The organism is Nocardiopsis eucommiae (genome assembly GCF_965344335.1).
GTDB classification, from domain to species: Bacteria; Actinomycetota; Actinomycetes; order Streptosporangiales; family Streptosporangiaceae; genus Nocardiopsis; species Nocardiopsis eucommiae.
On the sequence record NZ_CBDRIY010000030.1, the window covers coordinates 1 to 56,416 of the forward strand.

48 protein-coding genes and 1 tRNA gene (1 of these 49 cut by a window edge) are annotated in these 56,416 nt (G+C 71.3%); 30 read left to right on the forward strand and 19 right to left on the reverse strand.

Translation table 11 applies throughout. From position 1 onward, the window contains the following. Window positions 1–321: 321 nt before the first annotated feature. The 5 genes from ACRWK8_RS18750 to ACRWK8_RS18770 all read right to left on the reverse strand — a co-directional run bounded on the left by ACRWK8_RS18750 (window position 322) and on the right by ACRWK8_RS18770 (window position 4,770). Window positions 322–1,107: a S1 family peptidase gene (locus tag ACRWK8_RS18750; protein ID WP_378745177.1), complete on the reverse strand. Its 786-nt coding sequence runs from the start codon at window positions 1,105–1,107 to the stop codon at window positions 322–324. Window positions 1,108–1,275: 168 nt separating this feature from the next. After that, on the reverse strand, window positions 1,276–2,286 hold the full coding sequence (locus tag ACRWK8_RS18755) for a M23 family metallopeptidase (RefSeq protein ID WP_431871872.1): 1,011 nt from the start codon (window positions 2,284–2,286) through the stop codon (window positions 1,276–1,278). Between the two features lie 144 nt (window positions 2,287–2,430). Next, window positions 2,431–2,967, reverse strand: a complete 537-nt coding sequence (locus tag ACRWK8_RS18760) for a methylated-DNA--[protein]-cysteine S-methyltransferase (protein WP_431871874.1) — start codon at window positions 2,965–2,967, stop codon at window positions 2,431–2,433. Window positions 2,968–2,987: 20 nt separating this feature from the next. Continuing rightward, window positions 2,988–4,436 carry an AlkA N-terminal domain-containing protein gene (locus tag ACRWK8_RS18765; RefSeq protein WP_431871876.1) on the reverse strand — a complete coding sequence of 483 codons (1,449 nt, stop codon included), beginning with the start codon at window positions 4,434–4,436 and terminating at the stop codon, window positions 2,988–2,990. 64 nt (window positions 4,437–4,500) lie between these two features. Continuing rightward, entirely contained in the window at window positions 4,501–4,770 is a 270-nt protein-coding gene (locus tag ACRWK8_RS18770) for a hypothetical protein (protein WP_378745207.1), read from the reverse strand. Window positions 4,771–4,903: 133 nt separating this feature from the next. On the opposite strand from ACRWK8_RS18770, the gene ACRWK8_RS18775 reads away from it, so the two are divergent. The 3 genes from ACRWK8_RS18775 (at window position 4,904) to sucD (ending at window position 7,755) form a co-directional block, all read left to right on the forward strand. Then, complete coding sequence (locus tag ACRWK8_RS18775) at window positions 4,904–5,314, forward strand: cobalamin B12-binding domain-containing protein (protein WP_378745213.1); 411 nt, start codon at window positions 4,904–4,906, stop codon at window positions 5,312–5,314. Window positions 5,315–5,681: 367 nt separating this feature from the next. Then, complete coding sequence (gene sucC, locus ACRWK8_RS18780; protein WP_378745220.1) at window positions 5,682–6,863, forward strand: ADP-forming succinate--CoA ligase subunit beta; 1,182 nt, start codon at window positions 5,682–5,684, stop codon at window positions 6,861–6,863. Window positions 6,864–6,876: 13 nt separating this feature from the next. Next, window positions 6,877–7,755 (forward strand): succinate--CoA ligase subunit alpha, encoded by an 879-nt coding sequence (gene sucD, locus ACRWK8_RS18785; RefSeq protein WP_017545891.1) that lies wholly within the window; start codon window positions 6,877–6,879, stop codon window positions 7,753–7,755. 94 nt (window positions 7,756–7,849) lie between these two features. On the opposite strand, the gene ACRWK8_RS18790 is transcribed toward sucD, so the two are convergent. Next, complete coding sequence (locus ACRWK8_RS18790; RefSeq protein WP_378745229.1) at window positions 7,850–8,323, reverse strand: DUF1707 SHOCT-like domain-containing protein; 474 nt, start codon at window positions 8,321–8,323, stop codon at window positions 7,850–7,852. A gap of 220 nt (window positions 8,324–8,543) precedes the next feature. On the opposite strand from ACRWK8_RS18790, the gene ACRWK8_RS18795 reads away from it, so the two are divergent. Next, a complete protein-coding gene (locus tag ACRWK8_RS18795; RefSeq protein WP_431871938.1) occupies window positions 8,544–10,130 on the forward strand; it encodes a cell division protein PerM in 1,587 nt (528 codons plus the stop codon). A gap of 70 nt (window positions 10,131–10,200) precedes the next feature. Here ACRWK8_RS18795 and mfd read toward each other — a convergent pair whose 3' ends face one another. Beyond that, the gene (gene mfd / locus ACRWK8_RS18800; protein ID WP_431871880.1) at window positions 10,201–13,800 is read right to left on the reverse strand and encodes a transcription-repair coupling factor; all 3,600 of its coding nucleotides are present in this window, start codon (window positions 13,798–13,800) and stop codon (window positions 10,201–10,203) included. A 405-nt stretch (window positions 13,801–14,205) separates the two neighbouring features. On the opposite strand from mfd, the gene cysC reads away from it, so the two are divergent. From cysC to ACRWK8_RS18815, 3 genes are all read left to right on the forward strand, one after another. Then, a complete protein-coding gene (gene cysC / locus ACRWK8_RS18805) occupies window positions 14,206–15,783 on the forward strand; it encodes an adenylyl-sulfate kinase (RefSeq protein ID WP_378745248.1) in 1,578 nt (525 codons plus the stop codon). Then, window positions 15,783–16,538, forward strand: coding sequence for a nucleoside triphosphate pyrophosphohydrolase (locus tag ACRWK8_RS18810; protein ID WP_378745253.1), 756 nt, complete (start codon window positions 15,783–15,785; stop codon window positions 16,536–16,538). The genes cysC and ACRWK8_RS18810 overlap by 1 nt, the downstream gene beginning before the upstream one ends. Before the next feature lie 279 nt (window positions 16,539–16,817). Next, on the forward strand, window positions 16,818–18,161 hold the full coding sequence (locus tag ACRWK8_RS18815; protein WP_378745257.1) for a short-chain fatty acid transporter: 1,344 nt from the start codon (window positions 16,818–16,820) through the stop codon (window positions 18,159–18,161). 18 nt (window positions 18,162–18,179) lie between these two features. Here ACRWK8_RS18815 and ACRWK8_RS18820 read toward each other — a convergent pair whose 3' ends face one another. Continuing rightward, window positions 18,180–19,619: an FtsW/RodA/SpoVE family cell cycle protein gene (locus ACRWK8_RS18820; protein WP_378745263.1), complete on the reverse strand. Its 1,440-nt coding sequence runs from the start codon at window positions 19,617–19,619 to the stop codon at window positions 18,180–18,182. 131 nt (window positions 19,620–19,750) lie between these two features. Further along, complete coding sequence (locus ACRWK8_RS18825; RefSeq protein ID WP_378745271.1) at window positions 19,751–20,950, reverse strand: FAD-dependent monooxygenase; 1,200 nt, start codon at window positions 20,948–20,950, stop codon at window positions 19,751–19,753. 133 nt (window positions 20,951–21,083) lie between these two features. Between ACRWK8_RS18825 and ACRWK8_RS18830 the strand changes: the two genes are divergently transcribed. The 7 genes from ACRWK8_RS18830 (at window position 21,084) to ACRWK8_RS18860 (ending at window position 27,122) form a co-directional block, all read left to right on the forward strand. Beyond that, window positions 21,084–21,635 (forward strand): TetR/AcrR family transcriptional regulator, encoded by a 552-nt coding sequence (locus ACRWK8_RS18830; RefSeq protein WP_431871884.1) that lies wholly within the window; start codon window positions 21,084–21,086, stop codon window positions 21,633–21,635. Window positions 21,636–21,736: 101 nt separating this feature from the next. Continuing rightward, complete coding sequence (gene eno / locus ACRWK8_RS18835; protein ID WP_378745283.1) at window positions 21,737–23,020, forward strand: phosphopyruvate hydratase; 1,284 nt, start codon at window positions 21,737–21,739, stop codon at window positions 23,018–23,020. A gap of 162 nt (window positions 23,021–23,182) precedes the next feature. Next, window positions 23,183–23,557, forward strand: a complete 375-nt coding sequence (locus tag ACRWK8_RS18840; protein WP_378745531.1) for an FtsB family cell division protein — start codon at window positions 23,183–23,185, stop codon at window positions 23,555–23,557. 52 nt (window positions 23,558–23,609) lie between these two features. Then, window positions 23,610–24,194, forward strand: coding sequence for a DUF501 domain-containing protein (locus ACRWK8_RS18845; RefSeq protein WP_431871886.1), 585 nt, complete (start codon window positions 23,610–23,612; stop codon window positions 24,192–24,194). After that, complete coding sequence (locus tag ACRWK8_RS18850) at window positions 24,191–25,183, forward strand: Ppx/GppA phosphatase family protein (protein ID WP_431871888.1); 993 nt, start codon at window positions 24,191–24,193, stop codon at window positions 25,181–25,183. The genes ACRWK8_RS18845 and ACRWK8_RS18850 overlap by 4 nt, the downstream gene beginning before the upstream one ends. Before the next feature lie 358 nt (window positions 25,184–25,541). Beyond that, entirely contained in the window at window positions 25,542–26,918 is a 1,377-nt protein-coding gene (locus tag ACRWK8_RS18855) for an NAD(P)/FAD-dependent oxidoreductase (RefSeq protein ID WP_378745300.1), read from the forward strand. A gap of 130 nt (window positions 26,919–27,048) precedes the next feature. After that, a tRNA-Leu gene (locus ACRWK8_RS18860) sits at window positions 27,049–27,122 on the forward strand. A 300-nt stretch (window positions 27,123–27,422) separates the two neighbouring features. Here the strand turns inward: ACRWK8_RS18860 and ACRWK8_RS18865 are convergent. Then, window positions 27,423–29,174, reverse strand: coding sequence for a helix-turn-helix domain-containing protein (locus ACRWK8_RS18865; protein ID WP_378745536.1), 1,752 nt, complete (start codon window positions 29,172–29,174; stop codon window positions 27,423–27,425). A gap of 210 nt (window positions 29,175–29,384) precedes the next feature. Here ACRWK8_RS18865 and pruA point away from each other — a divergent pair, with 210 nt between their 5' ends. From pruA to ACRWK8_RS18880, 3 genes are all read left to right on the forward strand, one after another. Next, entirely contained in the window at window positions 29,385–31,010 is a 1,626-nt protein-coding gene (gene pruA, locus ACRWK8_RS18870) for an L-glutamate gamma-semialdehyde dehydrogenase (RefSeq protein WP_378745305.1), read from the forward strand. A 175-nt stretch (window positions 31,011–31,185) separates the two neighbouring features. Beyond that, window positions 31,186–32,112 (forward strand): proline dehydrogenase family protein, encoded by a 927-nt coding sequence (locus ACRWK8_RS18875; protein WP_378745312.1) that lies wholly within the window; start codon window positions 31,186–31,188, stop codon window positions 32,110–32,112. 157 nt (window positions 32,113–32,269) lie between these two features. Continuing rightward, entirely contained in the window at window positions 32,270–33,187 is a 918-nt protein-coding gene (locus ACRWK8_RS18880; RefSeq protein ID WP_378745321.1) for a Bax inhibitor-1/YccA family protein, read from the forward strand. 75 nt (window positions 33,188–33,262) lie between these two features. On the opposite strand, the gene ACRWK8_RS18885 is transcribed toward ACRWK8_RS18880, so the two are convergent. From ACRWK8_RS18885 to ACRWK8_RS18895, 3 genes are all read right to left on the reverse strand, one after another. Then, the gene (locus ACRWK8_RS18885; RefSeq protein ID WP_378745326.1) at window positions 33,263–33,514 is read right to left on the reverse strand and encodes a DUF4287 domain-containing protein; all 252 of its coding nucleotides are present in this window, start codon (window positions 33,512–33,514) and stop codon (window positions 33,263–33,265) included. 216 nt (window positions 33,515–33,730) lie between these two features. Next, window positions 33,731–34,951: an acetyl-CoA C-acetyltransferase gene (locus ACRWK8_RS18890; RefSeq protein WP_378745333.1), complete on the reverse strand. Its 1,221-nt coding sequence runs from the start codon at window positions 34,949–34,951 to the stop codon at window positions 33,731–33,733. Between the two features lie 46 nt (window positions 34,952–34,997). Next, window positions 34,998–36,056 carry an SGNH/GDSL hydrolase family protein gene (locus ACRWK8_RS18895; protein WP_378745338.1) on the reverse strand — a complete coding sequence of 353 codons (1,059 nt, stop codon included), beginning with the start codon at window positions 36,054–36,056 and terminating at the stop codon, window positions 34,998–35,000. A 323-nt stretch (window positions 36,057–36,379) separates the two neighbouring features. Between ACRWK8_RS18895 and ACRWK8_RS18900 the strand changes: the two genes are divergently transcribed. From ACRWK8_RS18900 to ACRWK8_RS18910, 3 genes are all read left to right on the forward strand, one after another. Further along, the gene (locus tag ACRWK8_RS18900) at window positions 36,380–37,747 is read left to right on the forward strand and encodes a cystathionine beta-synthase (RefSeq protein WP_378745343.1); all 1,368 of its coding nucleotides are present in this window, start codon (window positions 36,380–36,382) and stop codon (window positions 37,745–37,747) included. Between the two features lie 131 nt (window positions 37,748–37,878). Further along, complete coding sequence (locus ACRWK8_RS18905) at window positions 37,879–38,607, forward strand: acyltransferase (protein ID WP_378745350.1); 729 nt, start codon at window positions 37,879–37,881, stop codon at window positions 38,605–38,607. Between the two features lie 293 nt (window positions 38,608–38,900). Next, window positions 38,901–40,046: a cystathionine gamma-synthase gene (locus tag ACRWK8_RS18910; RefSeq protein ID WP_378745357.1), complete on the forward strand. Its 1,146-nt coding sequence runs from the start codon at window positions 38,901–38,903 to the stop codon at window positions 40,044–40,046. Between the two features lie 105 nt (window positions 40,047–40,151). Here ACRWK8_RS18910 and ACRWK8_RS18915 read toward each other — a convergent pair whose 3' ends face one another. Continuing rightward, window positions 40,152–40,394, reverse strand: a complete 243-nt coding sequence (locus ACRWK8_RS18915) for a hypothetical protein (protein ID WP_378745363.1) — start codon at window positions 40,392–40,394, stop codon at window positions 40,152–40,154. A 285-nt stretch (window positions 40,395–40,679) separates the two neighbouring features. Here ACRWK8_RS18915 and ACRWK8_RS18920 point away from each other — a divergent pair, with 285 nt between their 5' ends. Both ACRWK8_RS18920 and ACRWK8_RS18925 read left to right on the forward strand, forming a co-directional pair. Next, a complete protein-coding gene (locus ACRWK8_RS18920) occupies window positions 40,680–41,411 on the forward strand; it encodes a GntR family transcriptional regulator (RefSeq protein WP_378745371.1) in 732 nt (243 codons plus the stop codon). A gap of 8 nt (window positions 41,412–41,419) precedes the next feature. Beyond that, window positions 41,420–42,229, forward strand: coding sequence for a GntR family transcriptional regulator (locus ACRWK8_RS18925; protein WP_431871894.1), 810 nt, complete (start codon window positions 41,420–41,422; stop codon window positions 42,227–42,229). 11 nt (window positions 42,230–42,240) lie between these two features. Here the strand turns inward: ACRWK8_RS18925 and ACRWK8_RS18930 are convergent, their stop codons facing one another. Next, a complete protein-coding gene (locus tag ACRWK8_RS18930) occupies window positions 42,241–43,362 on the reverse strand; it encodes a VWA domain-containing protein (RefSeq protein ID WP_431871896.1) in 1,122 nt (373 codons plus the stop codon). After that, on the reverse strand, window positions 43,362–44,783 hold the full coding sequence (locus ACRWK8_RS18935; protein ID WP_431871898.1) for a sigma 54-interacting transcriptional regulator: 1,422 nt from the start codon (window positions 44,781–44,783) through the stop codon (window positions 43,362–43,364). Before ACRWK8_RS18935 ends, ACRWK8_RS18930 begins: the two co-directional genes overlap by 1 nt. 194 nt (window positions 44,784–44,977) lie before the next feature. Between ACRWK8_RS18935 and ACRWK8_RS18940 the strand changes: the two genes are divergently transcribed. After that, complete coding sequence (locus ACRWK8_RS18940) at window positions 44,978–46,132, forward strand: FIST signal transduction protein (RefSeq protein WP_378745405.1); 1,155 nt, start codon at window positions 44,978–44,980, stop codon at window positions 46,130–46,132. A gap of 132 nt (window positions 46,133–46,264) precedes the next feature. After that, window positions 46,265–47,635 carry a DUF8814 domain-containing protein gene (locus ACRWK8_RS18945; protein ID WP_431871900.1) on the forward strand — a complete coding sequence of 457 codons (1,371 nt, stop codon included), beginning with the start codon at window positions 46,265–46,267 and terminating at the stop codon, window positions 47,633–47,635. A gap of 102 nt (window positions 47,636–47,737) precedes the next feature. Here ACRWK8_RS18945 and greA read toward each other — a convergent pair whose 3' ends face one another. Then, the gene (greA, locus tag ACRWK8_RS18950; protein ID WP_378745420.1) at window positions 47,738–48,238 is read right to left on the reverse strand and encodes a transcription elongation factor GreA; all 501 of its coding nucleotides are present in this window, start codon (window positions 48,236–48,238) and stop codon (window positions 47,738–47,740) included. A 150-nt stretch (window positions 48,239–48,388) separates the two neighbouring features. Then, the gene (locus ACRWK8_RS18955; RefSeq protein WP_378745424.1) at window positions 48,389–48,805 is read right to left on the reverse strand and encodes a DUF4307 domain-containing protein; all 417 of its coding nucleotides are present in this window, start codon (window positions 48,803–48,805) and stop codon (window positions 48,389–48,391) included. Window positions 48,806–48,961: 156 nt separating this feature from the next. Here ACRWK8_RS18955 and mca point away from each other — a divergent pair, with 156 nt between their 5' ends. The 5 genes from mca (at window position 48,962) to ACRWK8_RS18980 (ending at window position 54,100) form a co-directional block, all read left to right on the forward strand. Next, the gene (gene mca / locus ACRWK8_RS18960) at window positions 48,962–49,840 is read left to right on the forward strand and encodes a mycothiol conjugate amidase Mca (protein WP_378745431.1); all 879 of its coding nucleotides are present in this window, start codon (window positions 48,962–48,964) and stop codon (window positions 49,838–49,840) included. 5 nt (window positions 49,841–49,845) lie between these two features. Further along, window positions 49,846–50,127, forward strand: a complete 282-nt coding sequence (locus tag ACRWK8_RS18965) for a hypothetical protein (protein ID WP_378745437.1) — start codon at window positions 49,846–49,848, stop codon at window positions 50,125–50,127. Window positions 50,128–50,210: 83 nt separating this feature from the next. Next, entirely contained in the window at window positions 50,211–50,909 is a 699-nt protein-coding gene (locus ACRWK8_RS18970; RefSeq protein WP_378745443.1) for a GntR family transcriptional regulator, read from the forward strand. A gap of 104 nt (window positions 50,910–51,013) precedes the next feature. After that, window positions 51,014–52,015 carry an ornithine cyclodeaminase family protein gene (locus tag ACRWK8_RS18975; protein WP_431871904.1) on the forward strand — a complete coding sequence of 334 codons (1,002 nt, stop codon included), beginning with the start codon at window positions 51,014–51,016 and terminating at the stop codon, window positions 52,013–52,015. 51 nt (window positions 52,016–52,066) lie between these two features. Further along, window positions 52,067–54,100, forward strand: a complete 2,034-nt coding sequence (locus tag ACRWK8_RS18980; RefSeq protein WP_431871906.1) for a thioredoxin domain-containing protein — start codon at window positions 52,067–52,069, stop codon at window positions 54,098–54,100. Between the two features lie 172 nt (window positions 54,101–54,272). Here the strand turns inward: ACRWK8_RS18980 and ACRWK8_RS18985 are convergent, their stop codons facing one another. Continuing rightward, on the reverse strand, window positions 54,273–55,640 hold the full coding sequence (locus ACRWK8_RS18985) for a serine/threonine-protein kinase (protein WP_378745470.1): 1,368 nt from the start codon (window positions 55,638–55,640) through the stop codon (window positions 54,273–54,275). Window positions 55,641–55,952: 312 nt separating this feature from the next. Here ACRWK8_RS18985 and ACRWK8_RS18990 point away from each other — a divergent pair, with 312 nt between their 5' ends. Then, window positions 55,953–56,416, forward strand: partial view of an RNA polymerase sigma factor gene (locus ACRWK8_RS18990; RefSeq protein ID WP_378745480.1) — the 5' portion only. It continues 148 nt past the right edge of the window; only the first 464 of its 612 coding nucleotides appear in the window; its start codon is at window positions 55,953–55,955; its stop codon lies off the right edge, out of view.

A 56,416-nucleotide genomic window follows, 5' to 3' on the forward strand; every position in this document is an offset into this window, starting at 1 on the left:
CCTGGGTTTGTGCGTTTGGGAATGTTGGTGTGGGCAGCCGTCTGTGGGCGCAGGCGTGGGTTCCCCCGGTATTGACGTTAGGTGCTTGGGGTGGGGGCTGTCAGGGGCGGCCAGTGGGGCTGTGGACAACTCGGCACTGGGGGGTTGAAGCGGATGACACAGCTGGGGGTGTTCGACCACCGGGAGGCGGGGCTCCAAGCACCCCCGCGGGGTTGAGGGAGCTGCACGACCGCGCGTCCACCCCCCCGCGATGAGGGGGTGAACGCGCGGGCCACGGCGATGGTGGGGGGAGTGTGAGCCGCTCGCGCGGTTCTGCTCGGGTCACCGTCCGATCGTGTCGGTGGCCCAGTCGATGTGCTTCGCTGTTTCGGTGAAGACCCACGGGCCCACGCAGGCGACGTTCTCGTCGTAGTCACCGTCCCGGCTGACCAGGCCGACCAGCTCCCAGCCGTCCTCGGTGCCACGGATCATGGGGCTGCCCGAGTCGGTTGAGCAGACCTGCGCCTCCCCGGTGGGGTGCTCGGAGCACAGGTCGTCGTGGAGCTCCGCGCAGCGTTCGTCCGCGACGATCTCGGTGTCGAGCTCCTGGAGGATCTCCGGCTTGGGCTCCTGGCCGAGCTCGTCGACCACGCCCCAGCCGAGGGCGCGTACCTCGGTGCCCGGCTCCGGACGGTCCTGTGCGACGGGTACGGGGGTCTGCTCGACCGGGGAGTCCAGCTTCAGGAGCGAGATGTCGTCGCGCACCAGAAGGAAGGAGTGGGGGTAGTCGGGGTCGTCGCTGACGTCCTCCGCCTCGTAGTCCGGGTGCTGGACCACGTCGACGACCTGGCGTTCGCTGCCACCCTCGTCACGGTTGTCGCTGCCCACCCGCACCGAGATGCTCTCCGTCGCGAGCAGGTCGAAGTCGGAGCAGTGGGCGGCGGTGAGCACCCACTGTTCGTCGATCAGCGAACCCCCGCAGTAGTGCAGGCCCCGGTCGTCGAACAGGGCCGTCACGAACGGGTAGTCCTCACTGGCGTCGACCCCGCCGATGATGGCGGAGGCGGGTGCCGCCGAGACGAGGAGTGCCGCGGATCCCACCGCCGCGACCAGTGTCGCTCTGTTCATGCCTGTCCCTTCGGTTGTGATCTGTTCACGAACCTAGAGGGGCGTCCCCCGTCGGCACATCAACCGCGAGGGCGAACCGGCGACGACGAAAGTCGGGCCCCGACGGGGTTCTGGTGGGCACGAACGGAGGTGAAGCGCCCGGCTGGGGGGCGGCCGGGCGCTTCGGTCCTAGAAGCCGTAGTTGTACATCGAGCCGCCCGGGTAGACGTTGCCCACGCCGTTGCGGTAGGCGTAGCCGCCGTAGTTGGCGCCCTCGACGAAGGTCCAGCCGCCGAGGGTCCGGCCGTTCAGCGCCACGTACCAACCGGCGGCGTTCGGGTCGGTGTAGCCCCGCAGCGCGAAGTGGATGTGGGCGCCGGTGGTCGAGCCGCCCGCGCAGAGGCTGTTGCCCTGGGTGCCCAGGTAGTGGCCGGTGCCGACGTTGTTACCGGGCAGCCACTGGTAGTCCTCCAGGTGGTAGTAGTCCGTGGAGTACCCGTTGTCGTGGATGACCCGGGTCCAGCCGGTGCACAGGGAGTAGGCGTAGCCACCCCTGGCGGCTCGGGCCTGGCCGTTGCCTCCGGCGAAGTCCACGGAGCTGTACGGCGGACCACCGCTGAACCCGTGCGGGCCGCCGGTCATGATCATGGAGGTGCCGATCGAGAACGGCAGGCCCACTCCCGTGTAGGCCATGGGGGAGAGCTGGTCGGGGTCCGTTGAGGCCGCGACGGTCTCGCGCTGTTCCGTGTCCATCAGTTCGGATTCGGCGAGGATCCGGGAGAACTCGTCGGTGCCCTCCAGTCCGATCTCCCAGGTGCCGTCGAGTTCGGCGGCGAACAACCAGGCGTAGGGGTCCTCACCCTCGATCTCGGGGGCGGTCACGATGGCGACGCCGAAGGCGGCCTCGTCGGTGGCCTCCCGGATGTCGACCCGCACGTCGCGGTCCTGGGCGGCGAGGGTGGACAGCTCGGTGGAGCGTTCCGCCAGGACGTCCTCGATGACCGAGTCGGCCAGTGAGGGAGCGGTGGTGGGGAGGTCGTCGGCCACCTCGGATTCGAGGAGGATCTCGACGTTGTCAGCGGTGCTCAGGGGCTCCGTCTGCGCGGACCCCGCTTGTGCGGACGCGGGGGTCATACCCGTGACCACGAGTGCGACGGAGGCGGTCAGTACGAGGGGGAGTCGGGGGGTTGGCAGTGTCAACGCTTCTCCTGGGGGAGTCGTGCGAACGGGGAGTGACACCACAGGCTCTGAACGTGGCTACCGCAGAGTAACCAGGCCCCCAGGAGCGGACAAGGGGTGTAACCGGAAACTTCCTCCGGCGACACCCCCGAATTGGTTGGTTAGTTACCGTTCCAGTGCCAGCAGGAACTCCTTGCGCTCCAGGCCACCCGCGTAGCCGGTCAGGCTTCCGTTGGCACCGATGACCCGGTGGCAGGGGACGATGACACTGATCGGGTTGCGCCCGTTGGCCATGCCCACGGCGCGGGACGCGGTGGGTCGGCCCAGTTCCTGGGCGAGCTGACCGTAGCTGGAGGTCGCTCCGTACGGAATGGTGGTCAGTGCCTGCCACACCTGGAGCTGCCAGGGCGTACCGGCGGGAGCGAGGGGCAGGTCGAACTGCCGCAGCCGCCCGTCGAAGTACGCGGCCAGCTGCTTCCTGACCTCGGTGAACGGGGCCTCGTCCCGGACCCAGTCGGAGGGGACGGCCCGTCGGGTCCCGTCCCTGGGCGGTGTCAACAGCCCGCCCAGGGCCTCGCCGTCGCCGTACAGCGTCAGTTCGCCCAGGGGTGAGTCCATCGTGGTGTGGCGGGTCGGGCCGGGGAGGGGAGCCCGGAACGTCACCGCGGCCTCGCGCGCCGGGGCGACCGGCTCAAGATCCATCGGGAGTGCTTCTTGGGTGTTCATCCTGATCCTTCTTCCTCGGGTAGTCCCAGCGACGCCCACAGGAGGTGGGTCGCGTACGAACGCCACGGGCTCCATGCCTTCGTCGGGGCCGGACCCGTTCGTTCCAGGGCCTGCCGCACCCCGAGGTCCGTCTCCAGGAACACGTCCGGGTCGCCCAGCCCGCGCATCCGCACGTAGCCGGCGGTCCACGGGCCGATCCCGGGCAGCTCCAACAGCCTGTGCTCCGCCTCGTCCCGGTCGCAGCCCGGGCCCAGGTCCACGCGGCCCGAGGCGATCGCCCCCGCCACGTGGGTGAGGGCCCGTCCCCGGGACACGGGGATGGACATCCCCGCCGGGTCGGCGTCGGTGAGGGCCTCCGGGGAGGCGAACGTGTGGGTGAGGCCGGGGAACAGGCCGTCGAGCCCGGTACCCAGCGGCTCCCCGTACCGGGACACCAACCGTCCTGCCAGGGTACGCGCGGCCCTGACCGAGACCTGCTGGCCCAGGACCGCGCGGACCGCCAGTTCCGCGGGGTCCACGTGGCCCGGGGCGCGTACCCCGGGGCGTCGGCGCAGGACCGGGCCGAGCACGGGGTCCGGCCCCAGGACCTCCGCGACCGCGTCGGGGTCCGCGTCCAGGTCCAGGAGGCTTCGGCAGCGGCGCACGGCGCTGGTCAGGTCGCTCGGGTCGGTCAGCCACAGGCGGCACAGGACGTGGTCGGAGCCCGCGGAGAGCGCGACCACTCCGGGGCCGTGGGGCAGGCGGAGTGTGCGCCGGTACGTGTCGTCGGAGTACTCCTCCACACCCGGGACCGCGCGGTCACCGAGGAAGGTGAGCATCCCGGCCAGGTCGATGGCGCCCCGGTAGGGGAGCCGCAGCACGATGCCGCTGGTGGGCGGTGTGGTCGCCCTGCGGCGGGCCGCTCGCATCTCGGAGGGGGAGCGGTCGAAGACCGCCCGCATGGTCTCGTTGAACTGCCGCACGCTCGCGAACCCGGAGGCGAAGGCGACGTCGGCCATCGGCATGTCCGTGGTCTCCACCAGGACGCGCGCCGTGTGGGTGCGCTCGGCTCGGGCGAGGGCCAGGGGCCCCGCGCCGACCTCGGCGCTGAGCAGCCGGTTGAGCTGGCGTTCGCTGTAGCCGAGGTCCTCCGCGAGGGCGCCCACGCCGCCCCGGTCGACGGCACCGTCGTGGATCAGCCGGATCGCCCGTCCCACCACGTCGGCGCGCACGTTCCACTCGGGGGAGCCGGGCACGGTGTCCGGTCGGCACCGTTTGCAGGCGCGGAACCCGGACTCCTGTGCGGCGGCGGCCGTCCGGTAGAAGCGGACGTTCTCCCGGCGCGGGGTCACCGCGGGGCAGCTCGGTCGGCAGTAGATGCCGGTGGTGCGCACGGCGGTGTAGAAGACCCCGTCGAAACGGGAGTCCCTGCTCCGTACCGCCCTGTAGCGCTGTTCGTCGTCCATCACAACCACCATGCTCGCCGAGTCCGGAGACGGATGCTGGCGGTTTTCGGACACCCAGGTGGGGTCAGTCCTCGCCGTTGAGGTAGTCGATGTAGACGGGGCGCAGCGCCTCGTGGACCTTGGGGTCGTGCTCCGCTGAGAACGCCTCGTAGAGGAGCCCCGACACCTGGGCGACGCTGGCCTCGCTGGCGTCCCGGTTGCCCGCGGCGGCCTCGGCGGCGGGGAGCAGCCGCAGCAGACGCCAGAGGAAGGCCACGTCCCAGCGCTTCCGCGCCAGTTCCAGGGCGCGTTCCCGCAGGTCCTCGGTACTGGTCTGTTCGTATCCGTCGTCCATGGTCGGACGATACCCGCCCCCGTGCCCCGCACCCGCGAGTGACCTGGGTTACTCTTCACACGAGTTCATCATCTCCCCCACGGGAGCGCCCTCACGAGGGGCGTCCCGAGGGGAACGTAGTGAGGGGTACGCCATGGCCGAGGCCGCCGCGCGCGTCGTCGTCGCGAAGCCGGGACTGGACGGGCACGACCGGGGGGTCAAGATCGTCGCCCGGGTCCTGCGGGACGCCGGAGTGGAGGTCATCTACACCGGGCTGCGCCAGACCCCGGAGATGATCGTGGCCGCCGCGCTCCAGGAGGACGCGGACGCCATCGGGCTGTCGGTGCTCTCGGGTGCCCACATGACGATGTTCGGCCGGGTGATGGAACTGCTGCGGGAGAACGACGCCACCGACATCCGGGTGTTCGGCGGGGGCATCATCCCCGACTCCGACATCGCTGAGCTGGAGGCGATGGGGGTCGCCCGGATCTTCACACCGGGTGCGCCGACGGCGGAGATCGCGGACTGGGTGCGCGAGAACATCCGGCCCGCGCACGCGGCCTGACGGCCGGTGACCTTCGTCGCACTTCGGTGGAAGTCCGATGCGGGGCGGATCGGCCCGGGATCGGTGTTATCAGCCGTGTCTCTGGTCACATATGTTCCCATGTGGGAGGCCCCGTAGTGCCGCGTGAGCGGCATTTGTGCGTCAGGCCATGGGGTCAACGCGACCCTGGTGTCCGGCGGCCAGACGAGGGGCGACTAAGCTTTGCGCATGTCGCGGGTGGCAACGCCGCGGCGATCTCGATCTCTGTAGGCGGCTCACCCCCAACGAGGGGTTTGCGTCGTGTGACACCCCTTCAGTGCGTCACCGCCGATCCGGACACGCCACCCCGGTACACACTTGAGCCAGCGAGTTACAAGGACGGACCCTCGTGGACCTGTTCGAATACCAGGCGAAGCAACTCTTCGCAGAGTACGGGGTTCCCGTACCCCAGGGGAAGGTGGCGAGCACGGTCGCTGAGGCGCGTGCCATCGCCGATGAGTTCGCCGCCGCGGGCAAGCCCCGCGTCGTCGTGAAGGCCCAGGTCAAGACGGGCGGCCGCGGGAAGGCCGGCGGCGTCAAGGTGGCCGAGGGCCCCGAGGACGCCGAGGCCAAGGCCGAGCAGATCCTCGGCATGGACATCAAGGGCCACACGGTCCACCGTGTCCTGGTCGAGGAGGCGAGTGACATCGCCGAGGAGTACTACTTCTCCTTCCTGCTCGACCGCGCCAACCGCAACTTCCTCTCCATCTGCTCCAAAGAGGGCGGCATGGAAATCGAGGAGGTCGCGGAGACCAACCCGGACGCCGTCGCCAAGATCTCGATCGACGCCCTGAAGGGCGCCCCGGCCGATGTGGCCGCGGAGATCGTCAAGGCCGGAAACCTGCCCGAGGCCGCGGCCGCGGGCGCCACGGAGATCGTCTCCAAGCTGTGGGACGCCTTCGTGGGCAAGGACGCCACCCTCGCGGAGGTGAACCCGCTCATCCTGACCAAGGACGGTCGGGTCGTCGCCCTCGACGGCAAGGTGACCCTGGACGAGAACGCCGAGTTCCGCCAGGACCTGGAGAGCCTGACCTTCGCCGAGGAGGGTGACCCGCTCGAGGTCGCCGCCAAGGCCAAGGGGCTCAACTACGTCAAGCTCGACGGCGAGGTCGGCATCATCGGTAACGGTGCCGGTCTGGTCATGTCGACCCTGGACGTGGTCGCCTACGCCGGTGAGAACCACGGCGGCGTCAAGCCCGCCAACTTCCTCGACATCGGTGGCGGCGCCTCCGCCGAGGTGATGGCGAACGGCCTGGAGATCATCCTGGGCGACCCCGCTGTCAAGAGCGTGTTCGTCAACGTCTTCGGTGGCATCACCGCCTGCGACGCCGTGGCCAACGGCATCGTGCAGGCTCTGGAGCTCCTGGAGCAGCGCGGCGACGACGTCAGCAAGCCGCTGGTCGTCCGCCTGGACGGCAACAACGCCGAACTGGGTCGCCAGATCCTCGACGAGCGCGCCCACCCGGCCGTTCGTCGGGTCGACACGATGGACGGCGCCGCCGCTCAGGCCGCCGAGCTCGCGGCGAAGTAGGGGACAACACACCATGGCTATCTTCCTCAACAAGGACAGCAAGGTGCTCGTCCAGGGCATGACCGGCTCTGAGGGCACCAAGCACACCCGCCGTATGCTCGCGTCCGGCACCAACATCGTTGGTGGCGTGAACCCGCGCAAGGCCGGGCAGAGCGTCGACTTCGACGGCACCGAGGTGCCCGTCTTCGGCTCCGTCGCGGACGGCATGGCCGCCACCGGCGCCGACGTCACCGTGATCTTCGTTCCGCCGAAGTTCTCCAAGGACGCCGTCGTCGAGGCGATCGACGCCGAGATCGGTCTGGCCGTCGTGATCACCGAGGGCATCCCGGTCCACGACACCGCCGCCTTCTGGGCCTACGCCGGTTCCAAGGGCAACAAGACCCGCATCGTCGGCCCGAACTGCCCCGGTCTCATCACCCCGGGCCAGTCCAACGCCGGCATCATCCCGGCCGACATCGCGAAGCCGGGCCGCATCGGCCTGGTCTCGAAGTCGGGCACGCTCACCTACCAGATGATGTACGAGCTGCGCGACATCGGCTTCTCGTCCGCCGTCGGCATCGGTGGCGACCCGATCATCGGCACCACGCACATCGACGCCCTGGCGGCCTTCGAGGCCGACCCGGACACCGACGTGATCGTGATGATCGGTGAGATCGGCGGCGACGCCGAGGAGCGCGCGGCCGACTTCATCAAGGCCAACGTGACCAAGCCGGTCGTCGGCTACGTCGCGGGCTTCACCGCCCCGGAGGGCAAGACCATGGGCCACGCCGGCGCCATCGTCTCCGGCTCCTCCGGTACGGCCGCCGCCAAGAAGGAGGCCCTCGAGGCCGTTGGCGTCAAGGTCGGCAAGACCCCGAGCGAGACCGCTCAGCTGGTGCGCGACCTCTTCTAGGAGGACGCGCCCCGCGGGCGCTCGTTCAGCACGGCTCCGCCCCGCCACCGGTGACCTCCGGTCGGTGGGGCGGAGCCGTGTCGTGTGTGGGGCCTCAGCCGCCGAGCTCGCGTCGTCGGCGCTGGGCGACGAGCTGCCCGACGAGGGGGCCGATCACCATGAGGCAGAAGAACCCGAGGAAGACCGTGATGGCGTAGACGTTGCCGCTGACGAACGAGGGCGTGCCCCACACCAGGAGGAGGAAGCCTCCCCAGCCCAGGAGACCACCGACGTTCACCCCCTTGTCCTTCTCGGAGACCTCGTCCGTGGTCTCGTCGGGGACGGCGGGGGAGGTGGGGGCGGCCGGTTCGGGTACGGCGACGGCGCTGGGGGCCAGCCGGGTCGGCAGGTCGTCGAAGAGCGGGACGAGGTCGGCGCTGTTGACGGCCCGGAGGGCGGCGTCCGAGCGCTGGTCGTGCTCCTCGGTGTCCAGGCGGCCCTCCTCGAACGCCGTGCGCAGCTTCCCGAGGGCCTCGTCGCGTTCGGTGTCGGAGAGCCGGTAGCTGCGGCCGGGTTCGAGCTCTGCCATGGGGGCGTCCTTCGTGCGGGGGGCGGGCTGTCATCTTACGACGTATCGCGTTTGCGGGGCGTTCCGCCGAGGTGACGCGGGCACGACACGCGCCGCCCGGATACCACGGAGCATTCCGGTCCCTGGCAGCATAAGTCGGGTGAGTACGCCAGGATCTCCCCCCGACCGAGGCCGACAGTCGAAGCGGTCCACGAGCACCAGCGACGGGGCCTCCGAGGGTGTGCCCGCGTCACCGCACGAGACGGTGGGTCGACCGATCTACGCGACCGGCGGGATCGCCGCCGCGTCGGCGGCGGGTATCGGCCTGGCCGTGATCGTCACGCTCACCATGGCCGGGTGGGTGGCGGCGCCGCACGACACCTTCGGTGAGGACATCGCGGACCTCCTGCGGGGCGCCGTCCTGTCCTGGTTGGTGGGCCACCACGTCTCCTTCTCCGTCGCGGAGGGGCAGATCAGCCTGTTGCCCATGGGCCTGGTCCTGCTTCCGGGGCTGCTGCTGTACCGGTTCGGCCGCTGGCTGGCGCGCGGCTGCGTGATCGAGCGGCTCCGGCACGTGCACCGGGCCGCGCTGGCCATCGCCGGTCCCTACGCGGCGATCGCGGGCACGCTCGCGCTCCTGGCCCGCACCGACGAGGCGGTGCCGAGCATGCCGCGCGCGCTGCTCATGGGGTTCGTGATCGCCTTCATCGCGGGTGGGCTGGGCGTGCTGCGCCAGCTCATGCGGGACAAGGGAGTGGCCGCGCGGGACCTGCTGGACCTCATGCCCGCACGGTCGCGTTCGCTGCTGGTGGGCATGCTCGCGTCCACGGGGACACTGCTGGTCGGGGGGCTGGTGCTGTTCCTGGTGGCGCTGGGGCTGAACCTGCCGGAGGCGGTCGAGATCACGCGGTCGCTGGCTCCGGGGGTGGTCGGCGGGACGCTCCTGCTGATCGTGCAGCTCGCCTACCTGCCCAACGCGGTGGTGTTCGCGGTCTGTTACGCGCTCGGCCCGGGTTTCGCGATGGGGGTGTCGACGGTGGTCGCGCCGACGGAGGTGTCGGTGGGCGCGCTTCCCGCGCTGCCGATGCTGGCGGCGCTGCCCTCCAACGGCGCCGCCCCGGTGCTGTCCCTCGGCGCCCTGGTGGTGCCGTTCGTGGCGGGGGCGATCGGCGGGGTGCTGACCCAGCGCAGCGCTCCGGACGTGGTCAGCGAGGCGGCGCCCCTGTGGGGGTTCGTGTGCGGTGTGACGACGGGGCTGCTGTTCGCGGCCCTGGCCGGGGTCGCGGGTGGCTCCCTGGGGGCGCAGCGGCTCAGTGAGGTGGGGCCCTCGGCCTGGCAGGTGGGTGTGGTGGCCGCCCTCGAAGTGGGGGTGGCGGCCGCCGTGGCGGCGTGGATCGCCAACTGGTGGTACACGCGCAAGCAGTCCCGGCTGGTCGCCGCCGAGCGGGTGGCCGCCCCGGAGCCGCGCCCCGAACCCGCCGTGCCCGTGGTGGAGCTGCCCGAGGACGTTCCGGTCGGCAAGGGGCTGGCCACCGTCACGGCGCTGCGTCCCCGCGAGGAGGAGAAGGTGGTGGAGGAGGCGCCGGAGCCGACCGTCGCCGAGCGCCGCGCCGCGCTGCGGCGGGTGCGTCAGGCCCGCAGGCGCGACCGCGTCGTGGAGCGTCAGGCGCGCAGGGAGGCCCGCCGGGAGCTGCGGGCGCAGCGCCGGGCGGACCGGCGGGCCGAGGGCGGTTGGTGGCGCCGTGGCCGGGGGGACGAGGAGGCGGAGGAGGAGATGTACGGCATCACCTACGAGGCCGCCCCCGACGAGCCGGAACGTCGCGACTGAGGTCGGGAGACGACGGAGGGCACGGCCACCGGCCGTGCCCTCCGTCGTCGTCAGGAGTCCCGCGGGCGGGTCAGTCGCCCTGGGGGACGACCCTGCGCTTCTCGGGCTCGAAGATGGCGTTGACCAGGTCGGTGCACCACTTGAGGAGTTCGAGGTCGCGCAGCGGCTTGCCGCCGAGCCCGCCCGCCTTGGGGACCGGCACCAGGAGGGTCTTGGTGGACTCCTTCTGGATGGACCTCGGGTACATCCGGCGCAGCCGCAGCTCCTGGGACTCGCGCAGCTCCACCGGGGAGAACCGGATCTGGTTGCCCTGCATGACGACGTCGGCCAGTCCGGCGGACTTGGCCAGCACCCGGAACCGGGCCACCGCCATGAGGTTGTCCACCTGCTGCGGCGGGGTGCCGTAGCGGTCGGTGAGCTCCTCGTAGGCGGCGAGGACGTCCTCCTCGCTGGTGACGCTGGCGATCCGCTTGTACGACTGGAGGCGCAGGCGCTCGCCCGGGACGTAGTCGTGCGGGATGTGCGCGTTGATCGGCAGCTCCACCTTGGTCTCGACCTCGGCCACGGCCTCCGGGTCGCCCTTGAGCTCGGCCACGGCCTCACCGACCATGCGCACGTAGAGGTCGAAGCCCACGCCCGCGATGGTCCCCGACTGCTCGGCGCCCAGGATGTTGCCCGCGCCCCGGATCTCCAGGTCCTTCATGGCCACGTACATGCCCGCCCCGGTCTCGGTGTGCTGGGCGACGGTGGCGAGCCGTTCGTAGGCGGTCTCGGTGAGCGGGCGCTCCGGCGGGTACAGGAAGTACGCGTAGGCGCGCTCGCGGCCACGCCCCACCCGGCCGCGCAGCTGGTGCAGCTGGGACAGGCCGTAGGTGTCGGCGCGGTCGATGATCAGCGTGTTGGCGTTGGGCACGTCCAGGCCGGACTCGACGATGGTCGTGGAGACCAGCACGTCGAAGTTCTTCTCCCAGAAGTCGACCATGACCTTCTCGAGCTGCTGCTCGTTCATCTGGCCGTGCGCGTAGGCGACCCGGGCCTCGGGGACCAGTCGCTTGATGGAGGCCGCCACCTTGTCGATGGAGGCCACCCGGTTGTGCACGAAGAACACCTGTCCCTCGCGCATCAGCTCGCGGCGGATGGCCGCGGTGATCTGCTTGTCCTCGTAGGGCCCCACGAAGGTGAGCACCGGGTGGCGCTCCTCGGGCGGGGTGAGGATCGTGGTCATCTCACGGATGCCGGTCAGACCCATCTCCAGGGTGCGCGGGATGGGCGTGGCCGACATCGCCAGCACGTCCACCTGGGTGCGCAGCCGCTTCAGGGCCTCCTTGTGCTCCACGCCGAAGCGCTGTTCCTCGTCGATGATGACCAGGCCCAGGTCCTTGAACCGGGTCTCCTGCGACAGCAGGCGGTGGGTGCCGATCACCACGTCGACCTCGCCGGAGCGCAGGCCCTCGCGGGTCACCTCGACCTCCCCGTCGGTCTGGAACCGCGACATCGGCCTGACCGTGACGGGGAAGGACGCGTAGCGCTCGGTGAAGGTGGACAGGTGCTGCTGGACCAGCAGGGTGGTGGGCACCAGCAGTGCCACCTGCTTGCCGTCCTGGACCGCCTTGAACGCGGCGCGCACCGCCACCTCGGTCTTGCCGTAACCCACGTCGCCGCAGATCAGACGGTCCATCGGGACCGACTTGGACATGTCCTTCTTGACCTCGTCGATGGCGGCGAGCTGGTCGGGCGTCTCCACGTAGGGGAAGGCGTCCTCCAGTTCGTTCTGCCACGGGGTGTCCGCGCCGAAGGCGTGGCCGGGGGAGGCCTGCCGGGCCGAGTACAGGCGGATGAGGTCGCCGGCGATCTCACGGACCACCTTGCGGGCGCGGCTCTTTGCCTTGCTCCACTCGGCGCCGCCCATCTTGGACAGCGTGGGCGCCTCGCCGCCCACGTACCGGGTGACCTCGCCGAGCTGCTCGGTGGGCACGAACAGGCGGTCGCCGGGCTGGCCGCGCTTGGAGGGCGCGTACTCGATGAGCAGGTACTCGCGGGTGGCGCCCTGGATCTGGCGGCTGACCATCTCCAGGTAGCGGCCCACGCCGTGCTGTTCGTGCACGACGTAGTCGCCGGGCTTGAGCTGGAGGGGGTCGACCGTTCCCTTGCGGCGGCTGGGCATGCGCCGCATGTCGCGGGTGGAGGACTTCTGTCCCACCAGGTCGGTCTCGGTGAGGACCACCGTGTGCACCGACCGCAGCAGGAAGCCGTGGTCGACCAGTCCGGTGGTGACGGTGGCGATCGCCTCCTTGGGCGGCTCGACCAGGTCGGCGGAGAGCGTGGCGCCCAGCCCGGCGTCCCTGAGCATGGCCACCAGGCGTTCGGCGGGCCCGTGCCCCTGGGTGACCAGCACGACGCTCCAGTTGTCGTGCAGCCAGCTCTTGACGTCGGCGAGGGCGCGCTCGGTGTCGCCCCGGTAGGAGTCGGCGGGCACGGCACCCACCACGACCGCGTCGTCCTCCTCGCCCGCGTCCTCACCGGCGCTGAAGGGGGTCAGCCCCCACCAGGGCAGGCCCAGGCCGGTGGCGACCGAGCGCAGCTCGGAGATGGACATGTAGGCGGACTCACCGAGGTCGATGGGGGCCTCGCCGCCTGAGGCGGCGTTGATCCATGAGGCGTCCAGGAACTCGGCGCTGGTGGCCTCCAGCTCCACGGCGCGGGTACGGATGCGCTCGGGGTCGCAGCCCAGCACCATGGCGTTCTTCGGCAGGTACTCCAGGAAGGGTTCCATGCGCTCGGCCAGCACGGGGGCGAACGCCTCCATGCCCTCGACCGAGACGCCGTCGGCGATCTTGGTGAGCACCTCGGCCAGCGAGGGGTGCTCGGCGGCCAGGGCACGGGCGCGCTCGCGCACGGTCTCGGTGAGCAGGAGCTCGCGGCAGGGCGGCGCGAACAGGCCCGAGGCGGCCCGGGAGTCGGCGCCCTCCCCGCTCTCGCCGGGGGTGATGGAGCGCTGGTCGGCCACCTGGAAGTACCGGATGTCCTCGACGGTGTCGCCCCAGAACTCCAGGCGCAGCGGGTGCTCCTCGGTGGGCGGGAAGACGTCCAGGATGCCGCCGCGCACGGCCATGTCGCCGCGCTTCTCCACCAGGTCCACGCGGGCGTAGCCGGTGTTGGTCAGGGAGCTGACCACGTCCTCCAGGGACGCCTCGTCACCGGGCCGGATCCGGACCGGTTCGAGGTCACCGAGCCCGGCCACCAGCGGTTGGAGGACGCTGCGGACGGGGGCCACCACCACGCGCAGCGGGGTGGTGAGCGGGTCGGAGGGGTCGGGGTGCGCCAGACGGCGCAGGACCGCCAGGCGCTGGCCCACGGTGTCCGAGCGCGGGGAGAGCCGCTCGTGCGGCAGGGTCTCCCAGGCGGGGAAGAGCGCGACCGAGTCCGCGGGCAGCAGTGAGCCGAGCGCGTCGGTCAGGTCGGCGGCCTCCCGCTCGGTGGCGGTGACCGCGAGCACCGGCCGGTTCGCGCCCACGGGGGGGTCGGCGGCGAGCGCCCCCACCATGAAGGGGCGCAGCGCCGCCGGGGCGACGAGGTCGAGATGGGGATCGCGGCCGCTTCGGGCGGTCTCGATCGCACTGTGCAGTGCCGGGTCCCTGGAGACGTCGGCGAGAAGTCCAATGAGGCTCATAGCACCAAAAACTGGAAGTGGTCCGGTTCAGGAGTCGGGTCCTGCCCTGACGCCGACACCCGCGTGCGGCGGGCACGGTTGCCGCCGTCCCGCGAGTCGAGTGGGGACGGTCCGGTGACGGTTGTGGGCGGCCGTGTGTGTGGATGGGCGTGGCCACCCGGCTTCCCTCAGCTTATCCAGTACCACCGTCGCGCGCGGGCCCGGTCGGGAGGTCGGCGGTTCGGTCACCGCCCGTTCCCGACCTGCCCCCGCCCATGGCGATCCGGAGAGGTCACTACGGAGTGAACCGGCTCTGAACTGCTGATATTCCGGAGTGACGGGTTCGCCGCCGGGGCAGGGGACCGGCCGGGCATACGCTGGACGCTTGTGGAGGGTTCCGCTGAACGGTCAGAGAAGAGGATGCGCGTGGTGAGTGCCCACAGACACGGGAGCGGACCGGGCGGCGACACCGGCCGACCGGGTGCCCCGGCCTTCGCACCAGGTCCGGACGGCCTCGCCCACTTGGAGCTCATCCTCAGCGGCGCCTACCCGCTGGCCGGGTTCATGACCCGCGACCAGGCGGAGTCGGTGGCGCTCCGGGGACGGCTGCCCGACGGACGCCCCTGGCCGGTTCCGGTCACCCTGGAGGTGCCCGAGGAACTGGCGGGGAGGGAGCGGCTCACCCTCACCGACCTGGAGGGCGCCCCGCTGGCCGAGCTGGTGGTGAGCGAGAGCTGGGAGTCGCTCGGTGAGCCCGGTGTGCACCACGTGGCGGGGGACGTCACCCTGCTGCGGCCGCCCACCTACGGGGTCCTCAGGGAACTGCGGTCCACCCCGGCCGAGGTCCGTGCCCAGAGCGGGCTGGAGCCCGACCGCCCCCTTCTGGCCGTGGTCACCGACCGCCCGCTGCACCACCGGGCCCTGCACCAGATCCGTGCCGAGGCCGAGGCGCTGGGACGCGCCGAGGTCCTGGTCATCGTCGACACCGGCCTGCACGACCCGGGGCTGGCCGACGCCGTGCTGGCCGCCGAACCGCTGCTGCCGCCCCGGTCGTCGTTCGCCGTGGTCACCCTGCCCCGGTCCCGGGCCCGCGCCACTGGTGCGCTCGGGGGCACCTGGACCGAACGGGACGCCGCGCTGGCGGCGCACGTCGCCGCCGCCTACGGTGCCACCCACCTGCTGGTCGAAGCGGGTGGGCGGGCTCCCGAGACCGAGCGGGTGATGGCGCTGCGTCCGCCGCTGACCGTCCTCGACCCCGAACCCTGGCGCTACGACGCGAACGAGGCGCTGTGGAAGCCCCTCACCCACGTGGACCCGCGCACCGTCCTCGCGGAGCCGACCGACGACGAGGTCGCGGCCGAGCTCGCGCACGGCCGCGAGCTGCCCGCCTGGTTCACTCCGGCCCGGGTCGGCGCCGAGCTCGCCCGACTGCGCCCCGCGCGCACCCGACGCGGCCTCACCCTGCTCTTCACCGGCCTGTCCGGCTCGGGCAAGTCCACCATCGCCCGCGGTGTGTGCGACGGCGTCCGCCGCTCCGGCCGCACCGTGAGCCTGCTCGACGGTGACGTGGTGCGGCGGGTGCTCTCCAAGGGGTTGTCCTTCTCCCGGCAGGACCGCGAGCTCAACATCCGGCGCATCGGCTACGTGGCCGCCGAGATCACCCGCCACGGCGGGGTGGCCGTCTGCGCGCCGATCGCGCCGTACGCGTCCGGGCGGGCGGAGGTCCGTGCCATGGTGGAGGAGTTCGGGGACTTCTTCCTGGTCCACGTGGCCACGCCCCTGGAGGAGTGCGAGGCCCGCGACCGCAAGGGCCTGTACGCCCAGGCCCGAGCGGGGAGCATCCCCGAGTTCACGGGGGTCTCCGACCCCTACGAGGAGCCGACCGACGCCGACCTGGTCGTCGACACCGTGGGCGCGGACCCCGCCGAGTCCGTCGCCCAGGTGCTGGACGCCCTGCGCGCGGGCGGCTGGCTCCCCTCCGACCAGCACGTGAGCGAGGACTGATGACGAGCGACACCCCGACCCCGCCGGTGCCCGGGCACCGGATGCTTCGCCTGGTCGAGGTGATGGAGACGCTGCGCCGGGAGTGCCCGTGGGACAGCACCCAGACCCACGAGTCCCTGGCCAAGTACCTGATCCAGGAGTCCTACGAGACCCTGGAGACCATCGAGGACGGTGACTACCCCCAGCTGCGCGAGGAGCTGGGGGACGTGCTGCTCCAGGTGGTCTTCCACTCCGCGATCGGCGCCGAGCGCCCCGAGGGCGACCCGGCCCGGTTCACGGTGGACGACGTGGCCGACGCCATCATCGACAAGATGACCCGCCGCCATCCGCACGTGTTCGGCGGCCAGGACGTGTCCGGCACCGACGAGGTGTGGTCGAACTGGGAGGCCATCAAGGCGGCCGAGCGCTCCGCGAAGGCGAAGGCCAGGGGCGGCACCGGTGAGACCTCGGTGCTCGACGGGGTGCCCTTCGCGCAGCCGGCCGTGCTGTTGGCCTACGAGCTCCAGAAGCGTGCCGTACGCAACGGGTTCCCCGCCGACCTGGTGGGTGACGACGGCTCCGAGGGCGGGGAGCTGTTCGCCGCCGTGGCCGCCGAGCGGGACCAGGGTCGTGACCCGGAGAGCGACCTGCGCCTGGCGGCCCGCCGCTTCGACACCCGTGTGCGCGCGGCCGAGGAGGCCGCCCGCGCCGAGGGCCACGAGCCCCGCGAGCTCACCGACGAGGAGTGGCGCGTGTACTGGTCGAAGACCCGGTAGACGGAGGAGGACGGCCCGGAGCGGTGTCCCGCCCGGGCCGGAACGCCACGGGCGGCACCGGCCCCCGCCGACCGCGTCGCGCGACCGCCTCCCCGCCCCGGCGAGCCAGCGACGACCGCGTTCGGCCGTGGAACCCCGGCCCAGCTCGCAGGAACCTCAAATCGGTCGCCTACATCTTGACGCCTGTGTGACCCGTGCAACACAGTGCTCTCACCTCGGGGTCCGGGGCTTCGGCACCCTCCGCCGCGGCCCGGGCCCCCGTACACGTGGGAGCCCCTCATGCGCCGGTTCGGCAACGCCCTCGCGGCGTTCAGCACCAGATGGGTGCCGGACGCCTTCGTCTTCGCGGTCATCCTGTCCGCCCTCGTCTTCGGGATGGCCCTGTTCCTGACCGACCGGACCCCGATCCAGCTGGTCGGGGACTGGTACGGCGGGTTCTGGGGCCTGCTGGAGTTCGGGATGCAGATGACCCTGGTCCTGGTCACCGGGTACGCCCTGGCGTCCTCGCCCCCGGCGCGGCGGGCGATCCGCCGGGTGGCGGGGCTGGCCCGGGGTCCGCTGACCGCGGTGCTGGTCACGGCGGTGGGATCGGCGCTCCTGGGCATGCTGCACTGGGGGCTGGGACTGATCGCGGGCGCGCTCCTGGCTGTGGAGGTGGCCCGATCCTGCAAGGAGCGCGGGATCAGGGTGCACTTCCCACTGGTCGTCGCGGGCGGCTACACGGGGCTGATGGTCTGGCACAGCGGCCTGTCGGGTTCGGCGCCCCTGCTGGTCAACACCCCGGGGCACTTCCTGGAGGACCAGATCGGTCTGGTCCCGCTCAGCGAGACCATCTTCCAGCCCTTCAACCTGGTCTTCCTCGCGGCCATGCTGATCGGCGCCCCGCTGCTGCTGATGAGCATGACCCCCAAGGCGGGGGAGAGCGAGGAGATCGGCGACACCACCGGCGGCGACCCCGCGCCCGGTCGGCCCGGCCGTGACGAGCTGCGCGCCCTGTCCCCGGCGCAGCGCCTCATGCACAGCCGGGTGCTGGTGTACGCGGTGGTGGCCGTGGGGCTGGTCCACCTGGTGCCCGCCCTCGTGACCAACGGCGTGGTGGGCATGGACATCAACCTGCTCAACTTCGCGTTCCTCATGGCCGGGCTCGGCCTGCACGGGACGTTGGCGGGGTACTCGGCCGCCGCCGCCGAGGGGGCGAGGAACGCCTCGGCGGTGATCATCCAGTTCCCCTTCTACGCCGGGATCATGGGGATCATGGACACCTCGGGACTGCTGGAGGTCATCACCCAGTGGTTCATCTCGTTCTCCACCCCGTTCACGTATCCCTTCTGGGCCCTGATCAGCGCGTGCCTGGTCAACCTCGCGGTGCCCTCGGGCGGCGGCCAGTGGGCGGTGCAGGGGCCGGTGGTCATCGGCGCCACCGAGTCCCTGGGCATCCGGCCCGGAGTGGGCGTGATGGCCGTGGCCATGGGCGACCAGCTCACCAACGGCATCCAGCCGTTCTGGGCACTGCCGTTGCTCGCCCTGACCAAGCTCAGGGCGGGCCGCATCCTCGGCTACTCGGCGGTCGTGATGCTCTTCGGCATCCTGGTCGCCTCGCTGTGCATCACGTTCCTGACCTGAGCCAGCGGACGCCGTCAGTCAGCGGATGCCGTCGGGCAGGTCACGCACGTTGATGACCTCCGTCGCGGGATCACCCGGCGCCAGCCCGGAGCTGAACGACTCCTGCGGACGGCGGGCGGACTCACTGATGGTCAGCAACAGGCCCACGATCAGCCAGTTGGCCATCAGCGCGGATCCGCCCGCCGACATGAACGGTGTGGTCATGCCGGTGAGCGGGATGATCAGCGTGGCGCCGCCGAGGACGATGAACACGTCGAACGCGGTGATGAACCCGTAGCCCAGGGCGGTGAGCTTGAGGAACACGTCCCGGCAGCCCAGGGAGATGCGCAGGGCCCGCTGGGCGAACAACAGCAGCAGGGTCAGCACCGCCATGAGCCCGGTCAGGCCCAGCTTCTCGCCGGTCGACACCAGGATGAGGTCGCTGTCGGCGGCGAACAGGTTCTCCGCGTTGCCGCCGTCGAACCCCGTGCCCAGCAGCCCGCCGTAGGCGAGGGCGATCATGCCCTCCACCACCTGGAAGCTGCCGCCCTCGCTGTGGTACACCTCCGGGTCGAAGGCGTTCAGCCAGATCCGCACCCGGTTCTGCACGTGCCCGAACATCAGGTACGCCACGTACGCCCCGCCGGAGAAGGCGACCAGTCCGATGAGCACCCAGGACTTGCGGGCGGTGGCCGCGTACAGCACCGCCAGGAACGTGCCGAAGAGCAGCAGCGAGGTCCCCAGGTCCTTGGTGCCCACCAGCAGCAGGATCGCCACGCCCCAGCCCACGGCCATCGGGGCCAGGTCCCGGGCGCGGGGCGCGCTGAACACCTTCACCCCGCCGACCCGGAAGGTACGGGTGACCAGGGCCATCACGTCGCGCTGGCGGCCCAGGTACGAGGCCAGGAAGATCACCAGGAGCACCTTCGCGAACTCCGAGGGCTGCATGGTGAAGGGGCCGATCATGATCCACCGCCGGGCGCCGAGCACCTCGTGGCCCAGCGGCGACAGCGGGAGCAGCAGCAGGACCAGCGCGGCCAGGGCGATCAGGTAGGTGTACATCGTGAGGCGGCGCGGCTGCCGGACGAACGCGATGGCGGCGGCGCACAGGACCATGCCGACCAGGGTCCACATCAGCTGCCGGTCGGCCTCGCTGCTGCCGGGCGCGTGGTCCCGGGTCATCTGGAGCGCCCAGATCATCGTGATCCCGATCCCACTGAGGGCGGAGGCGACCGGGAGCAGCACGGGGTCGGCGTAGGGGGCCACGAACCGCATCAGCACGTGCAGGGCGAGCGACCCGGCGCCGAGCACCAGTCCGTAGACCAGGACACGGTCCTCCACGCCGCCGGTGACCGCCAGCGACGCGTAGAGCAGGGCCGCGAAGGTCGCCCCGATCGAGGCGAGCAGCAGCGCCAGCTCGGCGCGTCTCTGTCGTGCGGGGCGCAGCGCCCCGTCCACCTGGTCGTTCGGGTTGGCCATGCTCGTCCTCTGCCGTTCACGCGGGGCCGTGGTTGTTCGGGGCGTGGTTGGGGGGACGGTGGCCCTCAGTGGGAACTATAGACAGGCGCTCGGACCAGGCAAGGGGAACGGCCACTTCCGGGCGGTTCGGTTTAGCCCGGGGGAGGGGGCGCGTCGAGGTCGATTCCTTCGGCGGCCTCGGCCACTCGTGTGTCCAGGCCGGACAGCCGGGTCAGGAGACTGCCGAACCGCAGCAGCGTGTTGCGCGCGGCGAGGCTCGGACGGGTGCGCGGGGCGAGGAACCCCAGCCCGGCGTCGGCGATGTCCTGGTTGGCGCGCACGTAGGGACGCATCCGGGTCTCGTAGGCGTCGAGGGCGGCGGCGGGGGTCGCGTGCCGGGCAAGTTCCTCGGCCAGCACGTACGCGCCGACCAGGGCCAGGGTGGTGCCCTGGCCGGACATGGGGGAGGGGCCGTATCCGGCGTCGCCGAGCAGGACCGTGCGGCCGCGTGCCCACCGTCCCATGCGGATCTGCGTGACCGAGTCGAAGTAGAAGTCGGGGCTCGCGTCGAGTTCGTCCAGCAGCCGGGGGGTCTCCCAGCCCGCTGCGGCGAGACGGCCTCGCAGATACGCCCTCTGTCGTTCCGGCGAGGCCCGGTCGATTCCGCCGTGGTCGGGGTCGCGGACGAGGAAGAGCGCCTTGGCGCCCGCGAACCGGGGGGAGGCGCTGATCCCGACGCCGAGTCCGGGCTCGTTGTACAGGCGCACCTCGCGGTCCAGGCCGAGGTGATTCGGGACCGAGGCGATGCTGATCAGGGCGCCCAGGTACCGCGCGTAGTGCTCCTCGGGGCCAAAGGCCAGCCTACGAGTGGTGGAGTGCAGGCCGTCGGCGCCCACGACGAGGTCGAACTCGCGCGGGGCGGCGTCGTGGAAGGTCGCGAGGACGCCCCCGGGGGTCTCCTCCAGGGCGGTGAGGGTGTCGTCGTACAGGTACTCGGTGTACGCGGTGGTGGAGGCGTGCAGGATGCGGGTGAGGTCACCGCGGACGATCTCCAGGGACCGGCCGTGCCCGGTGTCCATGGTGGTGCCGATGTCCGCGCGGACCCGGCCGTCCGCGCGTACGAACACGGTGCGGGAGGTCTCGGTGACACGGGAGCGGATCTCCTCGAGCAGTCCCATGCGCTCGGCGACGTCGACGGCGGCGCCTCGGACGTCGATGGCGTGGCCTCCGGTGCGGGGGGCGGGCGCCCGTTCCACGACGGTGACGCGGACGCCGTGGCGGTGGAGCCAGTGGGCGAGGGCGGGGCCGGCGATGCTGGCTCCGGAGACCAGGACGGTACGAACGGCGGTCATGGCCGTCAGAGCTCCTTCGGGTCGGGCCCTCACGCTAGGCGCCTACTTACCGTGCGTCAAGTAACTAACCGGTCGGCCGGTTAGCGATACACTCGCCGGACCACGAGGCGGACGAGACGGCGGGAGCGTTCCGGTGCCCAGGGAGCGAAGTGACACGAAGGCCGACATCAGGGCGGTGGCCCTGGAGCTCTTCGGGTTGAAGGGCTACGAGAAGACCAGCCTGCGCGAGATCGCCGAGCGCCTCGACCTCACGAAGGCGGCGCTCTACTACCACTTCCCGTCCAAGGGCGAGCTCCTCCGCTCGCTCGTGGAGCCGCTGCGACTCGACGCCGAGGACCTGGTGCGGCGGTTCGGTGACGGGGTGAACGATCCGGGTGAGGCCCTTGGGGCCTACTTCGACCTCTGTGTGCGCCACGGCTCCCTCATGCGGGCCCTGCTCAACGACCTGGGCTCGCTCAACGAGGTCGGCCTGGTCGACCTGATCATGGACTGGCGGCGCCGGCTGGACGCCGCGCTGGTCGGCGAGGAGCCGACAATCCCCGCACGCATGGGCGCGGTGGTCGCCCTCGGGGGCATCCAGGACGTCGCCGTCATGTTCCCCCGGGAGGAGGCGGCCGCCCACCGCGAGACCGCGGTGGCGATCGCCCTGGCCGCTCTCAGTGCCGGGGCGGCCTCTATGGACTAGACCAATGTGGCAGGGCGGAGGCCACTGACCGGCTGCGGGTCGCTAGTCTCGTGTCCGGGTCCGGAAACTGTCGGCCCAGACACCGAAGATACGGAGAGATCGTGGCGTCCATCGAGTCAGTCCAGGCGCGGGAGATCCTTGACTCCCGGGGCAACCCGACAGTCGAGGTCGAGGTCCTGCTCGACGACGGGACCATCACCCGCGCTGGTGTCCCCAGCGGTGCCTCCACCGGCAGGTTCGAGGCGGTCGAGCTGCGCGACGGCGGCGACAGGTACGGCGGCAAGGGCGTGACCAAGGCCGTCACCGCCGTCAACGACGAGATCGCCGACGAACTGCTCGGCCACACCCCCGACGAGCAGCGCATCATCGACCGCGCGCTCATCGACCTGGACGGCACCCCGGACAAGTCCCGGATCGGCGCCAACGCCATCCTGGGCACCTCCCTCGCCGTGGCCAAGGCCGCCGCGGAGGAGGCCGGTCTGCCGCTGTTCCGCTACATCGGCGGCCCCAACGCGCACGTCCTGCCCGTGCCGATGATGAACATCCTCAACGGCGGCGCGCACGCCGACAGCAACGTCGACATCCAGGAGTTCATGGTCGCGCCCATCGGCGCCCCGACCTTCTCCGAGGCCCTGCGCTGGGGCACCGAGGTCTACCACTCGCTGAAGGCCGTCCTGAAGTCCCACGGTCTGGGCACCGGCGTCGGTGACGAGGGCGGCTTCGCTCCCAACCTGGAGAGCAACCGCGCCGCCCTGGACCTCATCGTCGAGGCGATCGAGAAGGCCGGGTACAAGGTCGGCACCGACATCGCGCTGGCCCTGGACGTGGCCGCCAGCGAGCTGTTCTCCGACGGCGTGTACACCTTCGAGGGCAAGTCCCGCACCGCCGAGGAGATGGCCGCCTACTACGCGGAGCTCGTCGACGCCTACCCGCTGGTCTCCATCGAGGACCCCCTCGACGAGGAGGACTGGGACGGCTGGAAGAAGCTCACCGAGCAGCTCGGCGCCAAGGTCCAGCTGGTCGGGGACGACCTGTTCGTCACCAACCCCGAGCGGCTCCAGCGCGGCATCCTCGCGGACACCGCCAATTCGCTCCTGGTGAAGGTCAACCAGATCGGCACCCTCACCGAGACGCTGGACGCGGTCTCCCTCGCCCAGCGCAGCGGTTACACGGCGATGATCAGCCACCGTTCCGGCGAGACCGAGGACACCACCATCGCCGACATCGCGGTGGCCACCAACGCCGGGCAGATCAAGACCGGTGCCCCGGCGCGCAGCGAGCGGGTCGCCAAGTACAACCAGCTCCTGCGCATCGAGGAGGAACTCGACGACGCCGCCGTCTACGCGGGCGTGTCGGCCTTCCCGAGGTTCGCCAAGCGCGGCTAGTCTGCCCCAGTGTCCCGCGAATCCAAGCAGCCGCCCACAAAGGCCAAGAAGGCGCCCAAAGCCGACAGGCCTGCGAAGGCCGCTGCCCGGAAGGGCGCCCAGCGCGCCGGTGACGCGGGCCCGAAGGACTCAGGCATGGGCCGCACCTCCCGGGTGCGGCCCATGCTCACCAGCCGCGCCGCCATTCTCGCGCTGGTCGTGTGCGTGATCGCGCTGAGCCTCGCGTATCCGCTCCGCGAGTACGTGATGCAGCAGTCGCAGATCGCGCAGCTCAAGGAGGACCGCGCCCGCATGGAGGAGAACGTCGCCCACCTCCAGGAGCGCGAGGAGGCCCTGGGCGACGAGGCGTTCGTGGAGCGCGAGGCCCGTGCCCGGCTCCACTACCAGTACCCCGAGGAGACCGCCTACATCGTCATCCGGCCCGAGTCCGAGGCCGAGGCGGAGGCGGACCCGGCCGAGCCCACCGAACCCTGGTTCACCGAGCTGTGGCGCACGGTGGAGGAGGCCGACAGCCCGGACCCCGACGCCGGCCCGTAGGCCCCGCGGGCCCGGCCCGTCCGGGTGCGGCGGCAACTATGCTGGGCTGGTCATGACTTCCGCAGATCAGCCCGTTTCGGGGCACACCGACGGCGGTCCCGCGTCCGAACGGGACCTCGCCGCGATCGAACTCCAGTTGGGCCGCCAGCCGCGCGGGGTCCGTGCCGTCGCGCACCGATGCCCCTGTGGCCTCCCCGACGTGGTGAAGACAGCTCCCCGCCTGGAAGACGGCACCCCCTTCCCGACGTTGTACTACCTGACATGCCCGCGAGCCGCCTCCGCCATCGGTCGTCTGGAGAACGACGGCCGCATGCGCCGGATGCAGGAGCGCCTGGGGGAGGAGCCCGAACTCCAGGAGGCCTACACCCGAGCTCACGAGTCCTACCTGGAGGAGCGCGCCGAGCAGGCGCGCGCCGACGGGTTGGAGCCGTTGCCCGAGGGCATGCAGAGCACCGGGGGCATGCCGACCCGGGTCAAGTGCCTGCACGCGCTGGTGGGCCACGAGCTGGCGGCGCCGGGCACCAACCCGTTCGGAGCCGAGGCCCTGGCCGAGCTTCCCGAGTGGTGGGCCAAGGGCCCGTGTGTGTGCGTGGACGAGAACGCCCGCGAGGGCGCTGAAGGGACGGACGCTTCATGAGCGGTGTCGCGGCGATCGACTGCGGAACCAACTCCATCAGGCTGCTGATCGCGGACGTGGTGTTCCTGGGCGACGACGAGGTCCAGGTGGTCGACGTCGACCGGCGGATGGAGATCGTCCGGCTGGGCCAGGGCGTCGACGAGACCGGCGCGTTCGCGCCCGAGGCTCTGGAGCGCACCCTGGAGGCGCTGCGCGGCTACGCGGAGACCATCGAGGCGCACGGCATCGAGCTGGGTCCGGACGCGGTGCGGATGGTCGCCACCAGCGCCACCCGGGACGCCAGCAACCGCCAGGAGTTCGTGGACGGCGTCCGCGCGATCCTGGGTGTGGAGCCCGAGGTGGTGACCGGCCTGGACGAGGCCGAGCTCTCGTTCGTGGGTGCGACGGCCGAGCTGGAGGCGCGGGCAGCCGAGGGCGACGCCGACGCTGACCTCGCCCCGCCGTTCCTGGTGGTCGACATCGGCGGGGGCTCCACGGAGTTCGTGCTGGGCGGCCTGGACGACGACGAGGACCTCGTGCGCGCGGCCCTGTCGGTGAACATCGGCTGCGTGCGGATGTCCGAGCGGCACCTGCGCGACGACCCGCCCACCCGGGAGCAGATCGAGGCGGCCACGGCCGACATCGACGCCGCCCTGGACGAGGTGGAGAAGGTCGTCCCGCTGCGGGAGGCCGGTTCGGTGGTGTGTGTGGCGGGGACCGCGACCACGGTCGCCGGGATCGCGCTGGACCTGCCGGAGTACGACTCGGAGCGGATCCACCACACGCGGGTCTCCGCCGAGGACCTGGAGCGGATCACGGGTGAGCTGCTGGCCTCGCGGCACGCGGAGCGCGCGGAGATCGGCGTGATGCACCCGGGCCGCGTGGACGTGATCGCGGCGGGTTCCCTGGTGCTGTCCCGGGTGCTCGCGCGCACCGGCGCGGACCACTTCACCGCGAGTGAGCACGACATCCTCGACGGTGTCGCGTGGAGCCTCATCGCCCCCGAGTAGAATCAGGGCAAACTGGTACACATAAGGACATAGCCTCCTCGAAGGGACCTTCGGCTGATCCGGAGGGGTCCTTCGAGGGGGTCCGGCAGGGCCCTCGGGTGAGACGCGTCACCCGGAAGACCCTTGTGAATGCATTCACAACCCTCCTGACCTGCACAAACGCCATCGCTTCGCACGTGGGGATGGTGGGAAGGTGGTCGGATGTGAACCTTCCTGCGGGGAGGGGCTTGTGAAAGAATGCACAAGCAGGACGAACCACGGCACGACGGGCCCCCGGTGCGGGGAACCAAAGACCGTGACAGCCTTCGCGGCCCTTGAGGCAAGGGCGCCAAAGATTAACCGTTAGGGCGGAAATGCGATGACCGAGAGCAGGAACTACCGGCTGGTGCACGGCGGCGGGGACGAGGCGGAGATCCCGCACATCCTCATCGTCGGCGGCGGTTACCTCGGGATGTACACCGCGAGGCGACTGGAGAAGAAGCTCGGGTCCGGTGAAGCCCGCATCACCGTCATCGACCCGAACTCCTACATGACCTACCAGCCGTTCCTGCCCGAGACGGCCGCTGGCAACATCTCCCCGCGCAACGTCGTGGTCCCGCTGCGGAAGGTCTTCGACCGCGTCCGCGTGCTGGGCGGCCGCGTCGTGCGCATCGACCACGCCGACAACACCGTCCGCTACGAGCCCAACGTCGGTGAGCCCCAGACGCTCGCCTACGACTACCTCGTGATGGCGGCCGGAGCGGTCTCGCGCACCCTGCCCATCCCCGGCCTGGCCGAGTGGGGCATCGGGATCAAGACCGTCGAAGAGGCGGCCTACCTGCGCAACCACGTGCTCAACCAGCTCACCATCGCTGACTCCACCGACGACGAGGCCGTGCGCGCCAAGGCGCTCAACTTCGTGTTCGTCGGCGGCGGGTTCGCCGGTGCCGAGGCCATCGCGGAGCTGGAGGACATGGTCCGCGACGCGGTCCGCCTCCACCCCTCCATCGACCTCTCCGACGTGAACTTCTACCTCATCGAGGCCGCGGACAAGATCCTGCCCGAGGTCGGCCCGGAGGTCGGCGGCAAGGCGCTCAACCAGCTCCGCCGCCGGGGCATCGACGTTCGCCTCAAGACCTTCCTCGAATCCGCCGTCGACCAGCGCATCAAGCTCAGCGACGGCGCCGAGTTCGACGCGGGCACCCTGGTGTGGACCGCGGGCGTCAAGCCCAGCCCGGTCGTCTCCGCCAGCGACCTGCCGCTCGGCCCCAAGGGTCACGTCGACACCAGCGAGTACCTCACCGTCAACGGCACGGACAACGTCTTCGCCGGCGGCGACAACGCCCAGGTCCCGGACGGCAACGGCGGCTACTACCCGCCCAACGCCCAGAACGCGGTCCGCCAGGCCCCGGTGCTCGCCGACAACGTCATCGCGACCCTGCGCAACGGCAAGCTCAAGGCCTACCAGCACAAGAACCTCGGCGCCGTGGCCGGGCTCGGCCTGCACAAGGGCGCCGCCCAGCTGTTCGGGAAGATCAAGCTCAACGGCCGCCTCGCCTGGTACGCGCACCGCTCGTACCACCTGCTCGCCGTGCCCACCTTCAACCGCAAGCTGCGGGTCCTCTCCGACTGGACGCTCGCCTTCTTCCTGCGCCGCGACTTCGCCGCGCTCCCGGAGATGTCCGAGCCGCGCCAGGCCTTCGAAGAGGCCAGCCAGCCCCAGGTGGAGGACGGCCGCCTGCGCCGCGTGAGCTGACCCGCGCGACGCCTCCGGGCTCCAACACGAACGAAACGACCGGTTTCCTCGCGAAGCCGGTCGTTTCGTGTCCCCATCCGGCCAAGCCGAACCAAAGTGGGCAATCGGCCCGGCCGGTATGATGGGCCACGCCCTCGTAGCCCAATGGAAGAGGCAGGCCCCCTAAAAGGGTCACAAGTGTCGGTTCGAGTCCGACCGGGGGTACTTTGTTTGCTTTGGGTCTCCGCTTTGGTGTGGTGTGGGTTCAGGCGTGTTTTCTTTGCACCTCCGCTTCGCTTCGGTGCGTGTTCGGCGCCTTTGCAGAGGGATGTGGGTTCAGGCAACACAGCATCCTCGTCCACGCCTGGCTCGTTCCTCGCTGGCGGCTCGACTCGTCTTGCAGAACCCTCTCCGGCGCTCGAACGGGGCACCCCCTTGTGGCTGAGGTGTACGGACGGGACTCACGGCCCGTGGCTGAGGGGGCGGTCGGCACTGTGGCTCAAGGGCGCTCTCCGCCTGGTCCGCTCAGCCCTGTTCCATGAGGAGCTGGAGCTGGGTGAACAGGCGCTCGCCCGGGTCGGAGAGGTCGATCCCGCTCACCGACGCGGCGCGGCGCACCCGGTACCGGAGCGTGTTCGGGTGGATGTGCAGCCGCTCGGCGGCGGCCCGTGCGTCGCCGAAGGCCTCCAGGTAGGCCAGCAGGGAGTGCACGAGGTCGGCGCCGCCCGCCCGGTCGTACTCGATCAGGCGACTCACCCGGGGATCGCGGAGCGACGGGTCGGCGCGCAGGTGCGCCAGTGTCTCGCTAATGAGCACCCGGGAGCGCACGTCGGAGATCGTGGCGACCTCCCAGTCGGTGTCGCCGTCCAGGTCGCGGCCCATCGCGTCCAGCACCCGGTCGGCCTCCCCGCGGGACTCGGGGACGTCGCGCAGCCGCTCCACCAGCGACCCCACGGCGGCCTGCACGCGCAGGCCCAGGGCGGCGCGGGCGGCGGCCACGGTCTTGCGGGTCAGTGCCAGCACCGACTGCTCCACACCGCGCCAGCCATCGCCGTGGGGGGTCCGTGCCAGGTCGGGGAGCAGCACGTACACGCGGCCGCCGAGCTCGGTCACCAGGGAACTGCGCCGGTAGGCGGCCGTGTGCACGGACACCAGGTCGATCAGCTGGCGGCGGCGCAGCTCGCGTACGGGCCGGTCCGGGCGCTCACCGTCCGCGCCCTCGGGCTCGGCCTCGGGCTGGCTGAGGGAGAAGGCCGCCACCAGGGCGGCCCGTTCGGTGTGCACCTCGACGGTGTCCGCGAGGGCGCTCGCGTCGATCCTCCCTTCGAGCAGGCTGGACAGCAGGTCCTCGCGCAGCCGGAGCCCGGCGCTGGTCTGGGTACGCTGCCGGATCATCTGGAGCGCGGTCGTCCGGGCGGCGCCGAGAAGGGCCTCCTCGGCGTGCTGGGAGAGGGGCTGGGAACCCTCCTGCACCCAGATGGCGCCGAGCGGCTGGCGTCCCGCGTGGATGCCCACCGCCAGGCGACGGCGGATGCCGAGTTCGGGATGCTCCTCGATCCGGACCACCTCCTCGCCCGCGCGGAGCTTGGTGAACACGCCCCACTCCCGCAGGAGCGCGAGGTAGGACTCGGGTCCCTGGCGGCCGAGCACGGACAGGCGACGCAGCTCGTCCACCTCGGCGCCGCTGGAGTAGGCCAGGACCCGGCTGGCGGAGTCCTCGATGCTCACCAGACCGCCGGTGAGCTGGGCGATGGTCTGCGCCATGGAGAACAGGTCGCCGCTGGCCTCGCCCAGGTCCTCGGAGGTGGTGAGCCGGGCGTCGTCCACGATGTTCTGGCAGACGGACTGGAGCTGGTCCCAGCGCACCTCGGGCCGGACCGCGAGGAGGGCCACGCCGCTCTCCTGGGCCTCGGCGCGCAGGGTGCGCAGCTCGTCGGAGCCGGACCTGGACCGGCGGGACTCGGAGCTGGGCGGGATGGTCTCCTCGGCGGGGGCGTACCCGCCCGCCTTGACCGCGACCGCCGTCGCCCCCTGCGCGGCGAGCGCCCGGACCAGGCGCCGGGCGGCTCCGCCGCGCACACCGATCAGGAGGACCAGGTCGCCCTCGCGAGCCTCCACCCGGTCCTCGGGGTCGATGATCACGACGTTGTCCACCTGGACATCAAGCCCGTCCGGTGCGGCGGCGACGTCCAGGATCGGGTCGCCAAGGGCCAGGAGGAGTCTGCGCAGGGGCAGGCCCGCGCCTTCTTCACTCTGTGATCCTGAATGACCAGGCATCATGTGGTTCCTCACCGGTCGGGTCCGGGAACCGACACTACTGGAGGAGTGGGGGAGCGGCGCCGGGGCTCATGTGCCCGAGTTTGTTCTGGTGAACAAATAAGGCTGGCAAAGAGTGGCCCGTCCCACAAGGTCGGCGCGGGGCGGTTCTGCGACTGTTGAATCAGTCAACCCTGCTCATTCAGGGACATTCTTTCCAGGGAGGTGCCCATGGACGCCGTGACCAACGTCCCGCAGCCGGTGAACGAACCCGTTCTCACCTACGCGCCCGGGAGCGCGGAGCGCGCAGAGCTCGTCGCCAAGCTCGAGGAGCTCGGTCGCGAGAGCATCGACCTGCCGATGCGCATCAACGGCGAGAGCCGTATGGGTGGCGGCGAGCCGATCGACGCCGTCCAGCCGCACAACCACGCGTCCGTCCTGGGCACCATGCGCAACGCCACCCACCAGGACGCCCGCGACGCCGTCGCCGCCGCGAAGGCCGCCGCCCCCGCCTGGCGCGCCATGTCCTTCGACGACCGCGCCGCGATCATCCTCCGCGCCGCCGAGCTGCTCGCCGGCCCCTGGCGCGCCACGATCAACGCCGCCACCATGCTCGGCCAGTCGAAGACCGTCCAGCAGGCGGAGATCGACTCGGCCTGTGAGCTCATCGACTTCTGGCGCTTCAACGTCGCCTACGCCCGTCAGCTCATGGAGCAGCAGCCCCTGAGCGTGCGCGGGGTGTGGAACCGCATGGAGCAGCGTCCGCTGGAGGGGTTCGTCTACGCGATCACCCCCTTCAACTTCACCGCCATCGCGGGCAACCTCCCCACGGCCCCCGCCCTCATGGGCAACGTAGTCGTGTGGAAGCCGTCCCCGACCCAGCAGTTCGCCGCCGAGCTCACCATGCGCCTCCTGGAGGAGGCCGGGATGCCCCCCGGCGTCATCAACATGGTCACCGGTGACGGTCTCGCCGTCTCGGACATCGCGCTCAACGACCCCGAGCTGGCCGGTGTGCACTTCACCGGTTCCACCAGGACCTTCCAGCACCTGTGGAAGAGCGTCGGCGAGAACATCTCCAACTACCGCTCCTACCCGCGCATCGTGGGCGAGACCGGTGGCAAGGACTTCATCGTCGCCCACCCGTCGGCCGACCCGGAGATCCTGCGCACCGCCATCGTGCGCGGCGCCTTCGAGTACCAGGGCCAGAAGTGCTCCGCCGCCTCGCGCGCCTTCGTCGCCCGCTCGGTGTGGGAGAAGACGCGCGACGACCTGATCGCGGAGACCGAGGCCCTCACCATGGGCGACGTCACCGACCTGTCGAACTTCGTCGGCGCCGTCATCGACCGCCGCTCCTTCGACAAGCTGGCCAAGGTCCTGGAGGACGCCAAGTCCGACCCGACCCTGACCATCGTCGCGGGCGGCACCGCCGACGACTCGGTGGGCTACTTCGTGCGACCCACCATCATCGAGGGCACCGACCCGACCAACGACGTGTTCCGCACGGAGTACTTCGGCCCGGTCATCGCCGTCCACGTCTACGAGGACGACGCGTTCGAGGACGTCCTCAAGATCGTCGACGAGGGTTCCGCCTACGCCCTGACCGGCGCCATCCTGGCCAACGACCGCGCCGCGGTGGCCAAGGCGACCGAGGCCCTGCGCTTCGCCGCCGGCAACTTCTACATCAACGACCGCCCGACCGGCTCCATCGTCGGTCAGCAGCCCTTCGGCGGCGGTCGCGCCTCCGGCACCAACGACAAGGCCGGTTCCGCCCAGAACCTGTCCCGTTGGGCCAGCCCGCGCGCCATCAAGGAGACGTTCGTCGCGCCGACGGTCTCCTCCTACCCCCACCAGGGGTAGTCACCCGGCGGTCGCCCCCTCCTTCCGTCCGGAGGGGCCGCCGCCACCACGGGACCCGCTTTCCGAGCACCGGGAAGCGGGTCCCGGCCCCCCGAGGAAGCCATTGCGCGGACGCCGTCCGCGCGGATCGCCCGCGCCAGCCCCTTCGGCTCGCGCACGTCTCTTCGAGGTCACCATGCTTCGTAAGCCCCTGCTGCTCGCCGCCAGGTCCGCCACCTGCCGGAAGATCGTCGAGCGCACTCCCATGACCCGGGCCATGGTCACGCGCTTCGTCGCGGGCTCCAGCCAGGAGGAGGCCCTGCCGGCCGTCCACGAGCTGGCCAAGGACCGCTACGTCACGCTGGACTTCCTGGGTGAGGACACCACGGACCTGTCCCAGGCCACCGCCACGGTGACCGCCTACCAGGACCTCCTCGCCGCCCTCGGTGAGGCCGGTCTGGGCGACCGCGCCGAGGTCTCCGTCAAGCTGTCGGCCGTCGGCCAGTTCCTGAACCAGGACGGCGAGAAGATCGCGCTGGAGAACGCGCGTCTGATCGCTGAGGCCGCGCAGGCGATCGGCACCACGGTGACCCTCGACATGGAGGACCACACCACCACCGACTCCACGCTGGGCATCCTGCGCGAGCTGCGCGAGGACTTCCCGTTCGTGGGCGCGGTGCTCCAGGCCTACCTGCACCGCACCGTGGCCGACTGCCGCGACCTCAGCGGCGCGGGCTCCCGGGTGCGCCTGTGCAAGGGCGCCTACGACGAGCCCGAGTCGGTGGCCTTCCGCGACAAGCACGAGGTCGACCGGGCCTACGTGCGGGCGCTGAAGGTCCTCATGGAGGGCGACGGCTACCCGATGGTCGCCTCGCACGACCCCCGCATGGTCGCCATCGCCGGTGAGCTGGCCGCCGCCAACGGCCGCGGCGCGGACGACTACGAGTACCAGATGCTCTACGGCATCCGGGACGGCGAGCAGGTCCGCCTGGCCGCCGAGGGCAAGCGCATGCGCGTCTACGTTCCCTACGGCGACGAGTGGTACGGCTACTACATGCGCCGCCTGGCCGAGCGTCCGGCCAACATGCTCTTCCTCGCGCGGTCCCTGGTGACCCGCAACTAGGAGTGGGCGTCACCACGCGCGACGCCGACGGGGCCCGTGCCGACCTGAGTCGGCGCGGGCCCCGTTTCGCAACGGTGACCTTGGCTCCGGAACCCGTGGTCCGGGCCGTACGTTACTTTGTGGGCAGCAATCCACGCGTGAAAGGCCATTACTAGACATGCGGATGCGGAGTTCCAACCCCGTCCTCAAGCGGGCGCTTCAGCAGCAGTCCGGACCCCAACAGGGTTACGGACAGCCCGGCTACGGTCAGCAGGGCTACGGGCAGCAGGGTTACGGACAGGCGTACCCGCAGCCCTACGGCCAGCAGGGTTACCCCCAGCAGGGCTACCCGCAGCAGGGCTACCCCCAGCAGGCGCAGGCCGAGCAGCCGATGACGATCGACGACGTCGTCGTGCGCACCGGCATGACCCTCGGCGCCGTCGCGATCTTCGGCGTCATCAACTACTTCCTCTTCTTCTCGGGCAACCCGGGCCTGGCCATGGGCCTGATGTTCCTGGGCATGATCGGCGGGCTCATCCTGGGCCTGGTGATCGCGTTCAAGCAGATCACCAACCCGGTCGCCATCCTGGCGTACGCGGCCCTGGAGGGTCTGCTCGTCGGCGGTCTGTCCGCCGTGCTCGGCAACATGCTGTCGATGCAGATGGGCGACCCCTCGGCCGGGACCTCGCTGGTCTCCCAGGCCGTGATCGGCACCGTCGCCGTCTTCGGCGTGATGCTCGCGCTGTACAAGTTCCGCATCATCAAGGTGACCGACGGCTTCGTCAAGGCCGTCTCGTACGCCGTGATCGGCGCCGCCGCGCTGATGCTGGTCAACTTCGTGCTCAGCTTCTTCATCGCGGGCGGCATGGGCCTGCGCGAGCCCACCTGGCTGGGCCTGGGCATCGGCATCGTGTTCGTGGTCCTGGCCGCGCTCACCCTCGCCATCGAGTTCCGTGGCATCGAGGAGGGCGTCAACGCCGGGATCCCGAACAAGTTCGCCTGGCAGTTCGCCTTCGGCCTGACCGTCTCCCTGGTCTGGCTGTACATCGAGATCCTGCGCCTGCTCTGGATCATCAAGACGATGTTCGCGGACTAGCGGGTACCGCTTCTCGCGACGAGGGGCCGTCGCCCGGGTTCTGCCCGGGGGCGGCCCCTCCGCCGTGTCGGTCGGTCAGGCGGACTTCGGGCGGGGCGACGGTATGGAGCGGTTCCGGCGGCGGCGGTCGTACTCGGTGACGATCGCGTGCGCGTAGCCGTGGGTGAGGTCGTACTCGTCGGCGAGCCAGCGCGACCGGTCCGTGGGGCGCAGGAGACCCGGTCCCTGGTCCAGCGAGTCGAACCACTCGTGGAGTCCCCGGCCGGTCACGACCGGGATGCGTTCGATGAGCTTTGCGTGGATCTCCGGCGAGTGGGTCACCGTCATAGGCACCTCCGCAGCGCGTTGAACGTGTGGCACGTACCTGTGACCCTGCATCAGGATTCCGACGGGGACAAGACCCGGCCACCAGCTTTTACCTTGGTGGAGTGGGAACGTTTGCCCCCGGGACATCCGTAGGCGATACGGGGGTCCCACGCGGTCCGCGGACACGGAAAGGGCCCCGGAGCGGCTCCGGGGCCCGCACACGGCGAAGGGCGCGCCCTAGCTGAGGCGCTCGAAGACGGCCGCCATGCCCTGGCCACCGCCCACGCACATGGTCTCCAGCCCGAACGTCCTGTCGTGGAACTGGAGGCCGTTGATCAGCGTGCCGGTGATGCGGGCACCGGTGCTGCCGAACGGGTGGCCCACGGCGATGCCGCCGCCGTTGACGTTGAGCTGGGAGTCGATGTCGATGCCCAGCTGGTCGGCGGAGGGCAGCACCTGGGCGGCGAAGGCCTCGTTGATCTCGGCCAGGTCGATGTCACCGATGGCCATGTTGGCGCGGGCCAGGGCCTGACGGGAGGCCTCGACCGGGCCCAGGCCCATGATCTCGGGGCTGAGACCGGTCACGCCGGTGGAGACGATGCGGGCCAGCGGGGTGATGCCCAGCTGCTTTGCCCTGGTGTCGCTCATGATCACCAGCGCGGAGGCGCCGTCGTTGAGCGGGCAGGCGTTGCCCGCGGTGACGGTGCCGTCGGGGCGGAACACCGGCTTGAGCTGTGAGACCTTCTCGTAGGTGGTGCCGCGTCGGATGCCGTCGTCGGTGCTGACCACCGTGCCGTCGGGCAGGGTCACCGGGGTGATCTCCCGCTCCCAGAAGCCGTTGTCCAGCGACTTCTCGGCGAGGTTCTGCGAGCGGACGGCGAACTCGTCCTGGCGCTGGCGCGAGACGCCGGTGATCTCGGCGACGTTCTCGGCGGTCTGGCCCATCTCGATGTAGGCGTCGGGCAGCAGGCCGTCCTCGCGCGGGTCGGTCCAGGTGCCCTGGCCGCCCTCCTTGCGCTTCTCGGTACGGGCCCTGGCGTCGGAGAAGAGGGGGTTCTCGTTCTGCGGGTTGTCGCTGCTGCCGTTGACGAAGCGGCTGACGGTCTCCACGCCCGCGGAGACGAACACGTCGCCCTCGCCCGCCTTGATGGCGTGGTACGCCATGCGGGTGGTCTGGAGGGAGGAGGAGCAGTACCGGGTGACGGTGGTGCCCGGGACGGTGTCCAGGCCCAGCTGCACGGCGACGATGCGGGCCAGGTTGAAGCCCTGCTCACCGCCGGGGAGACCGCAGCCGAGCATGAGGTCGTCGATGCTCTTCGGGTCGAGCTCGGGGACCTTGGCCAGGGCGGCGCCGACGATCTGGGTGGTGAGGTCGTCCGGACGCAGGTCCTTGAGGGAGCCCTTGAAGGCTCGGCCGATCGGGGAGCGCGCGGTGGCGACGATGACTGCTTCGGGCATGTTCTTCGTCCTTGTTCGGGTCACGGCGAGACTTGTTACTGACCAGTTAACCCGTCCGGTGCTCCCGCGCGCCACCCGGGGTCGGCCTGGGCGCGTCCTCCTCCTCGGGAGGTTCGGGCGGTGTCGGCCGTGCTCCGGAGCCGAGGCGGAAGGGCCCCCGGACCAGTGCCGTCCACCGGCCGTGGACCCCGCTCGGAGGCTGGTCGGAGACGCGCGTGACCTCGGTGCCGGGGGTCTGCGCGGCCACCACGGCGGCGCGGTCCAGGGGCAGGACGCCCTCGGTGCGCTCGGCCTCGTCCAGCTCCGGCAGCAGGCCCAGGGCGGCGCAGGCCGAGGGCAGGACCACGAAGGCCGCCTGCGCGTACCCGCGCGCCGACGGGTGGAACCGGTCCGGTCCGAACATCAGGTGGGGGTCGGAGCGGAAGTCGTCCGCGAGGACGTCGCTCAGGGAGACGGTGCGCCCGCCCGCCTCCGTCACCGCGATGGTCTGGGCCGCCGCCAGCTGCCGTGAGGCGCGGCGGGCCACCGACCTCAGCGGCCAGCCGATGGGGCGCACGGTGCCGAGGTCGGGGCAGGTCGCCACCACCACGGGGGTGCCCAGCCCGACCAGTTCGGCGGTGACCTCGCGCAGCGCGGCCACGGCGTCGTTGGGGCGGATCCGGCGGATGACGTCGTTGGCGCCCACGAAGACCACGGCGACGTCGTAGCGCTTCTCCGGGAGGCGGGCCTCGGACCGCTCCACCTGGGAGTCGAGGTCGGCCGAGGTGGCACCCGGGCTGGCCGTGCAGCGCAGCCGCACCGGGCGGTCGGCGGCGGCGGAGAGGCCCGACGCCAGGAGCGCCCCCGGCGTCTGCCGGGACTCGCTCACCGCGAACCCGGCGGCCGTGGAGTCACCGAGCATCAGCAGGCGCAGCGGCGGCCCCGTGCCCTCTCCGAAGACGCCGTCGGCCCTGGGCCGGTCCCAGGGGGTGTGGCCGATCGCGTTCTTGGCCAGCCGGGCCTGGAGGTAGAGCAGGGCGACGGTGCCACCGCCCACCAGTGTGAGCCCGCCGCCTCCGAACGCGGTGGCGGCGGCGATGCGCCGGGCTCGCGCGGCTCGCAGCATCGGTACCCCCCGGAAGCGTCCGACCAGCCAGTTCTCCCCACCGACGTTACCGGCGGGCCTCCCCGGGGTCACGTACCCGGAGGGCACACAATCGGTGCCCGGGGGCCATCCATGTCGATCGCTCCGGTACGGGGTACCGGTCCACTGGTCCGAACCGGTCCACACCGCGCATCGGGGCCTTGATCCAGGTGAGAGGCGCGAGACCGGTGAAATCGGCTTAGAGTCTGGGAGGGAGCCGGACCGGTCCCCTCAGCCTCGGGCGTCACCGGGGTAACAACACGGGCGTGCCGAAGACCCGGTCGCCACGATGCGAAGGAGCGAAGTTGCGGGTACACGACTCACTGATCGACCTGGTCGGAGACACCCCCCTGGTCCGTCTTCGGAAGGTCACCGAGGGGTTGGCCCCGACCATCCTGGCCAAGGTCGAGTACTTCAACCCGGGCGGTTCGGTCAAGGACCGCATCGCGCTGCGCATGGTGGAGGCGGCCGAGAAGAGCGGCGAGCTCAGGCCGGGTGGCACGATCGTCGAGCCCACCTCGGGCAACACCGGTATCGGCCTGGCCCTCGTGGCGCAGGAGAAGGGCTACCGCTGCGTCTTCGTCTGCCCCGACAAGGTCGGCCCGGACAAGCTGTCGGTCCTGCGCGCCTACGGGGCCGAGGTCGTGGTCTGCCCGACCACGGTCGCGCCCGAGCACCCCGAGTCCTACTACTCGGTCTCCGACCGCCTGGCGGCCGAGATCCCGGGGGCCTGGAAGCCCAACCAGTACGAGAACGAGAACAACCCGGAGTCGCACTACCACTCCACGGGTCCGGAGATCTGGGACCAGACCGAGGGCCGGATCACGCACTTCGTCGCGGGCATCGGCACCGGCGGCACGATCAGCGGCACCGGCCGGTTCCTCAAGGAGGCCTCGAAGGGCTCCGTCCAGGTCGTCGGCGCCGACCCCGAGGGTTCGGTGTACTCGGGGGGCAGCGGCCGTCCCTACCTGGTCGAGGGCGTGGGCGAGGACATCTGGCCCGGCACCTACGACACGGCGATCTGCGACGAGATCGTGCCGGTCAGCGACAAGGACTCCTTCCTCATGACCCGCCGCCTGGCCAAGGAGGAGGGCCTGCTGGTGGGCGGCTCCTGCGGCCTGGCGGTCGAGGCGGCCCTGCGGGTGGCCAGGGACGCCGGTCCCGACGACGTCATCGTGGTGCTCCTGCCCGACGGTGGCCGCGGCTACCTCGGCAAGATCTTCAACGACGAGTGGATGGCCGACTACGGCTTCCTGTCCGCCCAGACCGAGGAGGCCACCGCCGGACAGGTGCTCGCGGACAAGGAGGGCGAGATGCCCGACTTCGTGCACAGTCACCCGGACGAGACGGTCGGCACCGCCGTGGCGATCATGCGCGAGTACGGGGTCTCCCAGCTGCCCGTGATGAAGGAGGAGCCGCCGGTCATGGCCGCCGAGGTGGTCGGCTCCATCGCGGAGCGGGACCTCCTGGACGCCCTGTTCGACGGTCGGGCCGAGCTGGACGACCTGGTCGAGACGCACATGGGCAAGCCGCTGTCCACGGTGGGCACGGGCACACCGGTGAGCGACTGCGTGCGTCTGCTGCGCACCTCGGGCGCGCTGGTGGTGCTCCGTGACGGCAAGCCGGTGGGCATCCTCACCCGGCAGGACCTGCTGGCCCACCTGTCCGGCTGAGGCATCGTTCCCCCCGGGGTTCCGAACGAGGTTCGGGCCCCGGGGTTCACGTACCGGACACGGTGCCGCATACTCGGACACTGCTAATGTTCGCGTCAGTTCGTACTGGCCGGTAATAAGTAGGTGCACCCGTGTCGCGGCTCCTCAACTGGATCATCCGCTCCGCCTGGTCGTACGCGCGGAGCCACGGAGAGATCCGAGCCGACTCCAGGGCGGCCCGGAAGTTCGCGCGCTTCGGCGTCGGTTCCGCGATCGCCTTCCCCACGGCCACGCTCTACGGCGAGCCGTGGATCGAGATCGGCGTGCACACCGTCCTGGGCGGGGACATGACCCTCGCGGCCGGGATGGGTCCGGACTACGACCTCGGTGAGGGCACGGTCGTGCGCATCGGTTCGGGCTGCGCCATCGGCCGGGGGTCGCACATCGTGGCGCACCGCTCGGTGGACATCGGAGACCACGTGTACACGGGGCCCTACGTCTACATCACCGACCAGAACCACGCCTACGCCAACACGGAGATCCCCGTGGGGCTTCAGTGGCCCGTGGACGACCCGGTGAGCATCGGGGACGGGAGCTGGCTCGGTGCCAACAGCGTGATCCTGCCCGGAGTGCACCTGGGACGGAACTCCGTGGTGGCGGCCGGGACCGTCGTGCGGCCGGGCCGGTACCCCGACCACGCGGTGATCGCGGGCATCCCCGGGAAGGTCGTGCGCACCCACGACCAGGAGCTGGGCTGGGACCCGCCCCTGAGGGAGACCGGGACGCCGACCCGCGTCCCGACCCCGGTCTCCGGACTGCCCCCAGAGGTGCCCTCGGAGCCTCCCGAGCCGGGCTCCCCGACCCGCTTCCCCCCGGCCTGACCCGGGGCGAGACCCGCGGCCCGACGGGCGGGTGACCGCGCCTTCGGCGCCTCATCGGTCCCTCCCGTGGACGATTCGCTCGGCCCTTCCAAGGCCGGGCGCGGGCGGGGGAGCCGACGTACCACCGCCGTCCGGTGCGACCGGGATGCCGACGCGGGCCCCGGGCGGGGCGAGGAGCCCTTCCCCGCCGGGACCCGGGGCGGGGGAGAGCCCCACGGCGAGGGGTGACCACATCCTGAGATGTGCCTGTTGACAAAGGGTTCCGGCCCTGTTCTGGGCACTAGGCTGGACCCATGAAGTTCGACGGTTTTGAAACGCTGGCCATCCACGCGGGGCAGGAGCCGGACGCCGGTACCGGCGCCGTGGTTGTGCCGATCTACCAGACGAGTACCTACGCCCAGGACGGCGTCGGCGGGATGCGGCAGGGGTACGAGTACTCCCGCACCAGGAACCCCACGCGCACCGCGCTGGAGGAGTGCCTGGCGGCACTGGAGTCCGGGGCGCGCGGCCTCGCCTTCGCCTCCGGCATGGCGGCCGAGGACACCCTGCTGCGCGCGGTCCTCTCCCCGGGCGACCACGTCATCATTCCCGGTGACGCCTACGGCGGCACCTTCCGGCTCATCTCCAAGGTGGTCGAGCGCTGGGGCGTCAGCTGGGACGCCGTCGACCAGACCGACGTGGACGCGGTCCGTGACGCCATGCGCCCCAACACCAGGGTGGTGTGGACGGAGACGCCCACCAACCCGCTGCTGGGCATCACCGACATCGAGTCGGTCGCGCAGGTCGCCCACGACGGCGGCGCGCTGCACGTCGTGGACAACACCTTCGCCTCCCCCTACCTCCAGCGTCCGCTCACCCTGGGCGCCGACGTGGTCGTGCACTCCACGACCAAGTACATCGGCGGGCACTCCGACGTCGTCGGCGGCGCGCTGGTCGTGGCCGACGCGGAGCTGGGCGAGCGGCTGGCGTTCCACCAGAACACCATGGGCGCCATCCCGGGCCCGTTCGACTCCTGGCTGACGCTGCGCGGGGTCAAGACGCTGGGTGTCCGGATGGACCGCCACAGCGAGAACGCGGAGCGCGTGGTGGCGGCCCTGGAGGGGCACCCGGCGGTGCGCAGGGTCTACTACCCGGGCCTGGACAGCCACCCGGGGCACAAGATCGCCGAGCGGCAGATGCGTTCGTTCGGTGGCATGGTCTCCTTCGCGCTGCGTGACGGGGAGAAGGCCGCCCTGGAGCTGTGCGAGCGGACCAGGGTGTTCACCCTGGGTGAGTCGCTGGGCGGGGTGGAGTCCCTGATCGAGCACCCGGGGCGGATGACGCACGCGTCCACCGCGGGTTCCCCGCTGGAGGTGCCGGCCGACCTGGTCCGGATCTCCGTGGGCATCGAGTCCGGCGACGACCTCGTGGCGGACCTGACGCAGGCCCTCGAAGGCTGAGGTCCCCGGTCCGGGGCGCCCGCGTCGAGCCGCGCGGGTTCCCCGGCCGTGTGCCGGGCCCGTCGCGGCCTGTGCCTCGGTGGTGCTCGTCGGACGTGGGTCCGGTCAGACAGCGGTGGGGGTACGGCCGCTGTCCGGAAGCTCGCGCCGGTCGTCCCGGAAGCGCAGGCCGACGACGGCCCGGCTCGAACGGGAGAGTGCGCTGTGGTTGCCGCCCTGGCGCAGGGAACGGTAGGTGCCGTTGCGGTCCTGGCGCCGGATGCCGATGGAGACGGCGAGAAGGAACCCCGTGGCGAGGCCCAACAGGAGGAGTCCGGCGAGGATGAGGAGGGCGAAGGCGATGTTCATGGGGAGTGTCCTCTGAGTCGGTGGTCGTCAGTTCCTGGTCGGCCCCCTGGTGCACCGGGGGAGAGTAGGGCTGGGGTTCATCGGTCGCGGGTTCCTCTGGCGGTATGGGGCGGGTGGTCCTGGAGGGGTCTGCGCATGCGGGGGATCTCCGATTCGGGGCCTGGGCGCCCTGTACTGAGGGTCACCTTCCTTTAGGATGGGTTCAGGAAAACCAGTGGGACCTGTTCTGCTGGTTGAGCACTTAGCTTGTTGGTACAAGCTGTATACCCCTCCTAGGGCGGACTTATGCGGGCAGAGAGCAGATATCGACAGATCGCCCGTGTCCTGCGGCGGGAGATCCAGGACAGGAGCCTGCCGCTGGGCGGGCAACTCCCCTCGGAGAAGCAGCTGGAGGAGCGCTTCGAGGCCTCCCGCAACACGATCCGCCTCGCCCTGGGCATGCTGCGCAACCAGGGACTCATCGTGAGCAGGCCCGGACGCGGGCACTTCGTGCAGGACGTGGTCCCCGAGATCTTCTACGCCACCCGCAAGGCGGGCGGCCCCGACGGGCTCAACGAGTTCAACATGAGCGGACTGACCCTGGAGGAACTCCAGCTGCTCAGCGCCACCCCCGACATCGCCAGCCGACTCCGCGTCCCGGAGGGCGAGATGACGGTCGTCCGGCGGATGCACCGCTTCTCCGGTGAGCGTTCCGGGTCGATCAGCTCCGCGTACTACCCGGTGGACCTCGTCCAGGGCACCTCACTGATGGTCCCCGAGAACGTCGAGAGCGCCCTGACCGTCCTCCTGGAGCACGGGCACCGCCAGGTCGGGTACGTGGACGAGCTCGAGACCCGCATGCCCACCCCCCAGGAGGCGTCCGAGCTCGAACTCCCGCCCGGGGTCCCGGTCCTCAACGTCCACCGCACCGACTACTCCGACGACCGCCCCCTGCGCATCGTGCACACTGTCCACGCGGGGCACAGCATCCGCTACCAGTTCGAGCACGGCAACCTCCAGGCCTACTACCGGGACTGATCCAGCCAATGAGCGCGACGAAGAAGACCGTGGTCGCCGACTACCTGCGTGAGGCCCTGTCCAGGGGCGACTACCGTCCGGGCGACCGGCTGCCCGGCGAGGAGGAGCTCGCGGACGAGCTCGACGTCTCCCGTGCCACCGCGCGCCTGGGGATGCGCATCCTCCAGGACGAGGGGCGCGTCTCCATCCGCGTCGGCCGGGGCGCCTTCGTCGCGGACCACCACCCGGTCATGCACAAGGCCAGTCCGGACGGTTCCGACGACCCCGCCCGGTTCGACCTCGGCTACCACGACCGGCTGCGGCAGGCCGGGTACGGCAACATCGACGAGAAGGTCAAGGTCAGCCTGGACACCATGCGGCCGAAGGTGGCCAAGCGGCTGGTGGACGCGGCCGACGGGCGGGCGGCCAGCGGCGGACTGGTCGTGATCCGCTCCTCGGAGTACTACGTGGACGGCGGCCTGTGGCAGTCCCACGTCACCTACTTCCCGTTCGGGATCGCCAACAACACCCCCCTGATGTCGCCCGAGTACCTGGAGAACGGCATCGGCGCGGTCATGCGCGAGCTCGGCTTCCACGAGCAGTGGAACTGGGACGTCGTGGGCGCGCGGATGCCCTCCCAGGACGAGGCGGACGCCTTCGGGCTGGGACCCGGCCTGCCCCTGCTGGTCCAGGAACGGGTGACCTACGAGGGCCACCGCCCGCTGCGCTACACCGAGACGCTCATGCCCGCCAACCGCCACCAGCTCCTGTACGCGGGCGGCGACGCCCCGGACGACCTACCGGTCATGGACTCCGGCGTCAGCGTCTTCGAGCACTGACACGACATGCCCTAGGGGCGCCTCCGGAGGTACCGGTCGACGACCATCGGCCCCAGGGCGTCGGCTTCGGCGCCCACCACGCGCACGCCCCGGCGGCGTTCGAGCAGCTCCCGGAACTCCCGCAGCCGGGGGTCGTCCGCGAGCAGGAAGAACGTGATTCCGGCGCCCTCGGCGAGCGCGGCGTCGAGTTCGGCCGCCGTGAGCTCCACCGTGCGGGGTGCGGGCGGCCAGGCGAACCGGGCGTCCCCGTCGTCGCCCAGGTGCGCGGTGGGCTCCCCGTCGGTGACCACCAGGACCAGCGGCCGTAGCCCCCGGTGACGTCGCAGGTGCCGCCGGGCCAGGTGCAGCGCGTGCTGGAGGTTGGTGCCGGGGACGGGCCGCCAGTCGTGCTCCACCAGGTCGGCGGGGGTCATCTCGCGGGCGCGGTCGCCGAACCCGACCAACTGGATCCGGTCCTCGGGGTGCCGGGTCCGTACGAGGGTGTGCAGGGCCAGCGCGGTGCGGGTGGCGGCCTCGTGCAGGCCGCGCGTGGCCATCGAGTGGGACAGGTCCACCAGCAGGCACACGGCGGCGGCCCCGGCCGGTTCGGTCTCCGCGTACCGGAGGTCCTCCGCCCGCAGGGACGCGGCGGAACCGCCCTCGGCGGCGCGGCGGAGCATGGCCTCCCGCAGGGTCGCGACGGCGTCCAGGGCACGGTCCCGGCCGTCGTGGGCCAGGGTGGCCCCGGTGGGTTCGTCGCCCACGCCGTCACTGACCCGGTGGCCTCCGGGCGCCGCGCGACGGGCCGACTCGATCTCGCCCAGCGCCACCTCGCCCAGCCTGCGGAGCTCGCGCGGGGTGAGCCCGTGGTCGGCGGCGTCCAGCCGCTCCAGGTCCGCGGACGCGGCACCGCCCAGGGCGCCCCGGAGCGCACCGGTGTCCAGCCCTGACAGAGCGTCGCGCTCGCCCCCGGCGTAGCGGGTCAACGCCTCCTCGGCGGCGGTGAGCGCCTCCTGCGGGGCGCCCTCCTCGGAACGCTCACCGGCGATCATCTCCAGCAGGCGTCCAGCCGCCCGCACCGCCTCCTCCGGGGGCGGATCGGGCTCGGCCAGGGGGTCGGGGCCACCCATGTACTCCCGGTACCTGAACCTCATCAGAAGCGGTACACACCACCGTCGGGCACGGTGTCCTTGGACAGCCGCCGTTCGAGGTAGAGCCCCTCCAAGGCGAACTCGACCACGGCGGCGGCCAGCCCCGGCGTGGGCGGGCCGTCGACCGACTCGGGGGCGGCCCGCTCCAGGAGGCCGGACAGCCCGGGTACGGTCCCCACCCGGCGCAGCAGCTCGGCGGCGCCCACGAGGTCCCCGCTCTCCACGGTTCCGCCGCCCGCGAACCGGTCGCTGAGCGGTTCCAGGTCCGCCTCGCCCAGCCGGGCGCGGAAGGTCTCGGCCACCGCCCGGCGCAGCAGGGTCTCCAGGACCGACGCCTCGCGGCCCTCCGCCCCGGTCTCGAACTCCACCTTGCCCAAGAGCGGCGCGGCCACCCCGGACAGGTCGCAGACCCGGGCCACCGGGACCTCCTCCCCGGTCAGGGCGGCCCGCCGCAGCGCCGAGGCGGCCAGGGTCTCGGCGGCGGCCACCGAGAAGCGCACGGACACCCCCGAGCGCTGGTCCACCCGGTTGGAGGCGCGCACGAGGCGGGTGAAACGCGCCACGCTCTCCAGCAGGTGCGACGGGACGGTCGTGCCCGGGGGCAGGGCCGCCTCCTGCCGGATCAGCGCCAGCTCGTCGTCGAGGTCGGGCGGGTAGTGCGTGCGCACCTGGGCGCCGAACCGGTCCTTCAGCGGAGTGACGATCCGGCCCCGGCTCGTGTAGTCCTCGGGGTTGGCGCTGGCCACCAGCAGCAGGTCCAGGGGAAGGCGCAGGCTGTAGCCGCGCACCTGGAGGTCGCGTTCCTCCAGCACGTTGAAGAGGGCCACCTGGGCGCGCGCGGGCAGGTCGGGGAGTTCGTTCACGCAGAACACGCCCCGGTTGGCGCGCGGCAGCAGGCCGTAGTGGACCGTCTCGGGGTCGTCGAGGGAGCGGCCCTCGGCCAGCCGGGCCGGATCCACGTCACCGATCAGTTCCGTGGTGCCGGTGTCGGGGGTGGCCAGCTTCTCGCCGTAGCGGGCGTCGCGGTGCCGCCAGGCCACGGGGAGGTCGTCGCCCTCGGCCGCGCTCCGGCGCAGACAGGCGGGGCAGACCGGGGCGAAGGGGTGGTCGTTGACCGGGCAGCCCTCGACCACGGGGCTCCACTCGTCGAGGAGTCCGGCGACGGTGCGGATCAGCCGGGTCTTGCCCTGGCCGCGCTCGCCCAGCAGAACGATGTCGTGCCCCGCGATCAGCGCCCGTTCCAACTGCGGCAGCACGGAGTCGTCGAACCCGTGCACCCCGGGGAAGCGGGGGCGGCCCGCGGCCATCCGGGCCAGCAGGTTCTCTCGCACCTCCGCCGTGGTGGTGCGGCGGACGTGGCCGGACGCGCGCAGCGCGGCACGGGTGCGCGGGAGCCCGCTCGGAGCGGGTGCGGCATGGGTCACAAGGGGAGTGTAGGGCGTGCCCGGTTGTGCCGCCCGCCCTGGGAGGGGGAGGAACCGGGGGACACACGCCGGGGTCGGGGCGTTTGAGGGGCCACCAGGAGGAAAGCTCCTGTTGGGAGTCCGGATGGAAGAATGAGACGGCAAGGTTCCCAGGGACCGGTCCGCACGACCGGTGAAGGCGGGGGTGGCAGCTGGTGGCTAGGTTCGGCGATGCACTGACGACGGGGGCCGACCTCGTGAACGCGGCCGAGCGCGCCGCGCTTCAGGCCCTGGAGCAGATGGACGGCCCGGCCGACCTCGTCTGCTTCTTCGTCAGCGGGGCGGACCCGGACGAGGTCACGCTCGCCGGAAGGCGGGTCATGGAACTGACCGGCGACGCGCTCACGCTGGGGTGCAGCGCCACCGGCGTGGTCGGCGGCGGCCGGGGCGTGGAGGGGCAGGGCGCGGTCAGCGTGTGGTGCGCACGCCTGCCCGGGGTCGAGCTGACCCCTTTCCGGCTGGACACCGTGGTGGAGGGCGACCAGTTGGCGGTGGTGGGTATGCGTGAGCCGTCCCCGCGCGACCGGGCCGGGATCCTGTTCACCAACCCCTACGAGTTCCCCACCCAGGCGTTCGTTCGCGAGACGACGGCCGCCCTCGACGGTCTTCCGCTGGTCGGGGGCATGGCCGACGGGCTGCACGGCGAGGAGTCGGTCCGTCTGTTCTGCGAGGGCGACGTGGCCGACAACGGCGCCATCGGCGTGCTGATCGGCGGTGAGGGGGTGCTGGGCACGGTGGTCAGCCAGGGCTGCCGTCCGGTCGGACCGAGCATGACCATCACCAAGGCCGACGGCAACCTCGTGCTGGAACTGGCCGGGACCAACGCCTACGAGCGGTTGGAGACCCTCGTGGAGGAGCTCTCCGAGGAGGACCGTGAGCTGGCCTCGCGGGGGCTGCACATCGGGATCGCGATGGACGAGTACGCCGACCACCACGAACAGGGCGACTTCCTCATCCGCACCCTCAGCGAGGCCGATCCGGGGCTCGGGGCCCTGACCATCGACGAGATGGTGGAGGTCGGTCAGACCGTCCGCTTCCAGGTGCGCGACGCCAGCACGGCGGACGAGGACCTCGCCCGCAAACTGACGGAGTTCGGCGCCGAACACGCCGTGGGCGGGGGCCTGCTGTTCTCGTGCAACGGCCGGGGAGAGGCGCTGTTCTCGCAGTCCGACCACGACGTCCTCGCGGTCCGCCGGATCCTCGGCGTGGGTCCCGTGGCGGGCTTCTTCGCGGCGGGGGAGATCGGCCCGGTCGCCGGGGTGAACCACGTGCACGGCTTCACGGCCTGCCTGCTGGCCTTCGCCGCCTGAGAGCCGCCCAAGTCGGACTTTTACCCTCGGATCACCAACACCCTGACCAACCTGCTTGAGTGCGGGCACACCAGGGTGATTACTAAGAGTGACTAAATCGATCACTTTTTGTGTTTGGTGAGAGAAGGAACGATGGCCGACAACCGGCGTACGACCACGTCCCTCGTGGCCCTCGGGGTGTTCGCCCTGCTGGCTCCGCTGGCGACACCCACCGCCGCCCTGGCCGCGTCGGCCTGGCTGGAGCAGGACCTGTCCTCGGCGGACCGGATCGGGCTCACCCTGGACTCCGGTGGACTGCGCCTGAACACCGGGGACGCGACCGAGCGCCTCGGCGCCTCCCCGCGTCTGGACCCGGCCCAGCGCCGCGCGGGGCTCGCGACCTTCCCCGAACAGGAGCTGGAGGGAGCTACCGACACCCTCGACGTGGCCGTGCGCGTCACCGGTGACGCCGAGGAGGTGCTCACCGAGGCCCGGGGCGTGCGCGCCGACGGCATGTGGACCGAGTGGCACCCGACCGGTACCGGCGGAGGCCGGGTGACGCTGCCGGAGGCGGTCAGCGAGGTCCAGCTGAGGGTCGGGGTGGAGGCGACGGGCGCCTCGGCGTCACGGGAGCGGGACGATCGCACCGCGGTCACCGAGGTCAGCGTCCGCCCGGTCGAGGGCACCGGGACCCCTCCGGAGGACCCCCGGACCGGGGAGGCGGAGGGCTCCGGTGGGGGCTCCGCCGGAAGCACGGAGGAGGCGCGGGGCGACGACGTCCCGAAGCCGTTCTCCGCGCGCCTGTTCGCCACCCGCATCGGCCTGGTCGGCAACAAGACCGCCAACGGCCACACGGTCCGCACCGCCGACCAGTTCGCGGCACTGCCCTCGCGACGGGGCCTGTCCACCCGGGGAGGCGGAGAGTACACCGTCCGGGTGTGCAGCACCGGTGCTCTGGGGCCCGAGGCGAGCGGCGACACCGAGAACCACGTCCCGCGCTGCGCCTACCTGCCCGTGTGGGACGTCGGCCCCTGGAACATCACCGACGACCACTGGAACGACGACCGCGAGTCCTGGCGCGACCTGGACCGGGGGCGCCCCCAGGCCCAGGCCGCCTACACCGAGAACCACAACAACGGCCTGGACGGGTTCGGCCGCCGGGTGCTCAATCCGGCGGGGATCGACCTCGCGGACGGCGCGTTCAACGAGGGGCTCCAGCTGCCCACCAACGGGTGGGTGCGGGTCGACTACCTCTGGACAGCCGAGTACCGGGCCCGCGCCGAGATCACCACGGCCAGCGGCACCGATCCGGTGGTCGTGCGGGAGGGGCCGGGCACCGCGTTCGACACCGCCGGCCTGGCCGCGCACAAGGCCAACGTGGACGTGGCCTGCCGCACCACCGGCGACCGGGCCACCGGGCCCACCGGCGTCTCGGACGTCTGGTACCGCATCGGTGAGGGCCACTACGTCCCGGCGGCCTTCGCGGAGGGCGGGACGGACGCCCCCGTCTGCCGGACGCGCTAGCGGGACCACGGGTACGACGCACACACGACAGGGGCGGCCGGAGCCGCCCCTGTCGTCCTGCTCATACGCGCCTGGTCCACCCGGTGGCCGTACGGCGGCGTGTCACATGCCGCTGTAGGGAACCGCCTCGATGATCTCGACACCGAGGCTCTTGCCGTTGGGCAGGTTGTAGCTGACGGTCTCGCCGACGGGCTTGCCGTTGATGGCGGAACCGAGCGGGGACTTGGGGGAGTACACGTCGATGGGGGAGCCGCTCTCCTCACGCGAGGCGAGCAGGAAGGTGACCTCCTCCTCGTCGCCGTCGAACTTGACGGTGACGGTCATACCGGGGCCGACCACGCCTTCGGTGCGGGGCGCTTCGCCGACCCTCGCCGTGCGCAGGATCTCGGTGAGCTGGAGGATGCGGGCCTCCATCTTGCCCTGTTCCTCCTTGGCGGCGTGGTAGCCGCCGTTCTCCTTCAGGTCGCCCTCTTCACGGGCGGCCTCGATCTTCTCCGCGATCTCGATGCGCCCGGGCCCCGACAGGTGGTCCAGCTCTCCCTTGAGCCGGTCATACGCCTCCTGGGTGAGCCAGGTGACGTTGTCATCGCGGGTCTGGGTCACGGGAACTCCTTGTGTACTAGTAGCAATGGCCACCAGGCGGCCAGAGCTGAACTCACGAGAATATCACCGTGCGCGATCGCGCACCGGTGACGCGGTTCTCGGGGGCTCCGTTCCGGTACCTGTGCCGAACAGGGGGGAAGGCTCGGTGGATCAGTCTTGCGAACCTTGTTCCCTGCACGAGGCCACTTCTACCGTGGAAGCCTGACGAACCGTTTCAACGGTCTGACTGACCATTCGGTTCCCACCCTCCACCTCGACCCGTTCGGTCCCGACCTCGACCATCTGGCCGTCCAGCGCGCGCAGCAGGCACTCGGCCCCGTTCTTGCTGTTCACCTCGAAGTCGATCCGGGCCGCGTCACCGGTGGGCGCGGTGACCGCCACCACCTGGTGGTACACGCCCCCGCTCAGCCCGGTGTAGTTCATGACGGAGAAGCCCCAGCCGACGCTGACGGCCACCGCGAAGAGCGTCGCGACGACGAAGAAGACGGGCCCGTTGCCGTGGCGCTTGCGTAGCGCGGGCGCGGTGTCGGCACTGTTCACGGCATCATCTTCCGGGGTCGCTGACATTGGGAATCTCCGAGCAAGGGGACGGTGTTGTCTAAGATATCCCCGACCTGACAGCCCCCCTACGCGGCCCGCACGTGAGTCGTCCACGCCGTGATCCGGGGTGGTGTCGGACAGCCGCGTGCAGTGGCCGTCGACCGAGCCAAGGAGAAGCCTTCGTTGTCCGAGCGTCTGCGGCTTATGGCCGTCCATGCCCATCCCGATGACGAGTCCAGCAAGGGTGCCGCCACGATGGCGCGCTACGCCCGTGAGGGCGCCGAAGTGCTGGTCGTCACCCTGACCGGTGGCGAACGCGGTGACATCCTCAACCCGGCCATGGAGCGCCCGGAGATCCGCGAGAACATCGCGGAGGTCCGCCGCGAGGAGATGAACCGCGCCCGCGAGATCCTCGGCGTCGAGCAGGAGTTCGCCGGGTTCGTCGACTCCGGTCTGCCCGAGGGCGACCCGCTGCCCCCGCTCCCCGAGGGCTGCTTCGCGACCCTTCCGGTGGAGGACGCCGCCGAGCCCCTGGTGGCCGCGATCCGCCGGTTCCGCCCCCACGTCATCCTGACCTACGACGAGAACGGCGGCTACCCGCACCCCGACCACATCATGACCCACAAGGTGTCGATGCACGCGTTCGACGCCGCCGCCGAGCCGAACGCCTACCCGGACGCCGGTGACCCCTGGCAGCCGCTCAAGCTGTACTACTTCGTCTCGTTCCCGCCCGAGCGGTTCGAGGCCCTGGCGAAGATCCTGGCCGAGCGCGGCCTGGACAACCCCTTCGAGGAGTGGATGGAGCGGATCAAGGACCGCGAGCGCCCGCGCTGGGAGATCACCACCCGCGTCGAGTGCAGCGAGTACTTCGACATCGCGCACGACGCCCTGCGCGCGCACGCCACCCAGATCGACCCGAACGGCTTCTGGTTCGCCGTGCCCAACGCGGTCGTGGCCGAGGCCTGGCCGACCGAGGACTACCACCTGGTCCGCTCACTCGTGGACACCGAGGTCCCCGAACAGGACCTCTTCGCGGGTGTCCGCGAGGCAATGAGAGTATGAGTGGCATGAACACCCTTCTCGCGTCCACCACGGTGCTCGCCCAGGACTTCGCGCTGAACAAGGACACCGTCACACCCGGTGTCCTGGGCTTCCTCGCGATCTTCGCGATCGGCGTGTGCCTGTACTTCCTGATGCGCAGCCTGGTCGGCAAGCTGCGCGGTGTCTCGGCCCGCGCCGAGTCCGAGGAGGCCGGGGAGACGACGGAGAAGGACGGTCAGGAGGCGACCTCCGGGGTGGAGGCCGCCGCCGGAGGGGCCTCCGGCGAGGACTCCTCGACCAGGGCCTGACCCCGGTCCCGCCCCCGCCGCGCACCCGCGGGGGCGGACTCGGCGGGCACGTCCCCGCACGGGGCAGTGCCTACCATGGGGGGATGCAGTCCGAGCCCTCCCGAAGCCCCTCCCTGCGTGACCGCGTCCACGACCAGCTCAGGTCGCGCATCATCGACCTCGAACTGCCTCCCGGGCACCGGATCACCGAGCGGGAGGCGTCGGCCGAGCTCGGCGTCTCGCGGGTGCCGCTGCGCGAGGCACTGCGCCTGCTGGAGGCGGAGGGGCTGGTGGTCCTGGTGCCCCGGCAGGGCGCCATGGTGGCCAGCTGGTCCCGTGAGGACATCGTCCGGCTGTTCGAGGTCCGCGAGGAGCTGGAGACGCTGGCCGCCCGCCTGGCGGCCACCCGGCGCACCGACGCCGACCTGCGCCGGATGCGCGCCCTCCTCGACGACGCCGAACACGCGTTGAAGGCGGACGACGAGTCGGCCACGGCAGCCGCCAACGCGGGCTTCCACCGGGCGGTGGTCGCCGCCTGCGGCAATCCCCTCCTCCAGCGCATGATGGCCCCGCTCGACTCCCGCGTGCAGTGGCTCTTCCACCTCACCAAGCACCGTGACACCCGCGAGCAGCGCGAGGAGCACGTGCGCCTGCTCGAACTGATCGAGGCCGGAGACGGGGACGGCGCCGCCGGTCTCTACCGAGCGCACATCGCGGCCGGGCTCGAACCCACGCTGGCCGTCGCCGACACGTGGGAGCGGTTCGACCCGGTGGACGTCACCCGCACCCGTACCCGGAGGTAGGCCCCGCGCCGTGTCGCGGGCCGACACCGCCCGAAGGGTGCACCCGTGCCGGGATTAGTGGTATACCGCTATTGCACGGAAGTGGACCCACGGAGAAGGCACCGATGACGCTCATCCTCACCCGTTCCGAACTCACCGGACTCGTCACGCCCCGCCAGGTGGCCGAGGCCGTGGAGACCGCCTTCACCGATCTGGCCCAGGGCCGGGCCGCGCAGCCGCACGCGGAACCCGCGCGCCTGCCCGGGGCCGACCCCCAGTTCGTCCCGATGGTCGGACTCCTCGGCGGCGAGGTGGCCGTGAGCAAGCTCCTCAGCGACATCCCCGGCAACCGCGGGCGCGGGCTCCCCACCCAGCAGTCGGTGGTGGTCCTGGCGGACGCCGAGACCGGCGCGCCCCTCGCGATCCTGGACGGTGCGGTCCCCACCCGCCTGCGCACGGCCGCCGCCACCCGCGTGGCCACCCGACACCTGGCCCGCCCGGACTGGGACACCCTGGGTGTCGTCGGCGCCGGACCGCTGGCCGCCGCCCACGTCGTCGCCCTTGCCGACGAACGCGACCTGGAACGGGTCCTGGTGTGGTCCCGCTCCGCCGCCACGGTCGAGACGCTCCGTCGCACGGTGGCCGAGGCGTGCCCCGGCCTGGAGGTGGTCGCCGCCGCCTCAGCCCGCGAGGTCGTGGCCGCCGCCGATGTGGTCTGCACGGTGACGCCCTCCCGGGAACCGCTGGTGGAGGGGGCCTGGCTGCGCCCCGGCCAGCACCTCAACGCGGTGGGATCTCCGCCCCGGAACGACCACCGCGAGGTGGACGCCGCCGTCCTCGGCGCCGCCCGGGACTCCGGTCTCCTCGTGGTGGACTCCACCCCGGCCGCCCTGCACGAGTCGGGCGACGTCGCGCACGCGGTGGCCGAGGGCGTGATCACCGCCGAGGACTGCGCCCTCGAACTCGCCCGGGTGGTCGGCGGCCAGCACCCCGGACGCACCTCGGACCGGCAGGTCAGCGTCTTCAACTCCGTGGGCATCGGGCTGGAGGACGCCGCCGTCGGCCGACTCCTGCTCGACGCCGCCCGCGAGCGTGGCCTGGGCACGGAGATCACCCTGTCCTCCTGAGGCGACGCGAGCGGGCCGCGCGCCCGGGGCGCGGAGTGGCACAGTGGAACCATGCCCAACCGCCTGAGCGACGCGACCAGCCCGTACCTGTTGCAGCACGCCGACAACCCCGTCGAGTGGTGGCCCTGGGGTGAGGAGGCCTTCGCGGAGGCCCGCCGCCGGGGCGTCCCCCTCCTCATCTCCGTGGGCTACGCGGCCTGCCACTGGTGCCACGTCATGGCCCACGAGTCCTTCGAGGACCCCGAGACCGCGAGCCGGATGAACGCGCTGTTCGTCAACGTCAAGGTCGACCGCGAGGAACGCCCCGACGTCGACGCCGTGTACATGGAGGCCACCCAGGCCATGACCGGCCAGGGCGGCTGGCCCATGACCGTGTTCGCCACTCCCGACGGCGCACCGTTCTACTGCGGTACCTACTTCCCCCGCGACCACTTCCAGCGCCTCCTCGAAGGCGTGGGCAACGCCTGGCGGGACCAGCGCTCCGACCTCCTCGACCAGGGGCGCCGCGTGGTGGAGGCGCTGGGCGCCCCGCGCCGCCTGGCCAGCTCCCCGCCGCCCACCGCCGAGGACCTGGACCTGGCCGTGCAGGCCCTGATCCGTGACTACGACGTCGTCAACGGCGGGTTCGGGGACGAACCCAAGTTCCCGCCGTCCATGCTGCTGTCCTTCCTCACCGCGCAGCACGAGCGCACCTTCCCGTTCCAGAGCTCCGACGAGCCCACGCCCGCCGCGCTCATGGCCGGGGGGACCGCCGAGGCCATGGCCCGGGGCGGCATGTACGACCAGATCGGCGGCGGCTTCGCCCGCTACACGGTGGACGGCGCGTGGGTGGTCCCGCACTTCGAGAAAATGCTCTACGACAACGCCCTGTTGCTGCGCGCGTACACCCGCCTGTCCCGGCGTCCGGTGGGCACCGACCCCGCGGCGAGGGCCGGCCGCGCGCTCATGCTCAGGGTGGTCCAGGAGACCGCCGACTGGATGCTGCGCGACCTGCGCACCCCCGAGGGCGGGTTCGCGTCGGCTCTGGACGCCGACAGCGAGGGTGAGGAGGGCACCTACTACGTGTGGTCCCCCGACCAGCTCACCGAGGTCCTGGGGGAGGAGGACGGAGCCTGGGCCGCCGAGCTGTTCGGCGTGACCCCGCAGGGCACCTTCGAGCACGGCACCTCGGTGCTCCAGCTCCGCGCGGACCCCGACGACCCCGAGCGCTACGACCGCGTCCGCTCCGCACTGCTCGGGGCCCGCGCGGACCGGGTCCCGCCCGCACGCGACGACAAGGTGGTCGCCGCGTGGAACGGGCTGGCGATCGCCGCGCTGGCCGAGGCGGGCGCCCTCCTGGAACGCCCCGACTGGATCCGGGCCGCCCGGGAGACGGCCGACCTCGTCCTCGGCGCCCACCTGGCCCACGGGCGGCTGGTGCGCACCTCGCGGGACGGCCGCCCCGGGCCCGGCGCCGGAGTGCTGGAGGACTACGCCGACCTGGCGGAGGGGCTGCTCGCACTGCACGGCGTGACCGGTGAGGCCCGCTACGTACGTGAGGCCGGGGGCCTGCTGGACACCGTCCTGGACCACTTCGGTGACGAGGAGGGCGGGTTCTTCGACACCGCCGACGACGCGGAGCGGCTGTTCAGCCGTCCGCAGGACCCCACGGACAACGCCACCCCCTCGGGCCGGTTCGCCGCCGCGTCCGCGCTGCTCTCGTACGCGGCCCTGACCGGCGGGGAGCGCTACCGGGCCGCCGCGGAGGGGGCCCTGAGCGTGGTCCCGCTGCTGGCCGAGAAGGCGCCGCGCTTCGCCGGTTGGGGCCTGGCGGCGGGGGAGGCCCTGTTGAGCGGGCCGCGTGCCGTCGCCGTGGTGGGCGAGCCGGGCGCACCGGAGACCGAGGAACTGGTGCGCACGGTGCTGCGGTCGGCGCCCCTGGGCACGGTGCTCTCCCGTGGGGACGGCGAGGACAGCGGGGGAGTGCCGCTCCTCGAACAGCGTGTACGCGTCGGGGGTCGGGCCACCGCCTATGTCTGCGAGGGCTTCGTCTGCAAACTCCCCGTCACCACTCCGGAGGAACTCAGGGCGCAGCTGACGATTTAGGTGATCGCCCGGCATTTGGTTGAAAAATAAACTTCATTCGCCCGAGGCACTCGGAGGGCACCCGTTCTTCGGGTGTCCTCCGAGGCGTTCGCAATGGTCGAACGGCAGGCCACGGCCACGGCGGAGCTTTTCTTTCGAGGAGTCGCGCCCGAAGGGAAAGGCCGGAGCCGGGTCAGAGGATTTCGATGCCCTCCACGATCTCGTCCACGACGTCGGGGCGGTAGTCCGGCTGACGGATTTCCAGGTACACCGTCTTGGGGGTGTCCGGCGGGTGCACGGCGACGGAGCTGAAGGCCCCGCTGCCGTTGCACTCGGTCCACTCCCAGACCAGGCCCTGCCAGTCACCGTCGTTGATCGCCCGCTCCTTGGGAGGTCCGGGGCACGGCTTGGTGTCGGCGACGGAGTCGAGGTTCGGGGCCCCCGGAACCACCGTCGCGTAGACCCCGTAGGAGGGGACGTCGGTGGAGTGCCAGTCGTCCACGTCCGTCGCGGCCAGCAGCCCGGGCCCGGCACCCGCCTCGGCGACGGAGTCGCGGGAGGCCTGGTCGGTGTGGAACTCGCGGGCCCACACCGAGGGCACCTTCACCCGGATCTCCAGGGCGGAGTCGCGCACGGTGGTCAGCACCATGCCCGGCGAGCCCAGGGAGGAGGTCACCCCGGCCAGAAGGAGACCGCAGGCCAGGACCAGGGCTCCCGCGCGCTGCCAGGGCATCCGGTAGCGCCGCCACCAGGAGGAGTCCTCGGGCACGTTGGGCGCCATACGGATGGCGCGGACCCGGTCGGTGAAGGTCTTCGCGTCGGCCGGGCGGCTCTCCCGGTCCACCGACAGCGCGGACAGGATGAGTTCGTCCAGGGCCGGAGGCAAACCTGGCCGAATCCGGCCAGGCGCGACCTTCACCGGCGGGCGGGACGGCGGCCGTCCGGTGATGAGCTCGTAGGCGACCGCGCCCAGGGAGTACACGTCGGAGCGGACGTCCAGGTCCCCGCCGGGGATGCTCTGCTCGGGGGACATGTACCCGGGCGTCCCGGCGGCGGCCGTGAAGCCGGAGGCCTCGTCGATCGCCTTCGCGAAGCCGAGGTCGGCCACCAGCACCCGCTGACCCACGGGGGAGGACTGGAGGAGCACGTTCGAGGGCTTGATGTCCCGGTGGATCGTGCCGTGGCCGTGCAGCACGGTGATGCCCTGGCCGATCTCCGTGAGCAGCCGCAGCGCCTCGTCCAGGGGCAGCTGACCTCGGTGGACGAGGTCGGCGACGCTGCCCTGGTCGGCGTAGGTCATCACCATGTACGGGCGTCCGTCGGGCAGCACGTCGACGTCGTGCACGGCCACCAGCCACGTGGAGTCGGTCTGGCGCAGGATGCGCGCCTCCTCCAGGAACCGGTGCTGGATGTCCATCTGGTGCGCCCAGTTCTCGGCGAGTACCTTGATGGCCACCGGGTAGTTCAGGAGATCGTCCTGCGCCAGCCACACCGTGGCGAAGGAACCGGAACCCAGGCGCCTGATGACGCGGTAACGTCCGAAGGCCTCCGGTTGGCTCATCTTCGCCTCGGTCTGTCGGGGGTGAATACGCGGTCGTTGCCCACTAATACACCATCTGCGCCTTCACGTTGACTTCCGTGGATATGATCCCCTCCCCCGGGTATCGTCGACGCCTTCGGGGCATGGAGACTGGAGGTGCCCTTCGAGTTCCGTGCGCCGTGTGCACCGGGGCGGAGATCATCAGGATTCGCGAGGCGGGAGCCGAGCGGCGCTCATAGACGTCCCATTGACGTGTGACCCTCTCACGAGTGGGCGCGTACGCCCTCGTACGGACGATCGGACGTCTGTCGCAAGCCAGGAAGAGAATGAGCCATGCACAGTAGTGACAACTCGGAGAACGAGGAGACCCCCACCCCCCGACGTCGGGTGGCCAGCAACGTCGACGAGGAGCTGGAGGAGCTCGCGCGCCGCGCCAAGCACGGCGACGCCGTGGCCCTGGACGACCTCCTGCGCCGCATCCAGCCCGAGGTGCTGCGCCGCTGCGCCCGGTTCCTTCCCTACCGCCAGGACGCCGAGGAGGCCTGCCAGGACGCGCTCCTGCGGGTCGCCCGCAAGATCGACAGCTTCAAGGGCGACTCCCTCTTCACCACGTGGCTCTACACCGTGGTGTCCAACTCCGCCCGTCAGACCTACCGCTCCATGAAGCGCCGGTCGGCCGAGTTCCCCACCGAGGCCGAGCGCATGCCGCACCAGCGGGACCCGCGCACCACCAGCGTCATCGCGGGTTCGCGGATCGACCTGCTGGAGGCACTGGACCAGCTGGAGAAGGACCGTCC

What these genes read in the sequence shown, in the direction of transcription:
- ACRWK8_RS18750 (WP_378745177.1), bottom strand. Translation starts at nt 1,107, where the DNA reads ATGAACAGAGCGACACTGGTCGCGGCGGTGGGATCCGCGGCACTCCTC.
- ACRWK8_RS18760 (WP_431871874.1), bottom strand. Translation starts at nt 2,967, where the DNA reads ATGGATCTTGAGCCGGTCGCCCCGGCGCGCGAGGCCGCGGTGACGTTC.
- ACRWK8_RS18765 (WP_431871876.1), bottom strand. Translation starts at nt 4,436, where the DNA reads ATGGACGACGAACAGCGCTACAGGGCGGTACGGAGCAGGGACTCCCGT.
- ACRWK8_RS18770 (WP_378745207.1), bottom strand. Translation starts at nt 4,770, where the DNA reads ATGGACGACGGATACGAACAGACCAGTACCGAGGACCTGCGGGAACGC.
- ACRWK8_RS18775 (WP_378745213.1), top strand. Translation starts at nt 4,904, where the DNA reads ATGGCCGAGGCCGCCGCGCGCGTCGTCGTCGCGAAGCCGGGACTGGAC.
- sucD (WP_017545891.1), top strand. Translation starts at nt 6,877, where the DNA reads ATGGCTATCTTCCTCAACAAGGACAGCAAGGTGCTCGTCCAGGGCATG.
- ACRWK8_RS18790 (WP_378745229.1), bottom strand. Translation starts at nt 8,323, where the DNA reads ATGGCAGAGCTCGAACCCGGCCGCAGCTACCGGCTCTCCGACACCGAA.
- mfd (WP_431871880.1), bottom strand. Translation starts at nt 13,800, where the DNA reads ATGAGCCTCATTGGACTTCTCGCCGACGTCTCCAGGGACCCGGCACTG.
- ACRWK8_RS18810 (WP_378745253.1), top strand. Translation starts at nt 15,783, where the DNA reads ATGACGAGCGACACCCCGACCCCGCCGGTGCCCGGGCACCGGATGCTT.
- ACRWK8_RS18815 (WP_378745257.1), top strand. Translation starts at nt 16,818, where the DNA reads ATGCGCCGGTTCGGCAACGCCCTCGCGGCGTTCAGCACCAGATGGGTG.
- ACRWK8_RS18820 (WP_378745263.1), bottom strand. Translation starts at nt 19,619, where the DNA reads ATGGCCAACCCGAACGACCAGGTGGACGGGGCGCTGCGCCCCGCACGA.
- ACRWK8_RS18825 (WP_378745271.1), bottom strand. Translation starts at nt 20,950, where the DNA reads ATGACCGCCGTTCGTACCGTCCTGGTCTCCGGAGCCAGCATCGCCGGC.
- ACRWK8_RS18840 (WP_378745531.1), top strand. Translation starts at nt 23,183, where the DNA reads ATGCTCACCAGCCGCGCCGCCATTCTCGCGCTGGTCGTGTGCGTGATC.
- ACRWK8_RS18845 (WP_431871886.1), top strand. Translation starts at nt 23,610, where the DNA reads ATGACTTCCGCAGATCAGCCCGTTTCGGGGCACACCGACGGCGGTCCC.
- ACRWK8_RS18850 (WP_431871888.1), top strand. Translation starts at nt 24,191, where the DNA reads ATGAGCGGTGTCGCGGCGATCGACTGCGGAACCAACTCCATCAGGCTG.
- ACRWK8_RS18855 (WP_378745300.1), top strand. Translation starts at nt 25,542, where the DNA reads ATGACCGAGAGCAGGAACTACCGGCTGGTGCACGGCGGCGGGGACGAG.
- ACRWK8_RS18865 (WP_378745536.1), bottom strand. Translation starts at nt 29,174, where the DNA reads ATGCCTGGTCATTCAGGATCACAGAGTGAAGAAGGCGCGGGCCTGCCC.
- pruA (WP_378745305.1), top strand. Translation starts at nt 29,385, where the DNA reads ATGGACGCCGTGACCAACGTCCCGCAGCCGGTGAACGAACCCGTTCTC.
- ACRWK8_RS18875 (WP_378745312.1), top strand. Translation starts at nt 31,186, where the DNA reads ATGCTTCGTAAGCCCCTGCTGCTCGCCGCCAGGTCCGCCACCTGCCGG.
- ACRWK8_RS18880 (WP_378745321.1), top strand. Translation starts at nt 32,270, where the DNA reads ATGCGGATGCGGAGTTCCAACCCCGTCCTCAAGCGGGCGCTTCAGCAG.
- ACRWK8_RS18885 (WP_378745326.1), bottom strand. Translation starts at nt 33,514, where the DNA reads ATGACGGTGACCCACTCGCCGGAGATCCACGCAAAGCTCATCGAACGC.
- ACRWK8_RS18890 (WP_378745333.1), bottom strand. Translation starts at nt 34,951, where the DNA reads ATGCCCGAAGCAGTCATCGTCGCCACCGCGCGCTCCCCGATCGGCCGA.
- ACRWK8_RS18895 (WP_378745338.1), bottom strand. Translation starts at nt 36,056, where the DNA reads ATGCTGCGAGCCGCGCGAGCCCGGCGCATCGCCGCCGCCACCGCGTTC.
- ACRWK8_RS18910 (WP_378745357.1), top strand. Translation starts at nt 38,901, where the DNA reads ATGAAGTTCGACGGTTTTGAAACGCTGGCCATCCACGCGGGGCAGGAG.
- ACRWK8_RS18915 (WP_378745363.1), bottom strand. Translation starts at nt 40,394, where the DNA reads ATGAACATCGCCTTCGCCCTCCTCATCCTCGCCGGACTCCTCCTGTTG.
- ACRWK8_RS18920 (WP_378745371.1), top strand. Translation starts at nt 40,680, where the DNA reads ATGCGGGCAGAGAGCAGATATCGACAGATCGCCCGTGTCCTGCGGCGG.
- ACRWK8_RS18925 (WP_431871894.1), top strand. Translation starts at nt 41,420, where the DNA reads ATGAGCGCGACGAAGAAGACCGTGGTCGCCGACTACCTGCGTGAGGCC.
- ACRWK8_RS18930 (WP_431871896.1), bottom strand. Translation starts at nt 43,362, where the DNA reads ATGAGGTTCAGGTACCGGGAGTACATGGGTGGCCCCGACCCCCTGGCC.
- ACRWK8_RS18945 (WP_431871900.1), top strand. Translation starts at nt 46,265, where the DNA reads ATGGCCGACAACCGGCGTACGACCACGTCCCTCGTGGCCCTCGGGGTG.
- ACRWK8_RS18955 (WP_378745424.1), bottom strand. Translation starts at nt 48,805, where the DNA reads ATGTCAGCGACCCCGGAAGATGATGCCGTGAACAGTGCCGACACCGCG.
- ACRWK8_RS18965 (WP_378745437.1), top strand. Translation starts at nt 49,846, where the DNA reads ATGAACACCCTTCTCGCGTCCACCACGGTGCTCGCCCAGGACTTCGCG.
- ACRWK8_RS18970 (WP_378745443.1), top strand. Translation starts at nt 50,211, where the DNA reads ATGCAGTCCGAGCCCTCCCGAAGCCCCTCCCTGCGTGACCGCGTCCAC.
- ACRWK8_RS18975 (WP_431871904.1), top strand. Translation starts at nt 51,014, where the DNA reads ATGACGCTCATCCTCACCCGTTCCGAACTCACCGGACTCGTCACGCCC.
- ACRWK8_RS18980 (WP_431871906.1), top strand. Translation starts at nt 52,067, where the DNA reads ATGCCCAACCGCCTGAGCGACGCGACCAGCCCGTACCTGTTGCAGCAC.
- ACRWK8_RS18985 (WP_378745470.1), bottom strand. Translation starts at nt 55,640, where the DNA reads ATGAGCCAACCGGAGGCCTTCGGACGTTACCGCGTCATCAGGCGCCTG.